The sequence below is a fragment of the Parabacteroides sp. CAG:2 genome (assembly GCF_000436315.1).
GTDB lineage: Bacteria > Bacteroidota > Bacteroidia > Bacteroidales > Tannerellaceae > Parabacteroides > Parabacteroides distasonis.
The window spans coordinates 26063-75299 of the sequence record NZ_FR885265.1; the positions used below are offsets into that span (position 1 = coordinate 26063).

The window sequence follows — 49237 nt, forward strand, 5'->3', positions numbered from 1 at the left end:
GCAGGAATATCCAATCAAATTATTGTGACCAACGGAAGTATCCGGGGGATGAAAGGTAAAATCTCCTACTTTTGCCTTCTGAAGTGAATAACTTGCGGCTTGTCGAGTGAATAACTAACGAGTATACCCAGTGAATAACTAACGGCTTTAGAAGTGATTAGTTATTCACTTCTAAACGCTTTTTCTAGTTGTTGATCAAGCAAAATTCTCATTTCCATAAAGTCATCCACGAAGAGGCTTTTCTGTCTTTTTGAGTAGTATTAGAGCTTTTCCATGACCTCTCATTTCCACAGGAATCACAAGATAGAGGAGGGGAGATAACAATAAACAGTGCTTTTCCAATGAAAAAGACCGTTTTCGATACACATTAGGCGACAAAAGCCTACACATACGGTCGCGTTAAGCAACGCCAGTAGTGCCATTGGGCATTATAAGCAGTCGCAAATAGGGTTGTAAGTAGTCGTGAATGGGCATTCTTACCTCCTTATAGCCCTATCGTAACACCGTTTTTCCCTCCTTTTGCTCCATCGGATATGAATTACGATGAATTATTTTCGCTAGAACAAAAGGCTATTTTTCGGCATTGCTCTATCAATGAACCGATTGCTGATTTATTTTTTCAAATTCAAGCACAAGACGTACCTTAGCCCGGAAAAACCGATTCTCCGAGACTTCCGATTACAAATTGTCAATCCTAACAGATTGTCATATCCTTCGATCGTCTTTCTCGAAATCTCTCAAAGATGATTATCAATTCAATAAAAAAACGTATTTTTGTCACATACAATCTATAAACAACCCAAGATATGGAAGTGACAGTCAAGAAAGTAGAAATTACCTTACCGGAGGTAGACATGGCCTTGCTCAAAGAACTGGCCAAGAAATTCGGTTGGAATATCGGCAGGAAGAAGTCCGGTATAGAGAAGGGACTGGAGGATATCAAGGCCGGAAGAACACACAAAGCGAAAAACGCAGAAGATATGTTTCAACAAATCCTTGGTTGACCCATGTACCGATTGGAATACACCACGAATTTTAAGAAAGATCTTAAAACGTGTAAGAAAAGGGGATTAGAACTTCATCTACTTCAAAGGGTTATCGATATTCTTCAAGAAACCGGTACGCTCCCCAACCAATATCGCCCCCATAAACTAAGCGGTAAATTTGAGGGCCTATGGGAATGCCATATTAAAAGCGACTGGCTCTTAATATGGCAACAAAACGATACCGAACTGGTCTTGATCATGACCGATACTGGTACGCATGCCGACTTGTATTAAGTCATCAGCGGTTATGCTTGATCAGATTCATAAACTCCTCGCGCGTCTTAGCTTGTTGGAAAAAGCCTGTGAAATCAGAGGTAGTCGTCAAGGAATTTTGTTTCTCCACGCCACGCATCTGCATACACATATGCTGCGCCTCGATCACGACCATCACGCCCAACGGGTCCAAGGTCCTCTGGATGCAATCCTTGATCTGCATCGTCATACGCTCCTGTATCTGAAGGCGGCGGGCGAAGATATCCACTACCCTAGGGATCTTGCTTAAGCCCGTAATATATTTCTTGGGGATATAAGCCACGTGGGCCTTGCCAAAGAAAGGCAACATATGATGCTCACAAAGGGAGAAGAAATCGATATCTTTCACGATAACCATCTGTTTGTAATCCTCTTCCTGAAACATGGCGGAACGGAGTACCGCCTCCGGATCCTCATGGTATCCCTTGGTTAAAAACTGCATCGCTTTCGCTACACGTTCCGGCGTTTTAAGCAGACCCTCACGCTCCACGTCCTCACCCAGCAAACCCAATACTTCCTTATAATGGCCGGCCAAAGCTTCCCGGGCACATAGCGTCTCTTCGTTTACTTCTGACATCATCTTTAATTTAGGGGAATTTTTATCTCTTCTCGTACGATATACATTTCCTTTCCGTATTTCGGGAAAGCGCCCATCAACAGGCGCATCATATGATAAGCCTCCTCATGTGAGCGGAAATCCCCTACACGCAATTTCCAGAACGGGGCGTTGTAAGTGACATAGGTCGGGACCTCGGGAAAAAGCTCCTTGATCTCCTTCTCCTTACGAAAAGCCTCGTCTTTCGAGACCCGTTGGTTGTTACCGGAAAATACCTGCGTACGATACCCTTGTACCTTCAAGAAGGTAAGGCTATCGGTCGTCTCCACGTTCGCTCCACGCATACGCTCGCCCACCATCTCGCCAATAGCGGCGGATTGATTGATAACGACCTCGCCTTTTCCCAAACCGGATCTCCGCAATGCGTCGAATATGGTCGAACGCTCACCTTCCAACGCCGTCTGAGCGAATAAAGATGAAGTACCGGCCATCAAAAAGGCAAATAGCAATAAGATACAAGGAATTCTTTTCATCGATATACTATTAAAAGGGTATCTTTCCCCTCTGAAGAGGGAAAAGATGCCTTCTTATTATGAATTAATTAAAAAGCCTCGATAATCGGCATGAATTTGTCAACGGACAAAGAAGCGCCACCGATCAAACCACCGTCTACGTTCGGTTTAGCGAACAATTCCTTCGCGTTACCGGCGTTGCAGCTACCACCGTAAAGGATCGTGCAGTTATCAGCTACCTCATTGCCATATTTAGCGGCCAAAGTAGCGCGGATGTGAGCGTGGATCTCCTCAGCTTGCTCAGCGGAAGCAGTCTTACCCGTGCCGATAGCCCATACCGGCTCGTAAGCCAAGATGATCTTACCGAAATCCTCAGCGGAAAGGTCGAACAAAGAACCAGCGATCTGAGCGTCTACTACCTCGAAGTGCTTACCGGCTTCTCTCTCTTCCAAAACCTCACCGATGCAGAAGATCGGAGTCAAACCGTTAGCCAAAGCCAACTCAACCTTCGTCTTCAAGATTTCCGGAGTCTCATGATAATAAGCACGTCTCTCAGAGTGGCCTAAGATCACATATTTCGCACCAGTAGAAGCTACCATAGCGGCAGAAACCTCACCTGTATAAGCACCTTTTTCCTTGTCAGCGCAGTTCTCAGCGGCAACACCGATCTTGTTTGTATCGATAGCGGCAGCAACGCTTGCCAAGTGAGTGAACGGAGTACCGATGATCACATCGCAATTCGGAGTCTTACCCTTCAAAGCCTCGTCCAAACCTTTAGCCAAAGCAAGACCTTCAGTAAGAGTAGTGTTCATTTTCCAGTTTCCTGCAACAATATTCTTTCTCATAACTTAATAATTTAAATATGTAATACAAATAAATCTCTATTCAGATTCTTTTCCTTTCCGGCGACGGCGATTGCGCAAGGCATCGTATCCCCAAACCAGCAACAAAGGTACGGTAAAACTTAATAGGTTGGTTATTAGCCGGGCATCTTCTTTCGCTTTCCAGTCGGTATTTCCTTCCAGATAGCCGTTTACGATCGTTTTCAGGTCTTCTTCCTGTGGAATATCGTTGTAATGCCACTTCATCAAGATCGTACCTTTCTTCAGCAAGACCAATCCCGGGTTGGAGCGGATGATCGTTTTCAAAAGGACATCATCGGCCATAAGAAACGGATACTCGGCACCGGTATTATCACTCCATGTAGCGATAGCCTCGGCGGAAGAACCCGTCACGCAATAAAAGCCCAAACCGTTCTCCAAGGCGTAATCGTATACATTGTTGATCTCGTCAATACGCTCATCATCCGCATTCTCCAGACGGGGGGCGATCAAAAGAAAGAGACCTTTCGGGTCGTTCAGCAACTCATCAGTCACGTCTGCGTCATTCTCATTATAAATATGAAATGTGGTAACGGGGGGAACGTATCCTTGTTTGATCAGCTTGGTCTTTGAATCCACGAAAGTCCACGTGCTATCATCGGCCGGGGCGTTCTCCAAAGAAAATTCTTTCTGTACGCCATCCCTCTCGTAAATAAAAGAATACGCATATTCATCCTCGGGCGCACCTTCCGGTATCGACATCAAGGCAGGGATATTCGCACCCAACTTATAGGGACGGAAATCCAAGATCGGCAAATGATTATAATTCCGGTAAGCGAAACCGATAGCGAAGACATATGACCACAAAGCCACGAACCAGTAGACATGGTAGGTATAGCCTTGTAAAAGCCGCTGATTATGGATGAACACGTAAATAGCGGCGGCCAAAAGTACGACATTCTTATAGAAGGTCTGCCAATTACTGATCACCAAGGCATCCCCGAAGCAACCGCAATCCGATACGGGATTGAAGATCGCCAGATACAGCGTCAGCGGCGTCATGAAAGACATCATCAGCAAGGTCAAGAAGGTCGTATACCGCCGGTACACCCCTAATAGCATACAGACACCCAGCATGAATTCCAGAGCGGACAAGTTGAAGGAGATCAATACCGTAAAAGGTTGCAGCTTATCCAGCCCAAAGGAAGTCAGATAGTCGCCAATCTTAATGGCTCCTCCCATGGGATCGACAGCCTTCACCGTCCCGGAGAAGATAAAGACTACTCCCAGTAACAGGCGGCAGACCTCTGCGATCACTTTCTTTACGGTTTCCTTATATTCCATGTAGCTCACTCCTCACCAAACTCCAGCTTGATCAAACCGAAGAGGGCATAATTAATCATATCCATGTAGTTGGCGTCCACTCCCTCAGAAACGAGCGTCTTGCCTCCATGACTCTCGATTTGCTTAGTCCGATAAATCTTCATCAAAATAAGATCCGTATACGAGCTGATACGCATGCTGCGCCACGCCTCATCATAATCATGATTCTTGGCGTACATCAGTTCCTTCGTCTCCGCAATGTATTTATCGTATAATTCCAAGGCTTTCTCTATCGTGATATCGGTCGTATCCGCAAATCCCAACGCCAATTGGACCAAGCCGATCACACCATAATTAACGATAGCGATAAACTCCGGACGGATTCCCTCGTCCACCATGCTCGTCCCCTTGATCTCCAAGCTACGGATACGGTTCGCCTTGATAAATATCTGATCGGTAACCGACTGGGGGCGCATGATCCTCCACGACGGCCCGTAATCTTTCAACTTCTTCTCGAACAACTCCCGGCACAGGGAGATCACTTGCTCGAATTGTTCCTTTGTATTTGGCATACTATCCTAGATTATACCCGCGAATATAGGAAAAAAGACGTAGATGTTCTCGAAAATTCAAGACAACAAAAGCTAATAAGATAAATGAAAAGAGGTTACAACAAAAAGGAGCCACTTTATAAGCGGCTCCTTTTCGTTTCCTTACATCTTATATATCGCTATGAACAGCGTAATGAGCGTCCTAAACGCAACACGGTAGTCTTTGTGATACCGTTCAATTCGCAGAGTTTACTAACAGAAGTACCGTATCTTTTAGCGATAGCGCCAAGCGTATCACCGGATTTAATACGATGATAAACCGAAGTAGCCTCCACATCATTCATTGTATTCGTGTCTTCTCCTAAAGAAGCGGTAGCGGAAGAACTTGCCTGTACCGTGATTTTCTTAGAAGATACGGAAGCAGTCGATTTCTTTTGAGTTTGAGCTTTTGGAGTCGCTTTAGCCACGGTTTCCACACCGGCACTACAACGAATGGACTGGCCGATACGTAACATAGAAGTAGATTTCAATCCATTTAAACGACAAAGCTCATTCACTGTCGTACCATATATACGTGCGATTTTACCTAAGGTATCACCGGATTTTACACGATGGTACACCATCTGACTATTGGAAGATGTATAGATATTGCTCTTACGTCCGTTAATCTTGACGTTACGAAACACATATTGATCCTGATGAGGTATTGAGTTCTCGAAGTCAATAATATCAGCCGGGTTAATAGCCTGTCCAAGAAAACGAGTCTCAAAATGCAAATGAGATCCCGTAGAGCGTCCTGTATTTCCCCCTAAAGCGATCGGATCTCCAGCCCGTACGATATCGTTCACACCTACTAAGAATTTAGATAAATGACCATATACAGTCTCTAAACCATTCGGATGGCGAATCACAAGATAATAGCCATATCCCCTACGCTCGAAATTCTTGATACGCACCTTGCCGTCAAACGCCGCACGGATCGTATCTCCAATTTGCACTTTCAAGTCTATCCCCTTATGCATCCGTCTACGGCGAGGACCATACTTTGAAGTGACCCTTGTCATAGAGTCCATAGGCAAGACAAAAGTAGAACAATCAATCACGCAAGAATCCGGCATATCTACCTTTTTACCCCGGAAAGGATTCACCCATTCATTTGTCCATTCGCCATATAATTCATCGGCAGGGAACATCAAGTTCTCTCTCGCCTCCAACTCCGCTTTCTCATTAATCTCCGCAAGCTCCTTCAAAGCCATATCTTTCTTAAAGCCAACACGGTCGGCCATTAACTCAGATACACGCTTGTCCATAAGTTTGTGGGTTGGATGATTGGGAGTCTCCGGAGTTTCCGGTTTCACCGGATTCTCCGCATTTGCAGTCGATACCATCACAGCGGCACAACAAATGAATAGAAATGTCTTTATACTCATTTTTTGATAACTTTCATTCTTATAATTCAGGATAAAACGGCAATACCCGGCATCTCTGCCTGATTGTCAACTTGTCAAAGTTCGGAAATTTGAATAAGCCGACAAAATTGATTAACGAAAAATTTCTGCAATGACTTTGAATAAAAGCAAAACAAGCGAACAAACAAGTTAAATATCAAAGGCTTACAGAACAATATGTTTCACAACATATTAGCTAATCATTCCCCAATTTATCTTCCTTGTGAACAGAGTTTTGAGCCTTTCGCTCAATATCCGGTGCTGTTCGGACAATAATTCGGGGTCTTCGTCAAGAACTCCTTGAGCGATATCCCGCGCATACTGAAGTATTTGTCCATCGGCCGCCAAGTCCGCTATTTTAAGGTCTATCCCCTCGCCACTTTGTCGGGTACCTTCCAAATCTCCATGTCCCCGGAGACGGAGATCCGCCTCAGCGATCTCAAAGCCATTCGTACTGTTCACCATAATCTCCAATCGCTTACGAGTATCATTACTTAGTTTATAGGATGAGACCAAGATACAATAAGATTGTTCAGCACCACGTCCTACCCGGCCACGAAGCTGATGAAGTTGAGAGAGGCCGAAACGTTCAGCACTCTCGATCACCATGACGGATGCGTTCGGCACGTTCACGCCAACCTCTATAACCGTAGTAGCCATCAAGATTTGCGCCTCGCCGGAGATAAACTTCTGCATCTCGGTATCCTTATCCGCCGCTTTCATACGGCCATGTACCATACATACCTTATATTCAGGGAAAACCTCCTTGAACGTCTCAAAACCGGCCTCCAAGTCTTTATAATCCAGTTTCTCATTTCCTTCAATCAACGGATATACCACATAAACCTGACGCCCCTTTTGTATCTCTTTCCGAAGGAACTCATACAATTGCGCCTTTTTATTATCATAGCGATGAAGCGTTTGTATCGGTTTACGTCCCGGAGGTAACTCATCGATCACCGATACATCCAGATCCCCATACAAAGTCATCGCCAAAGTACGGGGAATCGGGGTAGCCGTCATCACCAGCACATGCGGCACGATAGCGTTCTTCATCCAAAGGCGTGAGCGTTGCTCCACACCAAAACGGTGCTGCTCATCGATAATCGCTAATCCCAACGAAGAGAAAACCACCGTCTCCTCAATCAACGCATGCGTCCCGATCACGATCTGGATCTCACCGCTGGCAATAGCCGGTAATATCTTATCCCGCTCCTTCTTCTTGGTAGATCCAGTCAAAAGAGCGACCTTCACGTCCATATCTTTCAGGAATCCCATGATCGTCGCATAATGCTGGGTCGCCAAGATCTCGGTAGGAGCCATCATACAAGCTTGGCAATGATTATCTATCGCCAATAGCATAGACAATAAGCCTACCAAAGTCTTGCCACTCCCCACATCACCTTGCAGCAGGCGATTCATTTGCCGCCCGCTACCCATATCGATCCGGATCTCACGGACTACCCGCTTCTGGGCGTTCGTCAACTCAAAAGGAAGATACTCTTTATAGAACGTATTGAAATAATGGCCGACCGTCGGGAATATGATCCCTTTTAGCTTCAGTTTCCGAACACTAGCAGTACGTAATATATTTAATTGTATGAAGAAAAGCTCGTCAAACTTCAAACGTAACTGGGCATCACGCAACTTAGCGGCAGATTCCGGGAAATGGATATTCCGCATCGCCTCTGTCATAGACATCATATGGATCCGTTTCAATACGTCGGGGGAAAGCGTCTCCGGAAGTTCCCAGTTCAGCCAGCTTAACAACGTATATTGCAGGTTCTGGATCGCCCGGGAATTCAAGAAAGATTTCTTCATTTTCTCCGAGGTATTATAGAAAGGAGTCAAGCCATTCGCCACTTGATCAGCTTGCTCCATTGAGTCGATATCCGGATGCGGTATGTTATAGGTATGCCCGAACTCCGTAGGCTTTCCGAAAACTATATACTCAGTATTGGGACGATACTTATCCGTCACATAATTCAAGCCCTTGAACCAAACCAAATCGATCGTGCCCGTACCATCCGAGAACTTACCAACCAGCCGTTTACTCCGCCCCTCGCCTAGCGTATCGAAATAGAGAATCTGGCCTTTCAACTGGATATAAGGCATATTCCCGCTGATCTCAGCTACTTTATAAAACCGGCTGCGATCTATATATTTATAAGGAAAATAAAAGAGCAAGTCCTCATACGACGATATCCCCGCTTCCTTTTGCAGGATATCCGCCTTCTTGGGTCCTACTCCCGGCAAGTACGTAATCGATCGCTTATCAAGGTCCAGCATAACGTCTATGAGTTTTTAGGGTTTACCGGGCAAACATCGCTTCCGCTATTAACAAATCAAAGGGCGTGGTAATCTTGATATTCTCACGATCACCGGGAACCGTATCAATCGCATGCCCCATCGCCTCCACCACGGAAGCGTCGTCCGTAAATAAAGACGAATAAGGTTGCTCATAGGCTTTTGTCAATAATTCCAGAAGGAAGACTTGCGGGGTTTGTACAGCCATATAGCGGGAACGGTCCACCGGATGGCTCCCTTTTTCATCTGTCTCACGCAGGGAATCAATCATCGGAACAACCGGGATAACGGCTCCCGTGACAGCCGCTTTATCAAAGCAGGCCTCAACAACCTCCGGAGAGACGAAAGGACGAACGCCATCGTGCACAGCGACCAAACTCAGACCGCTATCCTCCTCCCCCTTCCGACGCCTCTCCGCCAAAAGCCAATCCAACCCATTCTTAACCGAGAAGAAGCGAGTATCTCCCCCTTTCACGATCGCATGCGGGACCTTGCAGCCGATTTCCTTGCAAAGCATATTCCAATACGGCTGATGATCCTCCGGAAGCACAAGGATTATACGTGCGGAAGCATCCCAACGATGAAAAGCCTCTAAGGTATGCATCAAAAGAGGTTTCCCCCGCATAGGAATAAACTGCTTCGGCAGATCTCCACCCATACGAAGCCCTTTACCCCCGGCAACGATCAAGACGTACTTATCCATCAATCCAATTCCTCCAAAACTTTTTTAACTTCCTCATCCACTTTATACAGCTTCTCCTTGCAGAGCTTGATCAGACGGGTAGCTTCTTTTACCTTCTCGGACAGGATATCGACATCTAAGTCTCCATTCTCGATCTCAGCCACGATCTTACGAAGTTTCTCGATCGCCTCGTTATATGTTTCTTCTTTTTTCGCCATATTAATTATGTATTTATCGGACGGTTATAAAACCACCCTCTATGGTTTGATAATACTTTTTATTTCACCATCGATGAAGCGAGTCGTCAGTTCTTCGCCGGCTCGCAAATCAGAGGCATGTTTGATAATCTTGCCATCTTTCAAGGCTAAGCTATATCCCCTCTTCAATATATAATCAGGAGAAGCCATCTTGATAAACTGCCCCGTAAGCTGGATAAAACGCCCACTCTCGGAAAGTTTAGAGGTAATACCGTTCCGCAAGCGAAGTTCCGTATTCTCAAGCACCGACTGGCGGCGTGATAACAAGCCCGATGCCATCGCAGGTAAACGACTCGCTATCGTTTGCAGTCCCGAACGATTCCGCTCGATCCGGCTTGTCACGATAGAAGGGAAACGGGTCGTTACCAATTGTAAATAGTTTTTCTGTCGGGATAGAATATCCATAGCCAATAAACTCACGTCTTGACGCAAACTCTCCAACTCCTCACCAACGCTATCCATTCGGGAAATAAGGAACTCGGCGACAGCGGTCGGTGTCTTCATCCGGGTATGCGCTACCAAATCTACAACCGTATCATCCCGTTCGTGCCCGATACCCGTGATAATCGGTAAAGGGAATTGAGCGCAATTCGCCGCCAACAGATAAGAATCGAAGCTATTCAAGTCCGAGGTAGCCCCACCCCCACGGATAATCACGACCACATCAAAAAGATCTTGATGTTGATAAATCCGGTCTAAAGCCGCTATTACAGAAGCCTCCGTCCGTTCTCCCTGCATCAAGGCGGGGAATAATTTGGTATAGAACGGATAACCTCCTTTATTCCGTGTCAACTGATTCATAAAATCCTCGTAGCCGGCAGCCGTCGGAGAAGTAATGATAGCGATTCTCCTAGGAAGTAGCGGAAAAGGCAATTCCTTATTCAGCGTAAAGACCCCTTCCTCCTGCAATTGGCGGATAATCTCCATACGCTTACGCACCATATCCCCCAACGTATAAGCCGGATCGATATCAAGCACCGTAAGGCTCAATCCATATAACTCATGGAACTCAACAGACACCTTCACCAACACTTTCAAGCCGGAAGCGAACATCTGACCGGTCTCCATCTCGAAATAAGGTTTCAACATACGAAATGTCTTCGCCCAGATAGACCCTCGTACCTTGGCCACCAATTGCCCGGTCTGCGCATTCTTCTCCACAAACTCCAGATAACAATGTCCGGAAGAAGTATTCACCCGCACATCGCTCATCTCCGCACGCACCCAGCAAGTCTCCGGGAAAGCCCTCGACAACGCACCCCGTATACGAGTATTCAGCTCTAACAAAGATAGAGCCTCTTTCTCACCCGATAAGTTATTTAGATTCGGCCGCATATTTACGCTCTTGTTTATAAGCTTTGTACACATCCGGGATGCCATATCCCAACTCAGCGTCCGGTTGCTCAAACTTACTGCCGAAACGCTGCAAAAGAGAGATTATATCCTTATTCGTCAGACTGGGAAACGCTTGCCATAGACAAACACCCAACCCCGCTAAGATCGGCGTAGCGAAAGAGGTACCGTTCGCGTAACGGATATTCCCCGTAGGATCTATCACGCAACAGCCCGTACCCAAGGCAACCACATCCGGCTTCACCCGGTAATCCGCCGTAAAGCCAACAGAACTGAAATTACTTTTCTTCTTACGATCCGTGATAGCGCCCACTGTCAATATATCCGGGGCATCCGCTGGAAAGGTTATCTTTCCCCAGCTACCGCCCCCCTCGTTGCCGGCGCTACTAAACAACAAGATCCCTTTTGATGAAGCCATCTTAGCGGCACGACTGATCAAGGAAGTCCTCCCGTCCAATTGATCTTGATGATAGTTCAGGGCCTCTACATCAAAAGAGAAATACCCCAACGAAGAAGAGACCACATCCACTCCCACGCTATCGGCAAATTCCATAGCTGCCGTCCAATAATCCTCCTCGATGGGAAACTCCGAACGGCTATCCTCGCTCTTTATCAGCCAATATTCGGCTTGGGGAGCCGTACCGACCATCAAGCCCGGCGCATCAGCGGCCAAGCAAGATAAGACCTTCGTCCCATGATCATCCCCGATGAAAACGCTTCGGCCGGGGAAAACCACGTTATGCGTTCCTAATAACCGCAAGGAATCAAATACGCTGATCCGATCCACGTTCATGAAACCGGCATCGACCACGGCCACACGCATACCCTTACCCTTAAAGCCCGCCTCATGCAATTTGATACCGTTCAGCATCTTGATCTGCTCCTCGGCATAACCGTAAGGCGATTTCTCCGGTTTATCTATTGGCATAAACCGTGTCGTATCATTCTCCTCCCTAGGAATATCGATTTCCTCGTCACCTTTCCAGACCCATTTCACGGAATCCACGATCGGGAGGCGCAAGAGACGCTCAGCGACCAAGCTATCCGGACTGGACACCACGACCGTAGAGAACCATTTGCTCTCCAGCACCGGTTTTCCTCCATTGGCGGACAAGGTATCCAGATAAGCTTGAGCGATCGGCAAATCCGATTCCGACACCGATATACCTTGCCGGTTCCGTCGCTCAACAGACTCCTTGGAAAGATATTCCTCCGGGTTATCCAGCGTATAACCGGAATCCCCTTTATCTTTCAAATACACCCGAAAACGAAAACTTTCCCCCGCATGTACTCCCAAAGAAAACAAACTGAATACGAAAACGAATATTCCTATATATTTACTCATAGAACCTCACACAATTACGAATTACAAAGATAGATGATACCGCCGAATAAACAAAAAAGCCCGGCACTGGAATAGGCCGGGCTCATGTATAATTCTTCGTCTTATTCATTGATATTACAGATAGGGATCTCACGTTTAACACTTTGGCGTAAAGAAATCAAGGTCTCTGTAGCCGTAACACCCGGTATCTCTTGAATCTTGGAGTTCAAAAGCTCCATCAAGTGCTCGTTATCACGGGCATACAGCTTGATCAGCATCGTATACGGACCCGTAGTGAAATGGCATTCTACCACTTCGGGTATTTTCTCGAATTCCGGGACAACATCCTTGTACATAGATCCACGCTCCAATTTCACGCCGATATAGGTACATGTATTATACCCCAATATTTTAGGATTGATGTGATACCCTGAGCCAACGATCACATTCATATCAATCATGCGTTGAACCCGTTGATGAATAGCTGCACGAGATACACCGCACTCCTCGGCAACATCTTTAAAAGGAATCCTAGCATTCTTTGAAATAATGTTCAATATCTGCCGGTCCAGTTTGTCTATCTTCTCCATTTTAAATTCGCTTTATTATATGCATTCAGATTTAATGTATCAAAAGTATATAATAAATTTGAATCATATATCATTCTGAAAGAAAAAAGTAATCAATAAATAATAAAAGCGGGCAAAAAATGCTTTTTAGCATAATTTGCCCGCCTATTATCTTACAAACGTTCCGTTTCTATTTCTTCGCTACTTATTCTTTTACGATGTCAAGCAACTCAACCTCGAACTTCAATACGCTGTTCGGTTTGATATCTTGTCCTGCGCCACGTTCGCCATAAGCCAACTCAGCCGGGATCCAGAAGATATATTTAGAACCGACCGGCATGATCTGCAAGCCCTCAGTCCAGCCCTTGATTACTTGGCCAACACCGAACTCAGCCGGCTCGCCACGATCCACGGAGCTATCAAACTTAGTACCGTCCAATAGAGTTCCGGTATAATGAACTTTTACCTTATCGGTAGCGGTCGGCTTCGCGCCTGTACCTTCTTTCTCTACCTTATATTGCAAGCCGCTCTCAGTCGTGATAACGCCTTCTTTTGTCTTATTCTCCGCCAAGAACTTATCGCCCTCTTCTTTTGTCTTCTTAGCCTCGCGAGCCTGAGCCTCTACGAAGTAAGTCTGCAAATATTGTTGAGCCTGTTGCGGATTCATCTTCATCGCAGAAGAATCCCCTTTGATAGCTTGGATAAAACCAGCGATCAAATCATCTACGTTAGCCTCACCACCCGGCAAAGTCTTTAAGTTTTCCTTATAACCGGCACCTGTGCTGATACCAATAGCGTAGCTTGCGCTATCGATAGAAGTCTTCAAGCTCGCGCTTTTGTGAGAATCACCGCAAGAGGTGAAAGATGCGCCCATTGCTACAATCACTGTAGCGACTAATACACTTAACTTTTTCATTTTTCTTTAACTCTTATATATTATTTTTCGATATCTAATAACTCAACGTCGAAGATCAACGTACTATTCGGCTCGATAGCCTCACCTGCCCCACGCTCGCCATAAGCAAGGTTAGACGGGATAAACAATCTCCATTTAGAACCGACCGGCATCAACTGCAAAGCCTCTACCCATCCCGGGATTACCTGTGAAACACCGAATACGGCGGGCTCGCCTCTCTGTACGGAGCTATCAAACACCTGACCGTTGATTAACGTACCGTGATAGTGGCATTTTACCTTATCGTTCGCCGTAGGTTTAGCGCCTGTACCATTCTTCAGCACCTCGTATTGCAAACCGCTAGGCAACTCTACCACACCAGCCTTATGCTTATTGATAGAAAGGAACTCCTCACCGGCTTTCTTATTGATCTCCAGTTTCTCTTGTTGAAGCTTCATGAAGTAATCATTGATCACTTGTTTTGCCTCATCATAACTAAGAGCAGGTTTTGCCTCTGTTAAGACGTCATTCAATCCCTGTACAAAATCTTCCACTTGAAGATCCTTGATGCCTGAGTTCTGGAAATTATTTCCGATACTTAAGCCAAGCGCATAACTTACTTTATCCATTCTTTTTTCTTGTTCAACTAATTATAAGCCACAAAAGTAATGCTTTTAATCGTATAACAGCATTTTGTAAGAACTTTTTATTTCATTCAAAGCTTTTTACGAAATAAAGTCGTAACTTCGTAACTATTAATATATACATCTATACATTAAACAAGTAACAGATGAAAAAGTTAGTCATACTTACCGGAGCGGGAATGAGCGCAGAGAGCGGTATCTCCACTTTCCGTGACTCGGACGGGTTATGGGAGAAATACCGGGTGGAAGATGTCGCCACGCCGGAAGGCTTCGCCGCCAACCCTAAATTGGTTCTCGACTTCTACAACCAGCGCAGAAGAGAGCTATTGAATACGAAACCTAACGCCGGTCACCTCGGCCTTGCCGCCTTGGAGAAAGATTTCGACGTACGGATCATTACCCAGAATATCGACAACTTACATGAACGCGCGGGTAGCAGCCACGTGATCCATCTGCATGGAGAGTTGATGAAGGCATGCTCCGTAAGGGATCTGGACACGACCTACAATCTATCGCCGGAGAACCCGGATATTCATCTGGGCGACAAGGACCCTCACGGAAATCAGCTACGTCCTTTCGTTGTATGGTTTGGAGAGGCGGTACCCATGATAGAGCCTTCCATCAAGCTGGTGGAAGATTGTGATATTTTCGTGATTATCGGTACCTCCTTAAACGTCTACCCTGCTGCCGGATTACTAAACTACGTGCGCCGGGGCCAACCGATCTACTTGATCGACCCGAAAGATGTACGTACTTATCGCAACGATATCGAGCATATACAGGCCGGGGCCTCGGAAGGGGTCAAGAGGCTGACGGAGTTGCTTACGCAGAATTAAACAATTCATACACTCATTAGGTCTGACGAAGGCAAGTATAAACACGAAGTCCTTGGCATGCGAACACATTGCCAAGGACTTGTCTTTTTATCCGCTTCCATCCTCACGGAAGTACTTACGGATGAACTTTAATTTATTACTTTAGTATTAATATTAATCCAATTCCCGCCTGTTCATCCGTCACGGATTACTTGGATCGATACCCGCACGGGAATCGTATGATTATCTTATTTCGTTTATTTCTTATTTCACGATTGCCTTTACAGCCTCCTCACCATCAACAGCTACGGCTACGATACCGGCAGGTACAGCGATTGTAGCGTTATCGGAGGTAAGAACAGTCTCAGCGACAACCTTACCTAAGATATTCGTGATAACGATAGACTTACCGGCTGCGCCTTGAACGGTTACAGTACCGTTGCCGGCTACGATAGATACGCCTTCAGCGTTAGCGCCTTCGATAGATGTTACCATATCCTCAGCATCAGTCTTCTGATATGCGTTGAAGATCAAGGCACCGTCAGAACCAGTCTTAGCTGCATCAAACTTAGAATCACCACGAGTCAATACCAAGCAACCATTCTGCATCTTCAACCATGCGGCGTAAGAAGGAGCGATGGAGCCGGCTACAGCCTCATTGTAACCCTTAGTAGCTTTACCACCCAAAGAGATATAACCCTTGTTCTTATCCTTGCTGTCTACCAACACATCATCAAGAGTTGAAGTAGCACCCTCATTGTAGATGTTAGATTCGAACAAGAACTCATTAGCCTCACCTTCCTCAGCCGTTACGCCAGCCACATTAGACGGAGTTACATAACGGAATGACCATGTTACGTTCTTATGGTTGTCACCTTGCAAGTTCACGATATACTTCGTGTTGATCTTAGCTTTCGTGTATGCATCGATGATATCAGCTACGTCCAACTTAGCCGGATCCATATCCTTGAACTCATTTACCAAGATAAACAAGCTGTCGCCTGCGTGAATAGCCTTCACGAAACCTACGCGAGTGTAACCGCCATCAATATCCATATACGGAGTCTCCAATTCGTGATCCTTGATCATAGCGGAATCGCCAAAGCTTACCAAATACTTACCATAATGGAAACCAGCATGGGCCTTAGTAGCGTGAGAACACTCAGCGGCACTAACTTGATGACCCGCATTATCAAAGTGATTGTGTTCGTATGTACAAGGAACACCCGGAGTACCGGCTTGGTCGTTACGAGCCACAGAAACCAAATATTGAGGTTTGATGTTACCCAAGCCACGATTTACCCAAACAGAGTCGATGATGAATGCCAATTTGCCATTAGCCTTTTCCTTGTTCCAGATACCGGCGTAATCAACATCCTTATCCAGTAAGTTCTTGTTCCATTCATCCATCAAGTACTCACCACGAGTCTTCTCTACAAAGTACAAGCTATCAGCGGTTTCGTTCTCACCTAACACAGTGTTGTTAAAACGGCGGTATAATGGAGAGTCATCGATCTCTACAGCGAATGCAGAAGTACGGATTTCATTCTGGCCATTAAGCTTGTCATTCAAGTCACCTTCTGTCAAATCCAAGGTGTTATCATCAACAGAGACTTTAAGACTAGCATAGTTAGTTGAAGAACCACTAACCTCTTTAATGGTAGGCTCCTTATCTAAGACAGTCTTGCCATCTATTTTTCTGAAGAAATAAGCAGCATTCTTACTATTATCGTTAACATATCCGTTACCATCCTTATCATACATAGGGTAATAATAGTAAGTTTTCTTTACCATCTCTCCATTTTCCATAACATCATAAGATTCAGAAAATCGTCCCACAATATTATCACCACCCTCTAGCTCTTCTTCATTTATGTAGTACTTATAAACATTTGCCTTTACCAACGCATAGTAATGCTTACCATCGATGCAGTTATTCTCTTTCAAGAAGAATGGGGTCGCTTTTTTCTTCATCATGTATTTCTTAGCGACATCATCGTAAGACAAATAACGCTTCTCGCCATTAACAGCATTATATACATAATAAACGTTTCTCACTAATGTATCGCCAACACCGTACGTATCATTCTCTACAACCAATTCCAAACGGAAGTTTGACTTACCGTCGTTCTCGTCTACACGTACGATAGAATCCTTACCTGCCGGAGTGTACAGATATTTATCCAATGCCAAACCATGCAAGTAATTGAAAGTATAAGTCTGAACTTTAGCCTCATCAGCGGATACATATTTGTAACCTAACTTCTTGTCGGCAACCAATTCATCCGCAACTTTCTTGAAAGACAAGGTATCAGTTCCATCTCCGTAGAAACAGAATACATCATCACTACCTTCCACCTTAAAGAATTGAAGAGGAGAAGTAGTCTTTAATCTATCATTGAACTCACGGTTCGTGATATTTACTGTAGCCGTATTGGAAGTACCGTTCTTCTCAACTACCCATTGAGCGGCAGGTATATGATTGAAGTCTTGTCTCTTAGCTTGATATGTCCAACCGAAACTTCCGGCCAAGTTCGCCAAAGCGTAAGTGCCATTTTTCTCCGGTTGGTTTCCACCTGTAGATTTATACTGGATCGTATAGACACCATTAGGAATGGTTGTCAATGTCAAGCCTGTGAACTTCGTTCCGATCGTAACCTTTACGTTCTGATTTTCAGGAGCTGGATTTAACTCTGTTCCATCTTTTTCAGCCACACGAGTACCAACACCGTCTTTGTTTTTCTTAACATTGACAGTCAATACATTCATACCGTTCAATTGAGACATGTAGATGTACTCGTCTTTAACTGTTTCCAGTGGCTCTGACGTACCACTCTGAGTCCACGTAGAGTTGTTGTTCTCTTTCAAGAATGCTTTCCATTGATCGTCATTCTTATCACCTTTCTTATATTCATGAGCTACCTCCGCTACTTGAACATACAATTCTTCCTTCGCGGCATTGTAAGAAAACTTAAACTTGTATGAGCCGTCCAGACGTTTAGCCTTATCTGCATACTCCATATGGTCATAAGTATATTTCAAAAGCTTGTCGGATTCCGTACCGCCATAGTAAGCCGTATCAACAACTACATAAGCATCTTTCCCATCAAATTTTTGATCTTTAGCCTGTAAATAAACATAACCACCACCAGCATTCTGAGCGTTCAAAGCCGTAGCTGTCATCAAATTGCTCTGCCCTTTCGTAACTTCCGGATCCATGTTCAATCCAAAGAACAACTCAGCAGGTTTGTCCGTCTCTACTGATTGCAATAATGTATTCAAGTCATCAGCACCTAAAGGCATTGGAGTCTCACTAGGTTTCTCGCTCTTTAACGCAACTACCGTACCCAATTTATTCAAAGTCTTAGCCTTGACCAGATAATAACCAATCGCAGGATCATCAGCAATAGCCAAGATATAATCTCCGTTGTAAGAAACGATAGTATTTACATTATTTACCGTTTCACTCACCCATTCTGTAGCGGAGCCACCACCTAACGTAAGAGCGATCTTCTTTGAATTCTTCGTATCCTCCAAGTTGTAAGCCGTAGCAGGATCGACAGCCAAAGTCAAGCTTGTAGCCTTATTCACGAATGAATAAAGGTCTTTGCCTAAAGAGGTTTTCTTAGCAGAAACAGTCCAAGTAGCCTTGTTCAAGGAAGAAAGATTCGTTGAAACATTCGCCGAATTGTTCAATTTGCCGAATTGTTCTCCTGTCTCAACAGTCAAATATTTACTACTTTCTGTTCCCAACAAGATTACGTCGCCTTTCTTCGCATCAACCTGCGCACCTGCGGAAAATGCAGTCGCAAGCATGGCACTAGCCAGAAACGTTGTAAACTTTTTGTTCATAAATCGAAAATTTAATATTAATAATAGTGTTAATTAAATACCGTTCAACACTTTAAATCATCGACCACTACTCGAAAACGACTAGTCTAAACGATCGTCTAAATCTTGCGTTTTTTTAGTGTCGAAACGGGAGGTTTGTTGAAAGAATCGGTTGTTTCGTAGAGGATAACCTATCCTATTGATAAGAAAGAGAATAAGCGATAAAAAAATCGTCTGGAAGGGTTGCAAGTATCGAAGAAACGCGTACCTTTGCAAATGACTAAAAGAATCGATCGTTTAAACTAGTCGTTTCTATCCCATAAAAAATTCTCAAATATCAACGTATTTAACTATACATTAATGTACGAGCGTACATTAAAAGAACAATTCATTTCTACTTTCAATTATCTATTTATATTTTACTTCCAATACAGACTATTTCCCGCGAATCTCCCTGTCAGTAAAACAGCATTCATACAATCCTTTTGACCGAAATAAAGCGCATATCGTGACATAGCCTATTCGTAAAAGAGGCAAGATAATGGGAAAAAGGAGGTTGTAAGCGGCGTTTTATGCGGCAAAGTACTACTTTTTACACACGAGTATCGACAAAAGCCTACGCTATCGGTCGTGTTTGGCAACGCCAATAGTGCCGTTGGGCATCGTGAATAGTCAAGAATAGGGTCGTGAACTATCAAGAATAGCCATCATAACCCTGTCACTTCCCTATCGTAACCCATTGAGATAGGTTTTTCATCCCATAAAATAGGAATTAGGATGAGCTAGTTTCGCTAGAACAAAAGAGCATCTTTTGATATCCAACTATCCAACAAGCGATTAAATATATTTTAACTCAAATTTAAGAGTAGACTGTACATTCCCCCGCAATAATCGATTCTACGGGCGTTAAGATTACAAACTGTCAAAAAGAAAGAACTCGACACTAGGAGCCATTGGCTATCAATTCAGTCAAATAAAACAGCCTCTTTCCTTATTTCTTCTCCAATATGACTATATATTCATTGCACATCGTGCTAACCTTCTTCCCTGCCACATTAGTAGGACTTGTTTTGGAAGGCATCCTTTTGTTAGGTATTTCTCTAACAATAGTATCGATATGTGTAAAACCATTCTTCTCAAACATTTCAGCAGTAAAGTAATCTAATGGAATTTGAACCCCCTTAACCGTTCTGTTCCCTACGACATAACAAACGACTCCACCACTCTTTATTACAGATGCGACATTCTTTATAGAACAGCTATAATCATTAAGAAACGAGACCACTTCCAAATTTCTCTTTGGGTCAATGCTCTTTATTTCGTCCAGTTCAGATTTAATGCTTTTAGTCTCAAAAAGTTCCTCTTTCTGAACTCGTCCCCCCATTAGGAGATTATCTAGTGTTTTAGCATTTTCAAAATTGAACCATTCATTTGCCCACCTTGAAAATTGTCCATAAGCAACGGTTGTTCTACTATCGCCATAAGGCGGAGAGGTTACAACCATATCAACACTATTCGGCTGTATTATATCGGAAGGGATTTCTATAGTACTATTAAAGTCATAGATATCTATATTACATGGATATTTTATACTATTAAACTCCTCAAGTCCATTTATATTTCTTATAACCTTTTCTTCAAACAATCGAAAGACATCCGGTTTGAAGTCTTTAATTTTCTCTTCCTTCATCCTAAACCGCTTAAATTCTCCATTCCTCGTAAACGATACCTCTCTAACAGTCTCGGAAAGAGGGACTTTAAAGAAATCAGCGAAATCTAAAGCCACACATTCATTAATTACTTGATAAATATAAGAAAGGCGCAAAAGGCTATCTCTGGAATACCAATAAGTATAATTAGAAATATTATCGAAATTCTTATTCTTGACCTTATCTTCAGAATACTCAAAGAACAAGGCTTGCATCATTGAAAAAGTATCTCTGATACAAGATAAATCATAATGGGTTGTTTTTACATGGCTCATCAATCTAGCCAATGGATTAAGGTCTGTTCCTATCGCGTTTATACCTTTTATAGAAGCCTCAACTAACGATGTACCGCTTCCCATATATGGATCAAAAAGTAGCTCAACTCCATCCTCTGGCTTATATTCCTCTATTAGAGCTCTTGCTACTTGGGGAATCATCATCGCAGGATACGCATGATAGCAATGAGTAAATTCTTTGGTATCGGCATCCTTAAAGCTCCACCTATTATCAATCGTTCTTTTGTACATACCTTCCTTACTTATATTATGTGAGTGCAAATATACTCAATTGCTCACATATTGTGAGTACACAAGCATATATAAAACTATATTTTTGGGCAAAAATAACAATAATGATTAGAAAGACCGAGTATCAACTTGAAATCATCCTTAAGATAAAGGAGCTAAGAGAGGCCAACAATGTTAGCCAAAAAGAGTTGTCGAATCTCCTCGAAGTGGCTCCGGGCTTAATAGGGAGTATAGAAAGCCCTAAATTTCCACATAAGTACACCCTTAGTCAGATCTATAAAATATGCCACTATTTCAACATTACCATAGAACAGCTATTCATATCAGAGGAAGATTTTTCCAAAGATAGAGATATTATTGACTTACTCATATTTAATATAATACGTTATGGAGAATAAGGATTTTATTATTTCAAAGTTCAAAGAGGTTAAATCCTTGGAATATGTTCCAAGCAATAGAGCCAACAATACTGGGATTGGAAAAACATTTGAAGATTACATCGGAGTTGTCGAGAACAATTTAGACGAGCCCGATTTAGCTGGATTCGAAATAAAATCTCATCGCGGCGCTTCATGCTCTTACGTTACCCTATTCACTAAAAGCCCCTCATTTCCCAAACGTGCGAATGCTTATTTAAAAGATAAATTTGGCACACCTTATGAAGATGCACCATCTATAAATAGCTTGCATACGTCTATGTTTGCAAATAGCTATAACACATATATGAAGAAATATTCTTTTAAACTCCTAAACAACCCTGTCGCCAAGACAATATTAATAGGAGTATTTGACTTAAATACAAAAGAGCTGTTAGATTGTAGCGTAGGTTACACCTATCAAGACATTCAAAAAGCACTAACAAAGAAGCTAAAGAACTTATTATATGTAACTGCCCAAACGAAAAAAGAAGGAGGTAAGGAACTCTTCTACTTCAATAAAGCCGATATATATACAGAGCCATCATTTGAACGTTTTATATCACTCTTAACCGATGGGAAGATAATGTATGATATAAGAATCGGGAGCTATAAATCTGGCCCCAAATATGGTATGCCGCACGACCATGGGAGTGGATTCAGAATATTAGAGGCTAATATCAGACTATTATATTCTGATCACGAAACCATAGAATAAAACAAGCTACGCTTCATTTGTTGGCTTCTGTATCAAGACCGGAGACAAATACCATAGGGTTTCAACGATAATAGGATCAATATCCCAACCGGATATTATCTACCCAAAAGGTATTTCCCGGAGACCCTATGTATGAGCCTCCGTGACTGGAACAGAACTCTAAGATCATATGGGTTACCTCATCGTCCTCCGTTCCCCAGCCGATTTCTTGGATGGGCACATTCTTGCCTTTGCTGTTCAAGCTATAACGGGCGGACTCACCGAGTTGAAACCCCATATATTCTTCATAATCGCTACGTTTCGTGATATCGCCGTATAAGATCGTAAAACTGGCATCGTTTACCCAATCCGTATTTTCATCCATCCGGATTACCAGCGTACCGATACGCTTAGCATATATGTTCCCGTCCTTATCTTCCCAACGCTTCTGAAGAAAGAGATTCACCAAAGGCATATCAATGCCATTTACCTCCGATCTCTTGCTAAAACCACTCAATTTAATACGATTGGGATCACCGGAGAGTTTCACCTTATAATCGAATAACAAGGACGTAGGTTTTTGGTGAAACGGGATACCGCAAACGATCTGCCCCCACGTCTCCGAAGAATTCTTCGCCGGTTCCAGAAAACGGCCGAGATAGAGGCATCCACCGACCAGCACCTTCACGTTCATGATACCCATCGCCGAGATCGATTCTATACCCGTCTCCAGCCGTGCGCAATACCCCTCATCCCGTCTTTCGGGGTAGACACTGACGCTAGCTTTCGTAATCCCGCTCACCCTTGCCATCACGTTAGAACTGCCCCAAGGCGAAGCTTTCGGCTCAAAAGGTTTATTTCCGATAATCGTATCCATAGGGCCAACGCAGTAAAGAGTCTTTGTCTCCTTCCCGATAATAGCCGATTCCGTGATCTTACGTACCACCCACTGATCCAGATCGCCATAACGGATCACTTCCGTCTTTCGCTGGGCATATAGCGCCATACTCATCCCCAAAAAGACAAATAAATAGCCTAACCGATTATTTACTACCATAAGTTACCCTCCTATCCAAATCCTTTTTTATTTTTGCAGCGAAATTAATTAGAATCGATAACACAAGGCAAGTCCGTATAAAGAATTTATTCGGATTATCCATGATAAATAACAAACGAAGTGAATAAACCCATGGCAGAAAAGCCCCGGACACCCTCCATCGCGATCTCTTTACTACCCGTAGTGACATTAGTCATCATGCTGGCCGTAGCCATCTATATTTTCCGGGGCGATTCCCTTGGAGGAGCCAGCCAAATCGTATTATTGATAGCCACCTCGATCTGCTCTTTGATCGCCGTCTTTCATTGCAAGATCAAGTGGGAAGATATCGAGGGGCAAATCGCCCGTAACATCTATGGGATTGCACCGTCTGTCATCATCCTTTTATTGATCGGAACCCTATCGGGCAGTTGGATGGTAAGCGGGATCGTGCCGTCCTTGATCTATTATGGGTTGCAAGTCATGCAAACGGATTTCTTCCTCGTGGCCTGTTGCCTGCTATGCAGTATCGTATCGGTCATGACGGGTAGCTCGTGGACTACCATCGCCACCATCGGGATCGCCTTGATCGGGATTGGCGAGGCGCAAGGCTTCAGTACGGGGTGGGTAGCGGGAGCGATTATATCGGGCGCTTATTTCGGGGATAAGATGTCGCCGTTATCAGACACGACCGTATTGGCGGCCTCCGTAACGGACACGCCCCTTTTCACGCATATCCGGTATATGCTTTATACGACCGTTCCCTCTATGATCGTCACACTGATCGTATTCAGCATCGCCGGATTCTCGAGGGAGACAGCGGACGCATCCCAGATAGCCGCTTTCTCCGAAGCCTTGAAAGGCTCGTTCCATATCACGCCTTGGCTTATGATCGTACCGATCGTTACCGGAATCATGATCGCCAAGAAGACACCTTCGATCGTAGTGCTTTTCGCCTCCTCCATACTCGCCGGAATATTCGCCTTGATCTTCCAGCCAAACGCCTTATTGGAGATTTCCGGGATCACGGATAGCGGAATTATCGCCTATATCAAAGGCCTGCTGATGACTTTCTATGACAGCACGCAGATACAGACCGGCAACGAGGCCTTGAACTCTCTAGTCTCTACCCGGGGAATGGCCGGGATGATGAACACGATTTGGCTGATCATTTGCGCCATGTGTTTCGGCGGGGCCATGTCCGCTAGCGGCATGCTGGAAAGCATCACACGTATCTTCTTGCATTTCATGCGAGGCCGTACCAGCATGGTCGCCTCTACCGTCGTGTCCGGATTATCCTTGAACATCTGCACGGCGGACCAGTTCATCGCCATCATCCTGAACAGCGAAATGTTTAAAGAAGTATATAAGCAACGGGGATTCGAGAGCCGCCTGCTTAGCCGGACAACGGAAGACTCCGTCACCGTCACCTCCGTGCTGATCCCGTGGACGACTTGCGGCATGACGCAATCTACAATCCTTGGCGTATCTACTTGGACTTATTTCCCTTATTGCATCTTTAATATCGTCAGCCCGTTTATGAGCATTCTTATAGCGGCAACCGGTTATAAGATCGTCCAAAAGACTGTGAAATAAGGAAATCAATCTATAATTCATAGCGTTATTCAAGGTATTTTTAGTATTTTCGCACCATCATTATTTAAGCGACTGAATGAACAATGGAAAATCATCTTAAGAAGATGCCCTCCCCTCTACTTTCACTAGTGCCTATCCTCGTGCTGGTAGCTCTTTTGTTTGTAACCATACGCACTTTTGGCAGCGACGCGTTGAGCGGCGGAAGCCAAGTCGTATTACTTACCACCACGGCGGTGGCCTCCCTTTTGGCCATGATCTTCTGCAAAGTCAAATGGCGTGATATAGAAGAGGCGATATGTAAAAACATATTGGGAGTGGCCACAGCTATAATTATCCTATTGTTGATTGGCGCTTTATCCGGTAGCTGGATGATCAGCGGTATCGTCCCGACCTTGATTTATTACGGGATGCAAATCATCCATCCGAGTTTCTTTCTGGCCTCTTGTTGCGTGATCTGCGCTGTCGTATCCGTTATGACCGGTAGCTCGTGGACTACCATCGCCACGATCGGTATCGCCTTGATGGGTATCGGCGAGGCACAGGGCTTCGCTACGGGATGGGTAGCCGGAGCGATCATCTCGGGCGCTTATTTCGGGGATAAGATCTCACCGCTCTCGGACACGACGGTATTAGCTTCTTCTGTAACGCATACCCCTTTGTTCTCCCATATCCGGTATATGATGCTTACGACAATACCGTCTATGGTGATCACGTTGATTATCTTTACCATAGCGGGTTTTACGCATACCTCGAACGCATCCGGGCAAATAGCCGAGTTTGCCGCCTCGTTGAACGAAAGTTTTAATATCTCGCTCTGGCTACTGATCGTACCGGTGGTAACGGGTATATTAATCGCCAAGAAAGTACCGTCTTTGATCACCTTGTTTATCTCGACAGCGATGGCGGGGGTGCTCGCGATCTTTTTCCAGCCTCATTTATTGCAAGAGGTAGCGGGAGCATCGGTAGCGGATGCCTCCTCCCTGTTTAAGGGATTATTCATGACATTCTACGGGAGTACCCAAATCGATACGGGCAACGAGGCCTTGAACAGCTTGGTCGCCACCCGGGGTATGGCGGGTATGATGAATACGATCTGGCTGATCATCTGCGCCATGTGCTTCGGTGGTTCCATGACGGCCAGCGGTATGCTGGAAAGCCTTACGTCCGTATTCCTGCGCTTTATGAAACGGAGGGTCGGCATGGTGGCGTCTACCGTATTCTCCGGTTTATTCTTGAATATCGTTACGGCCGATCAATACATATCTATTATCCTTACCGGAAATATGTTCAAGGATATCTACAAGAAAAAAGGATATGAGAGTCGCCTGTTAAGCCGTACGACGGAAGATTCCGTAACCGTAACGTCCGTGCTGGTACCGTGGAACACCTGCGGCATGACGCAAGCCACGATATTAGGCGTAGCGACCCTGACGTATCTTCCTTATTGCTTCTTTAACCTGATCAGTCCGTTGATGAGTATTACGATGGCCGCCATTGGCTTCAAAATAAAGCAACACCATGAAGAAGATCAGAGTATCATTGTTAACTAAAGTCGTTATCGCTATCGCCGCCGGCGTATTGTTCGGCCAGTTTTTACCGGGAGGAATCGCACGTATCTTTGTAACCTTCAATTCATTGTTCGGCAACTTCCTATCGTTCTCCATCCCTCTAATCATATTGGGGCTGGTGACTCCCGCTATAGGAGATCTGGGCAAAGGAGCCGGAAAGCTATTATTGATAACCGCCTTGATCGCTTACGGTTCAACAGTCTTCTCGGGTTTCTTCACGTTCCTGAGCGGATCGGCTATATTCCCGCACATACTACCGACCAACACGGAATTGACGGCGATGGAGAATCCGGAAGATTTCATGCTGACACCTTACTTCGTGGTAAATATGCCGCCTTTAATGGATGTCATGACAGCCTTGCTGCTATCCTTTACGATTGGCCTAGGGCTTTCTAATATAGCGGGAACCACCCTGCGTGACTCTTTCACGGATTTCAAGGAAATTATCATTAAGCTAATCGAGGTGGTTATCATCCCGTTATTACCGCTCCATATTTTCGGTATCTTCCTGAACATGACCGTGAGCGGACAAGTCATGAGTATTATCACGATGTTCCTCAAGGTTATCATAGTCATCTTTGCCTTACATGTATTATTGTTATTGATTCAATTCACGATAGCCGGAGCCATAGCCGGGAAGAATCCGCTCCGCCTCTTGAAGAATATGTTACCGGCCTACGCTACGGCTCTAGGGACCCAATCCTCCGCCGCCACGATTCCCGTGACACTGGCGCAGGCTGTCAAGAATGGCGTACGGGAGAATATAGCGATCTTTACCGTTCCGCTTTGCGCCACGATCCATCTGGCAGGTAGCACCATGAAAATCGTAGCTTGCGCTATGGCTATCATGATCATGGCGGGAGAACCGGTTACCTTCTCCAATTTCAGCGGATTTATCATGATGCTGGGAATTACGATGGTAGCGGCTCCGGGGGTTCCGGGAGGGGCTATTATGGCCGCTTTGGGTATCTTGCAAAGTATGCTGGGATTCAATGAGACGCTGCAAGCGTTAATGATCGCCCTTTATATTGCCATGGATAGTTTTGGCACCGCTTGCAACGTGACGGGAGATGGCGCTATCGCTGTCGTGGTGGATAAAATAGCCGGGAAAAACACCCCATAGTTACCTAGAGTAGCAGGAAGCCATAAGCGCCTCCAAGGTATCGACCTCTTTTTCCCGCATCATCGTAAGGGCGATATGGGCACAGGCGTAAGCGTCGGCCATGGCGTTATGATGTCGGGTAAGGTCGTAACCGCAGTGGGCGGCTACTGTCTGCAACTGATGATTTACCAGAAATGGGTACATCTTCCGGGAGAGACGGCAAGTGCAATAGAAGGAATATTTCGGATAGGCTAAGTCATACACCTCGTGGGCGGCTTTCAGGCATCCCTCATCAAACGGACTGTTATGGGCAACAAGGGGGAGATCCTTTAGTTTCGGGGCGATGCTTTCCCAAGCCTCCTCGAAACATAACGCGTCATTCGTATCCTCAGCAGTCAATCCATGTATGGCCGTAGTCCAACGGGTATAGAAATTAGGGGTAGGACGTACCAAGGTATAAATGCTATCTACTACCCAGTCATCCTCCAATATGGCGATACCTATACTGCAAATACTGCTCCGCTTTCCATTAGCGGTCTCAAAGTCAATGGCTGCGAATCGTTCCATAGATAGATTACTAGTTTTTAATCCGTTTACTATTTATTTATTTGTAGAGACGGGGCGTGCCCCGTCTCTACAAATAACCTCTCATTATTTATGGCTCCAGTCCCTTGGTGCGGGGACAGGGGCTAGCGGTTTGCGTTCTTTTAATTGTTTCATGACTTCCTCGATAGCACGGTCTAACTGTTGATCCTCACCGTTCCATTCCTTGATGGGGTCGTTATCGATCAAGATATCCGGATCCACACCATGGTTCTCGATAATCCAGTTACCCGTCTTCGGATCATAGCTCGTGAAGAAAGGCACACGGATATCCGTACCGTCCATATAAGGAAGCGGGCCGCTAATACCGATGATACCTCCCCAAGTACGGGTTCCAATCAATTTACCTAAGCTAAGCGCACGGAAGCCCCACGGGAACAAATCGCCATCGGAAGCGGAATACTTATTGATCAAGCAAACTTTCGGGCCGACCTGTACGGCATCCGGCACGGTCCCGATCAAAGAAGAACCCCGACGCATCGTCAAACGATACGGCTCACGAGACAGACGTTCCAGAATCATCGGGGAGACATTTCCACCGCCATTCGCACGATCATCGATAATCAAACCCTCCTTATCCAATTGCGGATAGAAATAGCGGGAGAACTCATTCAAGCCTTCCGGCCCCATATCCGGGATATAGATATAACCGACCTTACCGTTCGTCGCCTTATCCACCTTCTTGATATTATCTTGGATCCAATTATAATGATACAAAGAATACTCTTCCGCCAACGGACTGACTACGATCTTACGAGCGCCCGCCAACTGAGGCTTGCTATTCAAAGACAACTCGGTCGGAACGTTCGCCTTTCCGATCAACAACTTATACATATCGTTCACGCTATTCGTAGGTACTCCGTCTATAGCGACGATATACTCTCCGGCCTTCGCCTCAACACCCGGCTCTGTCAATGGAGAACGTAATTCCTTACTCCAAGAAGCCCCCGGCAGGATCTTTTCCAAGCGGAAGAAACCACTCTTATCCCGAGAAACCTCAGCACCTAGCAGACCCATAGATACCCGTTTAGGACTTTCCACCTCACCGGGGTTCACATAAGCATGCCCTACTCCCAGCTCGCCGATCATCTCGCCAATAATATAATTCAAGTCCAAACGTGTTTTCACGTAAGGAAGAAGGGCGGCGTATTTCTCCTTGATCGCCTTCCAATCCTTGCCATGCATATTCTCCAGATAGAAACCATCCCGGAAAGCACGCCAAGCCTCATCGAAGATTTGCGCCCATTCCTTCGTATAGTCTACCGTGATCTTCATATTCGCCAGATTAACCGGCTTGCTTAAATTCGCTTTACCCTTCGGTATATCGGTTACGAATAGTTGATCGTCCTTAAAGAAAACAGCTTTCTTGCCAGCCGGATCAACCATCATAGCGGCATCGCTAACGGTTTCCTCTTTCTGTTTCTTCAAGTCAAACATCTTCATGCCGCCTTTCGTGAAATAATACACGTTCGTTCCATCGGAATAAAGATCGTAGTAATTCGATCCCGGCAAGGGGAGCTTAACGATTCGATCCGTGATACCCTCTATATCAATCTTTACGACCGGAGTAGAAGCCTCATTCTTTGTCTCGTCCTTTTTAGAGGCATCCGCTTTCGCTGGGGTAGATTCAATGGCGACCTCCGCATCCGTTTCCATAAACGGGGAAGCGGTATCCTTAGACAATAACGCCAGATATACGCCACCCATATTATTATACACATGATTCCATTCCGTTTGGCTATACGTAGGATTGAAATCACGGGCGGAAGTGAATACCAGATATTTGCCATCCGTACTGAATACCGGAGAATAAGACTCGTACCATTTATCGGTCACGGGATATTCTTTCTTACCCGCGATATCGTAGACATAGACGATCGAGAAATTATTATCGGACACACGGGAATAAGTCAACCAATTATTATCCGGAGAGAAACTTACGTTGCGGGCTTCACCTAACAGACTTTGTGAGATAGTTGTTAGCTGTTTGTTAGATACGTCCAAAAGATTGATCCGATTCTTACGATCCGTATAGACAATCTTCTTGGAATCCGGACTCCACTGGAAAGTACGGATATACGTATCGTTATTCTTGGTCAACTGGGTAGGCTCGCCCCCCTCGGAATCTTGGAGATACAGCTCGGTCTCGCCGGTAGCGTCGGAGATATAGGCTATATGTTTTCCGTCCGGAGACCATTGAGCGTCACGTTCGTGCGCTCCCGGAGTACGGGTGATATTTTTCGTAACCCCTTTATCTACCGGGATATTGAATACCTCGCCACGAGCTGTCACCACCATACGCTCACCTTTTGGGGAGAGGCTGGCACTCGTGATATATTTGGAGCCATCCTTGATCTCGCTACGTGCGTAGACATTATCGGAGGCGAGGGTTACGTTCACTTTCTCCGGTTTCTTCGACGCCGCATCCATCTTATAGATATAGCCTCCATTCTCGAAAACGATCGTATTGCCGAAGCTGCTAGGGAATTTCACGTCGTACTCGGTGAAGTTCGTCACCTTACTTATTTGTTTTGTCTTCGTATTGTAAACGAACAAGTTCATCGTGTAATCCCGATCCGAAAGGAAATAGATCTCATCACCAATCCACATCGGAAAGATATCTTGCGCCTCATTGTTCGTGATATTCTCTACACTTTTCTTCTCCGGATTATACACCCAGATATCATCGGCCATACCACCCTTATAGTATTTCCATGTACGGAACTCACGCATTACCCGGTTGTAAGCCAATTGTTTTCCGTCGGACGAATAGCTACAAAAGCCGCCCTCGGGCAAGGGAACCACCTCGGAAAGGCCACCTTCTTTATTTACCGTATATAACTTACCGGAGAACCCATCGCTGATGCGGTTGCGGTAAACAATACCATTACCGTCCGGTGTCCAAGTCATCACGATATTATTCGGGCCCATGCGATCGCCCAGATCGTCACGGCTATTCGTAGCCGTGTAAGTGATACGCAATGGCTCACCGCCGGAAGAGGGCATCGTGTACACTTCCGTGTTACCGTCGTACTGTCCCGTAAAAGCGATCGTCTTACCATCCGGGGAGAAACGGGGAAACATCTCATACCCCACATACGATGTCAATCGCTGTGCCTCACCACCTGTAGCCGGGACCTTATATAAATCGCCAGCGTACGAGAATACAATCTCTGAACCATTTGTAGCCGGAAAGCGCATTAATCTCGCCTCATCCGCCGCCATCAACAACGTAGGGATAGCGGCAGCCGCCAATGCTGTTAAAATCATTCTTTTCCTCATAACCAATCTTATCTTTTAATCATATCTGTTCTATCCGTTTTTAGTTGGCCCAATAGCGGGTAGGACCTCAAATGTACATAAAAAGATCCAAAATCCAAGTCAAGTCCCTTATATATCCGATCCTAGAAAAAGTTTTAGAATCTCTAATTTATTACTACCTTTGCACCGGAAATCAAACAATGATACAAATAAGATGAACAAGAAGCTTCTGAACAACTCAAAAAGATGGTATACCCGAGCTTTCTCGGGTAACACGATCGTGCATGTTCATTGGTTCAGCGGTTTTGTCTAAATCCATTCATACTCTTCTTGAGAGGACTTCTTTTTATAGTTCTCTTCTACACCTACATCTAGGTATTAATTGCACTCAAGTTTAACTTCTGCGGAAAAGAGGGAGTATTCGTATGCTTCGTTTCCGGGGAAAGGATGTCTTGCGCATCTCAAAATACAATATGCTTATGTTTATCATTCTAGGTCTATTAGGTCTGGGGATAAGCGTCGGTTATTTATGCCGACACGTCCCCGCTTTCAAGGGATTGGAACATTCCATCTCTTATACGATTTTCGCGATGTTGTTCATATTTGGTATTACCATAGGAGCCAACCAATCTTTGCTGAATAATATTGGTGAGTTTGGAATACAAGCTGCCATACTAGCTATTTGCGGAGTATTGGGAAGTCTGGTAGCATCTTTTATCGCTTATAAATTATTTATCAAGAAAGGAGGTCTCAATGAAAAATAACCTAATCGTTATCTTATGTTTCACAGCGGGAATCTTTTGCGGAACCTTCGCCAACACGACTATCTCCACGTATTGCGAAAAACTACCGCAATTCTTGCTATACGCTCTCGTTATCCAAGTAGGATTGAATCTGGGAGCAAACGCCGAATTAGGAAAGATGGTAAAGGATATCCGGTTTTCCAGTTTGTTACTGCCGTTCTTTACGATCATCGGCACGTTAGTATTCTCTGCGGCGGCGAGTTTGTTATTGACCTCGTGGAATATATATGATTGTATGGCTGTAGGAAGCGGATTCGCTTATTATTCCTTATCCTCCTTGCTTATCGTACAACTGAAAGAGGCGTCGGCAGGGATAGAAATCGCTTCGCAACTCGGGGCTATCGCGTTATTGGCTAATATCATCCGGGAAATGTTAGCTTTATTCGGGGCACCGTTGTATGCCTCTTTCTTTGGTAAATTCGCTCCGGTATCCGTGGCGGGAATCAATTCTATGGATGTTTGTCTTCCCGTTATCAGCCGGTATTCCGGAAAGAATATCGTACCTGTGGCTATTATTCACGGGATTATCCTCGAGATCAGCGTGCCGTTGCTTATCTCGCTCTTTTGCAAGTAGAAGCAGGATTTATCCTCAACACCCGCTATAAACACAAAAGAGGATGCGTACATTATATCGACGCATCCTCTTGTTCCTTTATCCGTACTTCCTCCTCACGGAGGTACTTACGGACCTCTTAATTTATTACTTTAGTATTAATATTAATCCAACTCCCGCCTGTTCATCCGTCACGGATTACTTGGATCGATACCCGCACGGGAATTGTATGATTATCTTATTTTGTTAAATTCTTATTTAACGATAGCCTTAACAGCTTCCTCACCATCAACAGCCACAGCTACGATACCGGCAGGCACGGAGATTGTAGCGTTATCGGAAGTAAGAACGGTCTCAGCGATTACCTTACCCAAGATATTCGTGATAACTACAGACTTACCAGCTGCGCCTTGAACGGTTACGGTACCGTTACCGGCTACTACAGAGATACCTTCTACAGCATCGATTGTTTCGTTATCTGTTGCGATATCATCACCTTGCTCCACATTGAAGATCAAAGCATCGTCACCACCTGTATTCATCTCATCGAAATTAGAAGAACGATCATCAGACAGAACTAAACAACCATTCTGCATTCTCAACCAAGCCGCATATGTAGGAGCGATGTCACCCATAGCAGAATTATTGTAACCAGGAACATGTTTACTCTTCATAGACTCGAACAAGAATGCTCTATCAGCTTCTACCTCATTAGCGGCAACTTCCTTGTTTACGAAACGCATAGACCAAGTCACATACTTATGGTTATCACCAGATAAGATATATTTGTGTGAAACAAATTCATCTTCAGATACTCCAGCCTTCTTAGCCGCAGTCCAAGCATCCTCCTCAGCCTTGTTCAAATCAGCGAAGTTGATCTTCTCGTTCGGTAAGTTCTTGAACTCATCTCTCAAGATATACAAAGTATCAGCTACACGGATAGCTTCCACGAAACCTGCACGATCATATTTCTTCCACATGTAGTCAGCATCTTGCTCCCCATTTGATAATGTTGACCAACCATATTTATTAGCGAAATCATGGAAATTGATCAAATATTTACCTCTTTCAAAGCCCGGAACAGCCGGTTTTGCGTGAACGCAATGCCATTTATCTGTCGGTTTACCTTCTGCGGTAAAGTGATGGTCATCTTCCGTACAAGGTACGCCTTCAACTCCTTCGAAATCGTTACGATCAATCGAGATCAAATATTGAGGCTTGATATTACCAGAACCACGGTTTACCCATGCGGTATCAACGATGAATGACAAACCATCCTCAGTCTTATCCGGAGTATAAATACCTAAGAAGTCAATACCTTCTTTCATGAAGTTCTTATTATTCTCAACCTGCAAGTATTCTTTACGGTATTTCTCGATAAAACGTAAAGTATCGGCCTTGTCACCTTCATTACCTTCAAGTTCAAGAGAACTGAAACGACGGTAAAGCGGAGTGTTGTCCGGTTCGATAGCGAAAGCGGAAGTACGAGTCTCACTCAATATTTGATCCTTTAAAGTAGCGGCACCGTCATAATCGGATACGCCTGCTTTTTTATAACCTAACTCATATTTTGTTGCAGTACTATTAGCTTTTACAATCGCATAATAATGCTTTCCACCGATATGATTGTTTTCCTTGAAGAACGCATAATAAATCACATCAGATTGCTGATGGCCAGTAGCACTAGAACCTACATTAAACTTATCTTCCTTATTCACTTTCCATTGGCTAAGATCACCCTTGTTATCCTTATAAGAAACTTTATAAGCCGTTCTCACAAGAGTCTTCAAGCCCTTAATACGATTCTTAGCTACGTCCTCGCTAACCTTATAACCGTAAGGAATATCTACAGTAGCAAACACCTTTGAGTTATTACTCCAACTCTCAACCAATGTATCAATTACGAAAGCATCTTTTCCATCCAACACAGTCAACGTAGAGTCTGTAGATTTAGCGATGTATTTATCCGTAGCATAAGGATGCCAATAGTTAAACGTATATTTGTTAACCAACAAAGAATCCTTCTCTAACTTTCTGTAACCTAAGTACGGGTCAGAAATAGAAGCTTCCGGAACTTTCTCGAAGAACAAAGAGTCTACATCAACATATCCATACTCCGCTGTAAGTTTATCTCCATATACAAACATATAAGAGCCACCCTCCGCTTTTCTTAACTGAACAGTGGAATAAACAGCAGTTTTATATTGCTCTGGCTGACCATCATTATCAAGATCTATATTTGTAACATTATCCGCATATTCACGGTTAGAGATAGTAACCGGAGACACAGCCTTCACCTTATCGTTGCTCGTATTCTTCTTCAACACAACCCATTGGTAAGCCGGCATATGAGCGACACTCTGCTCATCCCCATTCACTGTTGTCCAACGGATAGTACCATCCTCATAGATCGGAGAAGCTAAATACTGTCCTTTCTTATTCTTGATGAAGTAAACGCCATCGTCAACAGAAGTCTTGGATGAACCCTTTTCCTCACATCCGCTAAGACCCAAAGAAATATGAGTGTTCTGGTCCTCTGGATCAACTGTCAAAATACAAGTTTCATCTTTAATCAAGTCTTGCAAAGAAACACGCCAGTATTCATGCTCGTTAGCCGGAGTAGCCGTAACGTGCGTATTCCAATACTTGCCATCATTATTCCAAGTAACTTTTTTCACATAGATGTACAAGCTATCGCCACTCGGAGAATAGATAAATTTGAACTGGTGCTGAGCACGTAATTCAGAGCTAATAGAACTGTAAGCATCAGCTTTATCCTTTGCTTTCTCTGTCCAACCGTAAGCTAAGAACTTTGTACCTGTCTCATTCGTATAAGCCGTATCAACTTTCAAATAAGCGTCTTTATCCTTTTGCTTGATGAAAAGCCATTTGTTATTATCTTTATCCTCTGCGATAAACTTCTGCTCATTGAACGGATTCTTTAAGCTAGTACCTTTCACGTCCGGAGTGAAAGTCAATTGTACTCCAGCCTTGTTATCTTGAAGAAGACCCAACTTCGTATTTACTTGATCTTCGCTCAATGCGATTTGTGCTGCGCCAACCAAAGCAAAGTTAGTCACATCAGCGGCGTTTGAAGTGGCATCTATTTGATTAGCACCCCACTTGGCAACCTTAACAGCTCCGGTAGTAGGATCCGCTTTCAAACCAACAATTGAGTCCGTTGAGAAATAAGAATACAAAGGTCTCTTTTCTTCCAAATCCTTGTATGAGCGAGAGAATGCCCAACCTGCGATCTCACCACCTAAAACAGGTTTCCAAGCACCATTCGTACCATTCTCAGTCTTCTCATGGCCAGCCATTGTCAAATCCAACATAGTTCCAGACAATTTATTCTGGAAGTCATAAATAGGAGCTTGACCTTGATTATAATTAGAGACAGAAACACACCACAATGTAGCCTCTAAGTTATTTTTAGCTTCGCTTGCACTATAAACACGTAGTTCATAATCACCTGTTCCACGATTTAGCTCCATCGCAAGATAAGCAGGAGTAGTGCCATCCATGACCTTCAACTGATAAAGACCAGAATTAGCTCCCTCCTTCAAACCACCTAAACGCCATTCTTGACCCAATACAGTTTCCGGGTCTACTCGACTTGGTGTAGTCTGTGCATTAACAGACATAACACTTAACAGCGCCATACCTGCCAAAAGAGTAGAAAACTTCTTGTTCATAAATTCAAAATTTAATATTAATAATAGTGTTAATTAAAGTCCATCCCGTCATTTAGCACCCTTGTTTTTTTCGAAAACGACTAGTCTAAACGATCGTTTAGACTAGCCGTTTCTATCTATTATATAATGTACGCATGTACATTAATATATGGTATCCATCCATAACCGCATAATAAATACAAAACACAAACATTCACATGCAATCATAGCGAATACACAAACGTATAATCCAAGGCTTGTCAAGCCATAAGCTTACGAAGTAGTAGAATCTCAATGGGGATAGGCATATCAGTTATGCCATGCGAAATAGGAAGAACTTCAGGTCAGTTGCAAATCTTACTTCTAAATATAAAAACAAGGTATCTTAAATTGATCAAAATGGGAGCCGATTACTATCCATAGTATTTTGCACTACTATTAATACTAATCGTACTTTCTATAAATAGTAAAGCTGACTACCATGAATCTGCTTTTTAAGAAATATACAATAAACAGGATGCGCGATACGAAAATAAACCTTACCTTTGGAGCAGTAATCACCTAAAACCATTTAACTATGGCACAATACGTAGACATCATGACTGATGCTGGATTTAAGGCTGTCTTCCAAGACAAGCAAGTTACCATCAAGTTCCTTAACGCCGCCCTAGCCGGCGAACGGCAGATCAAGGACATCACCTACCTCGACAAGGAGATCAAGCCAGAGACCGTCGAGAACCGTACCATCATATTCGACCTGCTCTGCGAGGACGTGTCCGGGGCCAAGTTCATCCTAGAGATGCAGAATTGTCCCCAGCACTATTTCTTTAACAGAGGTTTTTATTATCTTTGTCGCATGGTGGCCCGGCAAGGACAAATCGGCAAGCAATGGCAATATCGGTTGCTACCCATCTACGGAGTTTATTTCTTGAATTTCAAGTTGCCGGAGTTCACAGACTTCCGTACGGATGTTGTCCTCGCTAACGAGAGGACGGGAAAGGTGTTCAATGAGATCAAGATGAAGCAGATCTACATATCGTTCCCGTTATTCAGTTTAAGCAAGGAGGAGTGCAAGAGCTCCTTCGAACGTTGGATTTATACATTGAAGAATATGAACCTATTTGAACAATCTCCCTTCAAGGAGGAACAGGAGACCTTCCTTCGCTTGCTGGACGTGGCGAACGTCAACTCACTCAGCGAAAAAGAACGTGCGATCTACGAGGAAAACCTAAAGAATTATCGGGATTGGTATGCGACCATCGATTACGCACAAACGGAAGGGATTGAAAAAGGAATGCAGGAAGGAATGCAAAAAGGGATGCAGAAAGGGATCGAGAAAGGGATCGAGAAAGGCCGTCAAGAGGAAAAACTCCAGATAGCCCAAAAGATGAAGGAGCAAGGACTTGACTCCGAACTTATCGCCCAATGCTCCGGACTTTCTGTTGAAGACATTGAGCGACTATAACCCGAATCAACCGATTCGATTCAATTCGATCCGGGCCGCTTCCATCCACTATCCGGAGGAAACAGCCCGGATTACTTTCGTACATTCACGATACCTAGAAAGCGTAATTAAAATCCAACGGAATAAAGAAACTGACGATTGTTCCGCTCCCCATCCCCTTCTCCTTGCTTTGGACCGAATAGGTGATCTTCTCTTTATTTCTCCTATTCAACAATAGGATCGTACGGTAAAGGACTTTCGTTCCCATCCCCGTACCGTTCGTATGTCCCGCATTCGTAAACAGACGATACCCGGGTCCATTATCCTCTATACGGATATGGATGCCTTTCCCGTCGCGCTCCACGAAAACAGATAATCGCTTCTCGCCCTCGATCGCACACAAGCCATGTTTCACGGCATTCTCTACGGGTATCTGGATCAGCATGGCCGGGAGATAGATTGCGCCCGTGTCAAGGGAGGGATCGAGATTCCATTCCAGACGGAAGTCCGGCCCTAATCCTTGCGCCTGCAAATTCAAGTAAGTCCGGACAAAGCGTAATTCTTCCTCCAACGTGATACTAAGCTTTTCCGTGATCTCCAAACTACTACGTAACAACTCCACCAATCCGGAAAGTTGCGTACGGCGGGAACTTCCTTCTTCCTCCGAGCTAATCTCCCGGTTCAATATATTGAATATAAAATGAGGGGATACACGGTTGCGAATACTCTCCATCTTCAGTTTCGTCACCTGATCGACATGGCTTAACCATTGGGCATGCCGTTTACGTTTCATAAAGTAATAAGCCATGCCGCTGACGATGGACAAGATCACAAAAAGCAAGATCCAAACCCAACGGCTCATTTCCAAGTATTCCATCCGGCCGGCCTGTTGTTTAATAATAGCCTCCCGCTTGAGTAAAGTCGTATCTTGGCTATAACGCATATCGATCTCGGCGACACGCATCTGGGTTCGTTCGCTACGAATATTGTTCTCAATGACGCTATTCTTCGTTTGGTACTCATAGGCACGTCTAAAATCGCCCGTGGTAGCGAAGTAATTCTGCAAGTTCTTATTACGGATCGCTACCATCTTGGGATCTATGCCTACCGTATCCGTGTAACTCCTCAACAATTGATAAGCCAGCCCGGAGTTCCCCTCTTTTAAAGCTAGCGAAGCCTTCAAGGTCGTCAAATGGTACAAGGCTGTCTTATTATTATAGATATGGAAGTACCTAAACCCTTTTTCCAGATAAAAACGAGCGGAATCCAACTGATTCAGACATAGATAGATCTCCCCTAAATTGATCTCGCATACGTTAGTATAGAAATCCATATGAGTAGGACGTACCACCTCACGGGCTTTCAAGAACCAAGGAAGCGCCTTCGCATACTCTTCCTTGTAATAATAGTAATTTCCCCGGCTATTGCAAAAGGTGAATTTCTCGCTCAAGTTACGAGAATCCAGTTCTTTCTCCGCCAAACGGTAAAAGTGATCGGATAAGTCAAAGTCCCTCAATTCCATATACGTCTCGCCCAAACCAAAATAAATAGGAAAGGACATCCGATCCATAATACCCAATGAATCACTCACGAAAAGAGCTTGGCGAAAGTAGCGGGCTCGCTGATCGTAAGCTCCTTTCCGGGTATATATATCCGCTATATTGATATAAATATCCGGGATTTTATGCTCCATCTCACTCTGCCGGATCTCTTGATACGCCTCGGAATAGCAAAGGAGGGCCGAATCCGTTTTATCCAAAAATGAATAATAATTGCCAACCGTATTTTTCAACGTCCCTAAGAGTCCATGTATCTTGGGAGACATCGGTACACGGTCGCAATAATCTATAATTGACCGATGTAAAACAAACCCGGAATCATATACACTATTTGCAAAATAAATCTGGCTTTTAACCGCAAGTAATTTATAATATTTATCGCTATCTTTAGTTAGACTTAAAGCTTCATCCAATGCGGAATGAGCATATCGAGGATTCCGGTAAATCGAATCCATAGCCATATGTTCCAAAGAGTCAATCCGCAGGTTATCAGAAAAAGCAAATGTTTTTTCCGGTAGCTTTCCACAAGAAAACAGAAACACAAAATGAAATAGCAATAATAAAATGGACATAAAAGTCATACACACCCTATATTTCGTCATCATCTTGGCGGTTTTAAAGTTCATATGCAAAAATATTTAAAAATTTAATCTACGCAATTATTTCTCCTAATAAATATCGAAAATCGATTACATTTGTAAATCTAAAATAGAGTACACATGAAAAACTTGATGATTCCTGCGCTGGCGTTATTTTTATCGGCGGCGGCGCAAGCAGACGACAGTCCGTTATGGATGCGTTACTGTGCGATCTCCCCGGACGGGCAGACGATCGCGTTTTCTTACCAAGGGGATATCTACACGGTCCCTTCTTCCGGAGGAAAAGCCCGGCAGTTGACAACACATCCGGCGCATGATACCCGTCCGGTCTGGTCGCCCGACGGACAGAGAATAGCCTTCGCCTCCAACCGTAGCGGCAACTTCGATGTATTTCTCATGAACAAGGAGGGAGGGGAACCCAAGCGGCTCACCACCCACTCCACAAACGAATATCCCACTACCTTTAAGGATAACGGACACATCTTGTATCTGGCCAACGTATTGCAAGACGCCAAGGATATCCAATTCCCCGGCACCCGCTTTATGCAAGTCTATGAGATAAGCACGGACGGAGGAAGGCCGGATTTATATTCTTCGTTATACATGGAAAATATAGCCCTCAGCAAAGATGGCAGTAAATTATTATACAATGACTACAAAGGTTACGAGGACCCTTGGCGCAAGCATCATCAATCTTCTATCACCCGTGATATCTGGTTATGTACGCTTGGAAAAGATCGCTCTTTCCAGAAAGTAACCACTTTTGGCGGTGAGGATCGTAATCCTGTATGGGCCGCGGATGGGGCGTCTTTCTATTACCTAAGCGAGGAGAAAGGAAGCTTTAACATCTTCAAGAAGGATTTGGCAGGCAACAGCGAGAAACAAATCACGACGCATACCACCCACCCCGTGCGTTTCCTTACCTCCGATAATTCCGGGACTCTATGCTATAGTTACGACGGCGAGATCTATACCGTTAAGGAAGGCCAGAAACCTGCCAAGGTGAATATCCAGATCGTCGCGGATAAGATCGAGAACGACGTGATCCATCGTCTTCTGACCGATGGAGCTACGGATATCGCCGTCTCCCCGAATGGAAAAGAGGTAGCGTTTATCACTCGTGGCGATGTTTACGTAACTTCTATTGAATACCAGACGACTCGTCAAATCACGAACACGCCACAACAAGAGCGCAATATAGATTTCAGCCCCGACGGACGTTCATTGGTATATTCCGCCGAACGGGAAGGAACATGGGGAATCTACGAAAGTAAACTTACACGTGACGAAGATAAGCAATTCACGTACGCCCCGGAATTGAAAGAGGAGCCTCTTGTCGTCTCCGGACAAACCTCGTTCCAACCCTTATACTCTCCGGATGGTAACGAGGTGGCTTTCCTTGAGAACCGCACCACCTTACGTGTTATCAACCGAAAGACCAAGCAGGTCCGCACCGTATTGGACGGGAAATACCTCTATTCGTATAGCGATGGAGACCAGCATTTCCAATGGTCGCCAGACAGCAAGTGGTTCTTGGTAGATTACATCTCCGTCGGAGGATGGAACAATACGGATATCGCCCTCGTGAAAGCGGACGGTAGCGGCGAGGTAACGAACCTGACGGAAAGCGGTTATTCGGATGGCGACGCGAAATGGGTATTAGACGGTAAGGCCATGATCTGGTCCTCCGACCGTGCCGGTTTCCGCAGCCACGGTAGCTGGGGTGCTGAGCGGGATGTGTACATCATGTTCTTCGACGGTGAGGCTTACGATAAATTCCGCCTCAGTAAAGAAGAACTGGCCTTGGTAGAAGCGGATGAAAACAAAGATAAGGACGAGGATAAGACATCCGATAAAGATTCCGATAAGAAAAAAGAGGATAAGGATAAGCCTGTAGCCCCCTTGAAGTTTGATTTGGAGAACCGCAAGGACCGGATTATTCGCCTGACCGCTCATTCATCCTCATTGGGAGACGCCGTACTCGCCCCGAAAGGAGATAAACTATATTATTGCGCCGCTTTCGAGAAAGGCTTTGATTTATGGGAACACGACTTGAAGGAAAAGTCCACTAAATTACTGCTCAAGAATGTCGGTCGAGGCACTCTATTCGCCGATAAGAAAGTAGAGAACCTTTATCTTACCGCCGGCGGTAAACTGAAAAAGATAGAGTTGAAGGATAGCAAGGAAAAACCGATCGCTTTCAAGGCCGAGTTCGCTTATCGTCCGGCAGAGGAGCGTGCTTATATCTTCCATCACGCTTGGCGTCAAGTCTTGGATAAGTTCTATGATCCGACACTCCGGGGCATGGATTGGAAAGGGTATGAGACCGCTTACGCCCGTTTCCTTCCGCATATCAACAACAATTTTGATTTCCAAGAGATGCTTTCCGAGCTATTGGGCGAGTTGAACGGCTCCCATACGGGCGCTCGTTACAATCCGGGACTAACCGGGCCGGAAACCGCCAGCTTAGGCGCTTTCTTCGATAACGCATACACGGGCGACGGATTGAAGATCGAGGAAATCATCGCCAAGGGCCCGCTGACATTGGCCGACAGCCAGATAAAGAAAGGCTGTATCATCGAGAAGATAGACGGAACACCGATAAAGAAAGACGCCGATTATTATCCACTGCTAAGCGGTAAAGTCGGTAAGAAAGTAATGCTTTCTGTCTATGATCCTACCAGCAAACAGCGTTTCGAGGAACAGGTAAAAGCGATCAGTAACGGAGAGCAATCGAACCTCCTTTATAAAAGATGGATCGAGAATTGCCAAGAAACCGTAGATAAATTATCGAACGGGCAAATCGGATATGTACATGTAAGAGGTATGAACAGCGAGAGTTTCCGCGAGGTCTATTCCGCCTTATTAGGCCGTTGCCGGAATAAGAAAGCCGTGATCGTGGATACCCGCCATAACGGAGGTGGCTGGTTGCATGATGATCTGGCTACCTTATTGAGCGGCAAGGAGTATCAGCGCTTCGAGCCTCGCGGACAATACATCGGTAGCGATCCTTACAATAAGTGGACCAAACCGTCCTGTGTCTTGATGTGCGAGGATAATTATTCGAACGCTCATGGTTTCCCTTGGGTTTATAAGACCTTAGGCATCGGCAAGCTGATCGGCGCCCCGGTTCCGGGAACCATGACAGCCGTATGGTGGGAAACGCAAATCGATCCGACCTTGGTGTTCGGTATCCCGCAAGTAGGCGTGAAAGATATGCAAGGCAATTATCTGGAAAACCAACAATTGCAACCGGATGTCGAGGTGTACAATACTCCCGAGGCGCAGCTCTCCGGCGAGGACACGCAATTAAAAAGAGCGGTAGAAGTGATGCTGCAAACTGTAAAATAGCTTTTCTAGGCCTCAGAAATGACTTTTCAACCTTGTAAAATGCCTTCCGAGGCCTCGGAAATGACTTTTCAACCTTGCAAGGTGGTTTCCGAGATCTCGGAAGCCTCTTTCACTCACATCGAACAGAAGAAAGAAACGAAAAACGGAACCGTGAAGTCCACCAAGATCCCGTGAAAGATAGAGACAAAGACCAAATCCTTTCCGCAATAACGGGTGATGATCGGCAATGTCGTATCCATCGTAGTAGCTCCTCCCGCGCAGATCGGAGATAGCCTTCCGAAATATCTAACGAACAACGGAGCGCCCAGCAAGGCGAATATCTCACGGATAATATTAGCGATCAAGGCGATCGTTCCTAACTCCGCCGCCAATTGAGCCCCCAGCGTCGGTTCTTTTAGCTCTGTTATCAAGATGGAGGATAATGAATAATAGGCGAAACCGCTTCCGACCGCCAAACAATCGAACACGCTCCATTTGTTAAGAGCAAGGCTGATCAAGGCCGAGAAGCTCAACGTCCCGATAATAGTAGCCAGAGGCACCAATAAGAGTTTCGGCCGTATGCTCGACAAAATCTCTTTCAGTTTCTTATCGCTTCCGATGCTAATCCCTACTTGAAACATCAAGAGGTAAAGTACATAAACCGTTATATCATTCTCGATAACGACCCCGGGCAGATAACCGCTCCATCCCAGCAAGCACCCCAAGGCAAAGAAGCCCACGACGATCAAACTCCCTTTCATCCCCGGCTCCTTTCCTTAAAAAAGAAATGATAAACTCCCCACGCCGCCAAGACGCTACCCAACGTACCGGCCGAAGCGATCAACAAGGCTTGCCCGCCCAACGTCGTAAGATTATTCACGATAGACTCATTGGCCCCTACCGAAATTCCCAGCAGGAACAAAAGAAGAAGAATCGTATAAGAAATAGGCTTACCGATCTTTTGCAGCAATTCTACTTTACGAAAGAAATACCCGACGGCAATGCCGCAGAACATGATTCCGATTACTGTAAACATCCTTTTGTAGTTTTTGCCGCGAAGTTAACAGAAACTCACAGTACCACAAAGCGGTTACTTCTTCGTTTTCTTGAATTTCACGGGAATCTGCATACCTCCGGCGTCGGCCATTCCCTCTAACTTATTTCCTTTCTGGGTCATAGTTAAGTCTACAGGCGTTCCATCCACATAAAAAGAGCTGGTATAGGTATCTCCTTTCGCCTTGATATCATTTATCTCCAAGGTACTACCTTGTATATTCACTTTAGCGGTCAACTTGCCGTTCTCTTGCTTTATCTGAAAACTTCCATCTTGATATCCATACGGAGCGTCGGGGGCAGAGAAGGACCAATCGCCTACGAGCTTACTGAGATCTGCGGCTTTATCCTGTGCCGAGATCGTGATACAAAACAAAAGGCATAAAAGGGTGGTAAAGGCTTTCTTCATGTTCGTTCCCATAATCTTATGTATTAAATGAGTAATAGATTTAAATAACGTTCCAAATGTAGTGATTAATTTTCGATCTTCCGAGATATGTTCCAATATACGAGCATCAAAATCTTTCCCCAAGGGAGGCAATGTCTCGGCCTCATGAGATACGAACCAAGCCTTATAGGGCAATAAGTCGGGAGGTATCACCGCTGAGGAGAAAAACCGGCGTAATTCCCGTTCTTCCTCCACGGATGTGGCGCATTCCCAATATTTATCCAGCAACTTATTTATTCGTTGATAGTCCATACACGATCCATAAACAGATTACCTTACCGCATACCGCTCCATCCTTTCCTTATCTCCGGAATAGGTTTCCCTCAATGCCAGATTACGCGCTACCATCATGCAATAGGAAGGTAAGTTCTCAATGACAATCCAGCTATCCCGATCTTCCCAAACCTTAAGCAGGGCTTCCTGAACGATCTGCTCAGACTGCTCCACGTCTCCGGTAATCCGGAAAACAACCCGGAAAAGGTTATTCTTCAGCGGCAATATCTTTGTCGTAAATTCGTTTGTTCCCATACTTTTTTATCTATAAGACGAGCCAAGCCCGAAAAAGGTTGCAGATTTTAAAAGGAAATTTCCAATATTCCCCCAAAGCCATTATCTTTGTGACAGATGATTGATAATTCGCTTATTACAAACTAAATCAATAATAACAGTGAAAAGAACGATCTTATTTTTTCAGGCCGCTCTTGCCTGCCTGCTGGTAGGATGCAAGCAAGCGCCGGAGTCGCCGCGACTACAAGATGAGGTGAGGTATGTAGACCCATTCATCGGAACCGGGTTCCATGGACACACATTCCCCGGAGCTACCCGTCCGTACGCGATGGTACAACTAAGCCCGGATACCCATATCTTGGGATGGGACGCAAGTAGTGGTTACCATTATGATGATGACCATATCTACGGGTTCAGCCACACGCATCTTTCTGGTACGGGTATCGGCGATCTGGGTGACGTAGCTTTATTACCTTTCTCCGGTGGAGATTCCATCAAACCGGTAGCTACCTTCAAGAAAGACACTGAGAAAGCGACACCGGGGTATTATGCCGTACGCTTGGATAACTTTGGCATCAACGTGGAATTGACTTCTACAGATCGTGTAGGTTTCCATAAATATACATACGACAATCCCAAAGAACGTCGTATCCTGCTTGACTTAGGGCATATCCTTCAACCGAACTGGGGACATAAGCTGATCGGTAACCAATATTTACTTGTAAACGACTCCACGGTGGAAGGAACCGTGAAGACACAAGGTTGGGCGCATTTCCATTCTATGTCCTATCGGATTACTTTCTCGGAACCGATCGAGACGGTATACCAATACATCGGGGGGAAATTACGTAAAGACTCCTTGTTCTTACGCCTAAATACGGCAGAAGATTTGAAGTTCCATTACAAATTCGCTGAAAAGGCACAACCGCTTTATGTAAAAGTAGCCTTATCCGTAGTCGATCCGGAAGGCGCCGAGAAGAATCTCGAGGCAGAATTGCCCGGATGGGATTTCGATAAGACCCGTGAGGAATCAACGCATATTTGGAACGAGGCGTTAAACTTGATCCAGATCGAGGCAGATCCGAAAGTCATGGTCAATTTCTATACGGCGCTCTACCATACCATGATCGCCCCCTTCGCTTATCAAGACGTGGACGGACGTTATTTGGGTATGGACAAGAAAGTGCATACCGCCGAACCGGGTTACGTAAATTATTCCGTATTCTCCTTGTGGGATACGTTCCGTGCGCTTCATCCGTTAATGACAATCATTAATCCGGACTTAGCGACTGATTGGGGTAAGGTACTCGTGCAAGGTTATAAAGAAGGTGGAATATTACCCAAATGGCCTTTAGCCTCTAGTTATACAGGTTGTATGGTAGGATATCCGGCCGTCTCGGTCCTCGCCGACCTTGTAGCGAAAGATTTAGCGGAAGGTGATATGAGCACGTGGACGGAAGCCGGCGTACGTTCTTCCGTTTACCGTGAGGATCTTGCCGAGAAGTTCAAAGGAACCCGTGAGCTGGATCTGATCACGATGCATCCTTACTATAAGGAGAAATATGGTTTCGTCCCCGCCGACTCTGTTCCTGAATCCGTATCGTGGGGATTGGAGATGGCATACGAGGATTGGTGTATCTCCCAAATCGCCAAGAAGGCAGGTAATATAGAGTTGGCGAATGAGTATGCCAAGAAAGCCGAATACTACAAACGCTATTTAGATCCCGAGACGAAAATGATGCGTCCGGTAATGGGCGACGGTTCTTTCCGTACTCCATTCAACCCTCGCTATTCTTCGCATATGAAAAGCGACTATACCGAAGGGAATGCCTTCCAATGGAGTTTCTTCGCACCACATGATATGGATAACTTCATCGCCGCTATCGGTGGCAAGAAAGAGCTGGAAACACGTTTAGACACCCTGTTCACCACCTCTTCCCAGATTGACGGGGCGGAAGCCTCCGGAGATATTACCGGATTGATCGGCCAATACGCTCATGGAAACGAGCCGAGCCACCATATGGCCTATCTTTATAACTGGACAGATTCTCCATGGAAAGGGCAAGGGTATTTAGATTATATCATGCAGAATTTCTACACGAATGAACCGGATGGTATCATCGGTAATGAGGATTGCGGACAGATGTCTGCTTGGTATGTCATGAGCGCCCTAGGTTTCTATCAGGTAAGTCCGGGTATTCCGGTTTACACATTGGGCCGTCCGATGGTAAATAAGGCTTCTATGCACGTAAAAGGCGGTATTTTCGAGATCGTGGCGACCAACAATAGTCCCGCCAATAAATACGTTAAAGAAGTCAAGCTAAACGGTAAAGTCCTAGAGACTCCTTTCATCAGCCACTCCGATATCATAAATGGAGGTAAGCTTGAGTTTATCATGACCGATCAACCGGTAAAATAAATTCATATAAAGAAACATAAAAACAAAGGGCGAATCAGTACACTGGTTCGCCCTTTATCTTATATTTGCCCTCAAACGATTAAATTGAAAAGCTATGTTACTCACAACAACTAACACGATCGAAGGAAAAGAAATTACCCAGTACTTCGGAATCGTATCCGGTGAAACGATCATCGGAGCGAATGTATTCAAAGATTTCTTCGCAGGCATCCGGGATATTGTCGGAGGACGTGCAGGTTCTTACGAGAGCGTCTTACGCGAAGCGAAAGAAACGGCCTTGAAAGAAATGAGCGATCATGCGGCACGAATGGGCGCAAACGCTGTAATCGCCGTGGATCTGGACTACGAGACCGTAGGAGGAAGTGGAAGCATGCTGATGGTTACCGCCGCCGGGACAGCCGTACGCTACCAATAATCCCCAAAATGAAATACTTTGGAGCCGGATTAAGCGAATCACATAAAGAACTAAACCGCATTATCCGTAAACCGGAATTAATAGAGCAAACCAAGGAGCTCTTTCTTGAGATTCATGGGAAATTACACCTCTCTGTGGTGTCTGGTAATGAGAGAAACGAGGTCGATGAGCTAGTCGGAGATTTAAGAGAGGATGAATATGCCATTATGCCTACAGCGAAAGATGAAACCATCGCTTGGGTATTATGGCATATCAGCAGAATTGAGGATCTGACCATGAATATATTAGTTAACGGGGAAAAGCAGATCTTCAATGAAGACTGGCAAACCCGAATGAATTCCCCTATCAGAGACACAGGAAATGCCTTATCTGATAACCAGATTATTCAGCTAAGCAAAAGTCTACGTATTCAAGAACTCTTAGAATACAGGAATGAAGTAGGACGAAAAAGCAGAGAAATCATCCGAACCTTATCTCCCGATGACATACGCCGCAAAATCCCAGCTCAAAGAATAAGCCGGATATTAGAAGAAGGTGGAACCACAAATCATGAAGATTCGATTTGGTTGCTTGATTTCTGGGCTAAAAAAGATATAGCTGGTATTTTATTAATGCCTCCTACCAGACATGTCATGTTACATCTAAATGACTGTTGTAAATGGAAGCTAGCAATAAGAGGCAGACATCATTGAAAATTAAACGGCTGGTGTATATACCAAAAAAAGGAGCCAA

Annotated in this window: 40 protein-coding genes; 15 read left to right on the forward strand and 25 right to left on the reverse strand. The window is 44.8% G+C overall.

The features are described 5' to 3' along the window. Nucleotides 1-806 precede the first annotated feature (806 nt). The gene (locus tag QVP94_RS02835) at nt 807-1004 is read left to right on the forward strand and encodes a hypothetical protein (protein ID WP_005860990.1); all 198 of its coding nucleotides are present in this window, start codon (nt 807-809) and stop codon (nt 1002-1004) included. 3 nt (nt 1005-1007) lie between these two features. Beyond that, complete coding sequence (locus QVP94_RS02840) at nt 1008-1280, forward strand: type II toxin-antitoxin system RelE/ParE family toxin (protein ID WP_005860988.1); 273 nt, start codon at nt 1008-1010, stop codon at nt 1278-1280. Nucleotides 1281-1284: 4 nt separating this feature from the next. Here QVP94_RS02840 and folE read toward each other — a convergent pair whose 3' ends face one another. The 14 genes from folE to bamJ (QVP94_RS02910) all read right to left on the reverse strand — a co-directional run bounded on the left by folE (nt 1285) and on the right by bamJ (QVP94_RS02910) (nt 14525). Next, nucleotides 1285-1875: a GTP cyclohydrolase I FolE gene (gene folE / locus QVP94_RS02845; RefSeq protein WP_010185314.1), complete on the reverse strand. Its 591-nt coding sequence runs from the start codon at nt 1873-1875 to the stop codon at nt 1285-1287. A 5-nt stretch (nt 1876-1880) separates the two neighbouring features. Beyond that, entirely contained in the window at nt 1881-2387 is a 507-nt protein-coding gene (locus QVP94_RS02850; protein WP_008780624.1) for a cell division protein, read from the reverse strand. Nucleotides 2388-2455: 68 nt separating this feature from the next. Next, the gene (gene tpiA / locus QVP94_RS02855; protein WP_022191927.1) at nt 2456-3211 is read right to left on the reverse strand and encodes a triose-phosphate isomerase; all 756 of its coding nucleotides are present in this window, start codon (nt 3209-3211) and stop codon (nt 2456-2458) included. Between the two features lie 36 nt (nt 3212-3247). Further along, on the reverse strand, nt 3248-4531 hold the full coding sequence (locus QVP94_RS02860) for a BT_3928 family protein (RefSeq protein ID WP_005860979.1): 1284 nt from the start codon (nt 4529-4531) through the stop codon (nt 3248-3250). A 5-nt stretch (nt 4532-4536) separates the two neighbouring features. After that, nucleotides 4537-5082, reverse strand: coding sequence for a DUF1599 domain-containing protein (locus QVP94_RS02865; protein WP_005860977.1), 546 nt, complete (start codon nt 5080-5082; stop codon nt 4537-4539). Between the two features lie 158 nt (nt 5083-5240). Then, nucleotides 5241-6491: a M23 family metallopeptidase gene (locus QVP94_RS02870; protein WP_022191928.1), complete on the reverse strand. Its 1251-nt coding sequence runs from the start codon at nt 6489-6491 to the stop codon at nt 5241-5243. Nucleotides 6492-6701: 210 nt separating this feature from the next. After that, nucleotides 6702-8798, reverse strand: a complete 2097-nt coding sequence (gene recG / locus QVP94_RS02875; protein WP_005860973.1) for an ATP-dependent DNA helicase RecG — start codon at nt 8796-8798, stop codon at nt 6702-6704. Nucleotides 8799-8820: 22 nt separating this feature from the next. Further along, the gene (locus QVP94_RS02880; protein ID WP_005860971.1) at nt 8821-9519 is read right to left on the reverse strand and encodes a 2-C-methyl-D-erythritol 4-phosphate cytidylyltransferase; all 699 of its coding nucleotides are present in this window, start codon (nt 9517-9519) and stop codon (nt 8821-8823) included. After that, nucleotides 9519-9716, reverse strand: a complete 198-nt coding sequence (xseB, locus tag QVP94_RS02885; RefSeq protein WP_005860969.1) for an exodeoxyribonuclease VII small subunit — start codon at nt 9714-9716, stop codon at nt 9519-9521. The genes QVP94_RS02880 and xseB overlap by 1 nt, the downstream gene beginning before the upstream one ends. A 39-nt stretch (nt 9717-9755) precedes the next feature. Beyond that, nucleotides 9756-11090, reverse strand: a complete 1335-nt coding sequence (gene xseA / locus QVP94_RS02890) for an exodeoxyribonuclease VII large subunit (RefSeq protein WP_005860966.1) — start codon at nt 11088-11090, stop codon at nt 9756-9758. Beyond that, nucleotides 11071-12453, reverse strand: a complete 1383-nt coding sequence (locus QVP94_RS02895) for a S8 family serine peptidase (protein WP_008773976.1) — start codon at nt 12451-12453, stop codon at nt 11071-11073. Before QVP94_RS02895 ends, xseA begins: the two co-directional genes overlap by 20 nt. A 101-nt stretch (nt 12454-12554) precedes the next feature. Then, nucleotides 12555-13022 carry an Lrp/AsnC family transcriptional regulator gene (locus tag QVP94_RS02900; RefSeq protein WP_005860962.1) on the reverse strand — a complete coding sequence of 156 codons (468 nt, stop codon included), beginning with the start codon at nt 13020-13022 and terminating at the stop codon, nt 12555-12557. A 184-nt stretch (nt 13023-13206) separates the two neighbouring features. Continuing rightward, the gene (gene bamJ, locus QVP94_RS02905; protein ID WP_005860960.1) at nt 13207-13917 is read right to left on the reverse strand and encodes a BamJ family beta-barrel-assembly machinery protein; all 711 of its coding nucleotides are present in this window, start codon (nt 13915-13917) and stop codon (nt 13207-13209) included. Nucleotides 13918-13937: 20 nt separating this feature from the next. Then, complete coding sequence (gene bamJ / locus QVP94_RS02910) at nt 13938-14525, reverse strand: BamJ family beta-barrel-assembly machinery protein (protein ID WP_005866557.1); 588 nt, start codon at nt 14523-14525, stop codon at nt 13938-13940. Nucleotides 14526-14686: 161 nt separating this feature from the next. Here bamJ (QVP94_RS02910) and QVP94_RS02915 point away from each other — a divergent pair, with 161 nt between their 5' ends. Beyond that, the gene (locus QVP94_RS02915) at nt 14687-15376 is read left to right on the forward strand and encodes an SIR2 family NAD-dependent protein deacylase (protein WP_005866555.1); all 690 of its coding nucleotides are present in this window, start codon (nt 14687-14689) and stop codon (nt 15374-15376) included. Between the two features lie 243 nt (nt 15377-15619). Here the strand turns inward: QVP94_RS02915 and QVP94_RS02920 are convergent, their stop codons facing one another. Together QVP94_RS02920 and QVP94_RS02925 are read right to left on the reverse strand one after the other, a co-directional pair. Then, nucleotides 15620-19207, reverse strand: a complete 3588-nt coding sequence (locus tag QVP94_RS02920; RefSeq protein WP_022191929.1) for a DUF6383 domain-containing protein — start codon at nt 19205-19207, stop codon at nt 15620-15622. A gap of 970 nt (nt 19208-20177) precedes the next feature. Beyond that, a complete protein-coding gene (locus QVP94_RS02925; protein ID WP_005860946.1) occupies nt 20178-21422 on the reverse strand; it encodes a TRM11 family methyltransferase in 1245 nt (414 codons plus the stop codon). A 104-nt stretch (nt 21423-21526) separates the two neighbouring features. Between QVP94_RS02925 and QVP94_RS02930 the strand changes: the two genes are divergently transcribed. Continuing rightward, a complete protein-coding gene (locus QVP94_RS02930; RefSeq protein ID WP_005860945.1) occupies nt 21527-21820 on the forward strand; it encodes a helix-turn-helix transcriptional regulator in 294 nt (97 codons plus the stop codon). Next, nucleotides 21810-22556: an MvaI/BcnI restriction endonuclease family protein gene (locus QVP94_RS02935; protein WP_005860943.1), complete on the forward strand. Its 747-nt coding sequence runs from the start codon at nt 21810-21812 to the stop codon at nt 22554-22556. The genes QVP94_RS02930 and QVP94_RS02935 overlap by 11 nt, the downstream gene beginning before the upstream one ends. Nucleotides 22557-22632: 76 nt before the next feature. On the opposite strand, the gene QVP94_RS02940 is transcribed toward QVP94_RS02935, so the two are convergent. Beyond that, on the reverse strand, nt 22633-23592 hold the full coding sequence (locus QVP94_RS02940) for a PCMD domain-containing protein (protein ID WP_005860941.1): 960 nt from the start codon (nt 23590-23592) through the stop codon (nt 22633-22635). Between the two features lie 132 nt (nt 23593-23724). Between QVP94_RS02940 and QVP94_RS02945 the strand changes: the two genes are divergently transcribed. The 3 genes from QVP94_RS02945 (at nt 23725) to QVP94_RS02955 (ending at nt 27858) form a co-directional block, all read left to right on the forward strand. Then, nucleotides 23725-25167: a Na+/H+ antiporter NhaC family protein gene (locus QVP94_RS02945; protein ID WP_005860939.1), complete on the forward strand. Its 1443-nt coding sequence runs from the start codon at nt 23725-23727 to the stop codon at nt 25165-25167. Between the two features lie 83 nt (nt 25168-25250). Further along, entirely contained in the window at nt 25251-26717 is a 1467-nt protein-coding gene (gene nhaC / locus QVP94_RS02950; protein WP_005860937.1) for a Na+/H+ antiporter NhaC, read from the forward strand. Then, complete coding sequence (locus QVP94_RS02955; RefSeq protein ID WP_005860935.1) at nt 26686-27858, forward strand: dicarboxylate/amino acid:cation symporter; 1173 nt, start codon at nt 26686-26688, stop codon at nt 27856-27858. The genes nhaC and QVP94_RS02955 overlap by 32 nt, the downstream gene beginning before the upstream one ends. On the opposite strand, the gene QVP94_RS02960 is transcribed toward QVP94_RS02955, so the two are convergent. Next, a complete protein-coding gene (locus QVP94_RS02960) occupies nt 27859-28404 on the reverse strand; it encodes a 3'-5' exonuclease (protein ID WP_005860932.1) in 546 nt (181 codons plus the stop codon). 84 nt (nt 28405-28488) lie between these two features. Beyond that, the gene (locus QVP94_RS02965) at nt 28489-31722 is read right to left on the reverse strand and encodes a S41 family peptidase (protein WP_005860930.1); all 3234 of its coding nucleotides are present in this window, start codon (nt 31720-31722) and stop codon (nt 28489-28491) included. A 458-nt stretch (nt 31723-32180) separates the two neighbouring features. Here QVP94_RS02965 and QVP94_RS02970 point away from each other — a divergent pair, with 458 nt between their 5' ends. Together QVP94_RS02970 and QVP94_RS02975 are read left to right on the forward strand one after the other, a co-directional pair. Then, nucleotides 32181-32465, forward strand: a complete 285-nt coding sequence (locus QVP94_RS02970; protein ID WP_172718840.1) for a LysO family transporter — start codon at nt 32181-32183, stop codon at nt 32463-32465. Further along, nucleotides 32455-33078 (forward strand): LysO family transporter, encoded by a 624-nt coding sequence (locus QVP94_RS02975; RefSeq protein ID WP_005860926.1) that lies wholly within the window; start codon nt 32455-32457, stop codon nt 33076-33078. Before QVP94_RS02970 ends, QVP94_RS02975 begins: the two co-directional genes overlap by 11 nt. Nucleotides 33079-33311: 233 nt before the next feature. On the opposite strand, the gene QVP94_RS02980 is transcribed toward QVP94_RS02975, so the two are convergent. Beyond that, the gene (locus QVP94_RS02980) at nt 33312-36752 is read right to left on the reverse strand and encodes a DUF6383 domain-containing protein (protein ID WP_005860925.1); all 3441 of its coding nucleotides are present in this window, start codon (nt 36750-36752) and stop codon (nt 33312-33314) included. A 556-nt stretch (nt 36753-37308) separates the two neighbouring features. Between QVP94_RS02980 and QVP94_RS02985 the strand changes: the two genes are divergently transcribed. Next, nucleotides 37309-38196 (forward strand): Rpn family recombination-promoting nuclease/putative transposase, encoded by an 888-nt coding sequence (locus QVP94_RS02985; RefSeq protein WP_005860923.1) that lies wholly within the window; start codon nt 37309-37311, stop codon nt 38194-38196. A gap of 94 nt (nt 38197-38290) precedes the next feature. On the opposite strand, the gene QVP94_RS02990 is transcribed toward QVP94_RS02985, so the two are convergent. Then, nucleotides 38291-40360: a histidine kinase gene (locus tag QVP94_RS02990; RefSeq protein WP_005860921.1), complete on the reverse strand. Its 2070-nt coding sequence runs from the start codon at nt 40358-40360 to the stop codon at nt 38291-38293. Between the two features lie 93 nt (nt 40361-40453). Between QVP94_RS02990 and QVP94_RS02995 the strand changes: the two genes are divergently transcribed. Next, nucleotides 40454-43684, forward strand: a complete 3231-nt coding sequence (locus QVP94_RS02995; RefSeq protein ID WP_022191930.1) for a S41 family peptidase — start codon at nt 40454-40456, stop codon at nt 43682-43684. 113 nt (nt 43685-43797) lie between these two features. Here the strand turns inward: QVP94_RS02995 and QVP94_RS03000 are convergent, their stop codons facing one another. From QVP94_RS03000 to QVP94_RS03015, 4 genes are read right to left on the reverse strand one after another with little or no spacing between them, the layout of a single operon-like run. Continuing rightward, nucleotides 43798-44424, reverse strand: a complete 627-nt coding sequence (locus QVP94_RS03000; RefSeq protein WP_005860917.1) for a LysO family transporter — start codon at nt 44422-44424, stop codon at nt 43798-43800. After that, nucleotides 44421-44699, reverse strand: coding sequence for a LysO family transporter (locus QVP94_RS03005; RefSeq protein WP_005860915.1), 279 nt, complete (start codon nt 44697-44699; stop codon nt 44421-44423). The genes QVP94_RS03000 and QVP94_RS03005 overlap by 4 nt, the downstream gene beginning before the upstream one ends. Before the next feature lie 54 nt (nt 44700-44753). Further along, nucleotides 44754-45416 carry a PG0215 family putative anti-sigma factor gene (locus QVP94_RS03010; RefSeq protein WP_005860914.1) on the reverse strand — a complete coding sequence of 221 codons (663 nt, stop codon included), beginning with the start codon at nt 45414-45416 and terminating at the stop codon, nt 44754-44756. 18 nt (nt 45417-45434) lie between these two features. Continuing rightward, nucleotides 45435-45692 (reverse strand): RNA polymerase sigma factor, encoded by a 258-nt coding sequence (locus QVP94_RS03015; protein ID WP_005860912.1) that lies wholly within the window; start codon nt 45690-45692, stop codon nt 45435-45437. 139 nt (nt 45693-45831) lie between these two features. On the opposite strand from QVP94_RS03015, the gene QVP94_RS03020 reads away from it, so the two are divergent. From QVP94_RS03020 to QVP94_RS03030, 3 genes are all read left to right on the forward strand, one after another. Next, nucleotides 45832-48090: a GH92 family glycosyl hydrolase gene (locus QVP94_RS03020; protein ID WP_022191931.1), complete on the forward strand. Its 2259-nt coding sequence runs from the start codon at nt 45832-45834 to the stop codon at nt 48088-48090. Nucleotides 48091-48184: 94 nt separating this feature from the next. Next, nucleotides 48185-48505, forward strand: a complete 321-nt coding sequence (locus QVP94_RS03025) for a YbjQ family protein (protein ID WP_005860908.1) — start codon at nt 48185-48187, stop codon at nt 48503-48505. An 8-nt stretch (nt 48506-48513) separates the two neighbouring features. Next, nucleotides 48514-49197 (forward strand): DinB family protein, encoded by a 684-nt coding sequence (locus tag QVP94_RS03030; protein ID WP_009018442.1) that lies wholly within the window; start codon nt 48514-48516, stop codon nt 49195-49197. Nucleotides 49198-49237 lie beyond the last annotated feature (40 nt).

Bases quoted from the DNA above. Each gene is read 5' to 3' on its own strand.
- QVP94_RS02940 (WP_005860941.1), bottom strand. From the start codon at position 23,592: ATGGTAGTAAATAATCGGTTAGGCTATTTATTTGTCTTTTTGGGGATG.
- QVP94_RS02840 (WP_005860988.1), top strand. From the start codon at position 1,008: ATGTACCGATTGGAATACACCACGAATTTTAAGAAAGATCTTAAAACG.
- QVP94_RS02930 (WP_005860945.1), top strand. From the start codon at position 21,527: ATGATTAGAAAGACCGAGTATCAACTTGAAATCATCCTTAAGATAAAG.
- QVP94_RS02850 (WP_008780624.1), bottom strand. From the start codon at position 2,387: ATGAAAAGAATTCCTTGTATCTTATTGCTATTTGCCTTTTTGATGGCC.
- QVP94_RS03030 (WP_009018442.1), top strand. From the start codon at position 48,514: ATGAAATACTTTGGAGCCGGATTAAGCGAATCACATAAAGAACTAAAC.
- QVP94_RS02860 (WP_005860979.1), bottom strand. From the start codon at position 4,531: ATGGAATATAAGGAAACCGTAAAGAAAGTGATCGCAGAGGTCTGCCGC.
- QVP94_RS02925 (WP_005860946.1), bottom strand. From the start codon at position 21,422: ATGTACAAAAGAACGATTGATAATAGGTGGAGCTTTAAGGATGCCGAT.
- QVP94_RS03010 (WP_005860914.1), bottom strand. From the start codon at position 45,416: ATGGACTATCAACGAATAAATAAGTTGCTGGATAAATATTGGGAATGC.
- QVP94_RS03005 (WP_005860915.1), bottom strand. From the start codon at position 44,699: ATGTTTACAGTAATCGGAATCATGTTCTGCGGCATTGCCGTCGGGTAT.
- QVP94_RS03015 (WP_005860912.1), bottom strand. From the start codon at position 45,692: ATGGGAACAAACGAATTTACGACAAAGATATTGCCGCTGAAGAATAAC.
- QVP94_RS02965 (WP_005860930.1), bottom strand. From the start codon at position 31,722: ATGAGGAAAAGAATGATTTTAACAGCATTGGCGGCTGCCGCTATCCCT.
- tpiA (WP_022191927.1), bottom strand. From the start codon at position 3,211: ATGAGAAAGAATATTGTTGCAGGAAACTGGAAAATGAACACTACTCTT.
- recG (WP_005860973.1), bottom strand. From the start codon at position 8,798: ATGCTGGACCTTGATAAGCGATCGATTACGTACTTGCCGGGAGTAGGA.
- QVP94_RS02935 (WP_005860943.1), top strand. From the start codon at position 21,810: ATGGAGAATAAGGATTTTATTATTTCAAAGTTCAAAGAGGTTAAATCC.
- QVP94_RS02880 (WP_005860971.1), bottom strand. From the start codon at position 9,519: ATGGATAAGTACGTCTTGATCGTTGCCGGGGGTAAAGGGCTTCGTATG.
- QVP94_RS02900 (WP_005860962.1), bottom strand. From the start codon at position 13,022: ATGGAGAAGATAGACAAACTGGACCGGCAGATATTGAACATTATTTCA.
- QVP94_RS02920 (WP_022191929.1), bottom strand. From the start codon at position 19,207: ATGAACAAAAAGTTTACAACGTTTCTGGCTAGTGCCATGCTTGCGACT.
- QVP94_RS03025 (WP_005860908.1), top strand. From the start codon at position 48,185: ATGTTACTCACAACAACTAACACGATCGAAGGAAAAGAAATTACCCAG.
- QVP94_RS02945 (WP_005860939.1), top strand. From the start codon at position 23,725: ATGGCAGAAAAGCCCCGGACACCCTCCATCGCGATCTCTTTACTACCC.
- QVP94_RS02960 (WP_005860932.1), bottom strand. From the start codon at position 28,404: ATGGAACGATTCGCAGCCATTGACTTTGAGACCGCTAATGGAAAGCGG.
- bamJ (WP_005866557.1), bottom strand. From the start codon at position 14,525: ATGGATAAAGTAAGTTATGCGCTTGGCTTAAGTATCGGAAATAATTTC.
- QVP94_RS02870 (WP_022191928.1), bottom strand. From the start codon at position 6,491: ATGAGTATAAAGACATTTCTATTCATTTGTTGTGCCGCTGTGATGGTA.
- QVP94_RS02995 (WP_022191930.1), top strand. From the start codon at position 40,454: ATGAAAAACTTGATGATTCCTGCGCTGGCGTTATTTTTATCGGCGGCG.
- QVP94_RS02895 (WP_008773976.1), bottom strand. From the start codon at position 12,453: ATGAGTAAATATATAGGAATATTCGTTTTCGTATTCAGTTTGTTTTCT.
- nhaC (WP_005860937.1), top strand. From the start codon at position 25,251: ATGGAAAATCATCTTAAGAAGATGCCCTCCCCTCTACTTTCACTAGTG.
- QVP94_RS02955 (WP_005860935.1), top strand. From the start codon at position 26,686: ATGAAGAAGATCAGAGTATCATTGTTAACTAAAGTCGTTATCGCTATC.
- QVP94_RS02970 (WP_172718840.1), top strand. From the start codon at position 32,181: ATGTTTATCATTCTAGGTCTATTAGGTCTGGGGATAAGCGTCGGTTAT.
- QVP94_RS03000 (WP_005860917.1), bottom strand. From the start codon at position 44,424: ATGAAAGGGAGTTTGATCGTCGTGGGCTTCTTTGCCTTGGGGTGCTTG.
- QVP94_RS02985 (WP_005860923.1), top strand. From the start codon at position 37,309: ATGGCACAATACGTAGACATCATGACTGATGCTGGATTTAAGGCTGTC.
- folE (WP_010185314.1), bottom strand. From the start codon at position 1,875: ATGTCAGAAGTAAACGAAGAGACGCTATGTGCCCGGGAAGCTTTGGCC.
- QVP94_RS02915 (WP_005866555.1), top strand. From the start codon at position 14,687: ATGAAAAAGTTAGTCATACTTACCGGAGCGGGAATGAGCGCAGAGAGC.
- QVP94_RS02835 (WP_005860990.1), top strand. From the start codon at position 807: ATGGAAGTGACAGTCAAGAAAGTAGAAATTACCTTACCGGAGGTAGAC.
- bamJ (WP_005860960.1), bottom strand. From the start codon at position 13,917: ATGAAAAAGTTAAGTGTATTAGTCGCTACAGTGATTGTAGCAATGGGC.
- xseB (WP_005860969.1), bottom strand. From the start codon at position 9,716: ATGGCGAAAAAAGAAGAAACATATAACGAGGCGATCGAGAAACTTCGT.
- xseA (WP_005860966.1), bottom strand. From the start codon at position 11,090: ATGCGGCCGAATCTAAATAACTTATCGGGTGAGAAAGAGGCTCTATCT.
- QVP94_RS02975 (WP_005860926.1), top strand. From the start codon at position 32,455: ATGAAAAATAACCTAATCGTTATCTTATGTTTCACAGCGGGAATCTTT.
- QVP94_RS02980 (WP_005860925.1), bottom strand. From the start codon at position 36,752: ATGAACAAGAAGTTTTCTACTCTTTTGGCAGGTATGGCGCTGTTAAGT.
- QVP94_RS02990 (WP_005860921.1), bottom strand. From the start codon at position 40,360: ATGAACTTTAAAACCGCCAAGATGATGACGAAATATAGGGTGTGTATG.
- QVP94_RS02865 (WP_005860977.1), bottom strand. From the start codon at position 5,082: ATGCCAAATACAAAGGAACAATTCGAGCAAGTGATCTCCCTGTGCCGG.